Source organism: Kosakonia sp. CFBP8986 (genome assembly GCF_034044935.1).
Taxonomy (GTDB): Bacteria; Pseudomonadota; Gammaproteobacteria; order Enterobacterales; family Enterobacteriaceae; genus Kosakonia; species Kosakonia cowanii.
The window spans coordinates 576716-634386 of record NZ_JAXCXB010000003.1 but is presented as its reverse complement, the minus strand read 5'-3'; the positions used below and the strand labels follow the sequence as shown (position 1 = coordinate 634386).

The window sequence follows — 57671 nt, the reverse complement described above, 5'->3', positions numbered from 1 at the left end:
GTTCGATAAATTTCAGTAAGTCGGTGCTGTTTCTCGGCCAGATGATCTGAAAACCCTGCGCCTGTAAGGCCTGCTCCAGTTCCTTAATCGGCTCATCTTTGTAGAAAACGCCATGGGGTCCCATGATGGCAATAATATTCACAACTACCTCCGTTAAAAACCTTAGCTAAGCATAGTTGAGGTAAACAGCAGGTATAAAAAAAGCCGCACCCGGGGTGCGGCTCATTATCGCGTTTTACACAGCGTTTCGCTATCAGGCGTAGCCGTAGCTCATCAGACGCTGGTAACGGCGGTTGCGCAGATCGTCTTTGCTCAGCCCTTCCAGATCGGCGAGATCTGCCAGCAGCTGCGCTTTCAGCGAAGCGGCAATGGCTTCCGGGTTGCGGTGTGCGCCGCCCAGCGGTTCCGGAATGATAGAATCGATCAGTTTCAGCTCTTTCAGACGCGGTGCGATGATGCCCATTGCATCGGCCGCCAGAGGTGCTTTGTCCGCGCTTTTCCACAGGATCGAGGCACACCCTTCCGGGGAGATCACCGAGTAGGTGCTGTACTGCAGCATATTGACTTTGTCGCCAACGCCAATCGCCAGCGCGCCGCCGGAGCCGCCTTCGCCAATCACGGTGCAGATAACCGGCACGCTCAGGCGAGACATTTCACGCAGGTTGCGGGCAATCGCTTCCGACTGGCCACGCTCTTCCGCGCCAACGCCCGGATAGGCACCCGGCGTGTCGATGAAGGTAATGATCGGCATGTTAAAGCGTTCCGCCATCTCCATCAGGCGCAGCGCTTTACGATACCCTTCCGGCGCTGGCATACCGAAGTTGCGGCGGATCTTCTCTTTCGTTTCACGGCCTTTCTGATGACCAATGATCATCACCGGGCGACCATCCAGACGCGCGATGCCGCCAACGATAGCTTTATCGTCAGCATAGGCGCGGTCGCCGGCCAGCTCGTCAAATTCGTCGAACGCCAGGCGAACATAATCCAGGGTGTATGGACGCAGCGGATGGCGGGCTAACTGCGCAACCTGCCAGGCACCGAGATCGGCAAAGATTTTACGTGTCAGCTCTACGCTCTTTTCACGTAGACGATGCACCTCTTCGTCGATGTTAATATCCAGTTTTTCATCCTGACGGCCAACGGCGGTCAGAGAATCGATTTTCGCTTCCAGCTCAGCAATCGGCTGTTCGAAATCAAGGAAATTCAGACTCATAGTATTCCTGTATTAGTCAAACTCCAGTTCCACCTGCTCCGAACCAATGAGGCCACGCAGATCGTTAAGTAAACGATCGCTCGGAGAGACACGCCAGGTTGCGCCGAAGCGTAACCGCGCGCGCGCATCCGCCCTCTGGTAATAGAGATGTACTGGAATGGTTCCCGAACGGTGGGGTTCCAGAGACTGACGGAGTCGGTTTAAAAGCTGGTCATCAATTTGCCTGTCCGTCAGCGATATAGCAAGCCCGCGGGCATATTTTTCACGGGCCTCGTCAATGTCCATGACTTCACGGGCGGTCATTTTAAGCCCACCGCTGAAGTCATCAAAGCTGACCTGTCCGCTGACGATGAGTATGCGGTCTTTTTCCAGCAGCTGCTGGTATTTATCCAGCGCATCAGTGAACAACATCACTTCAAGACGCCCGGAACGGTCATCCAACGTACAGATGCCGATACGATTGCCGCGCTTGGTGACCATAACCCGCGCAGCAATGACGAGCCCGGCCGCCGTGGTGACCTTCCCACGTTCGGTCGGATGCATGTCTTTCAGCCTGTAGCCTCCGACATAGCGCTCTATCTCTTTTAAATACTGGTTGATCGGGTGTCCCGTCAGGTAGAGCCCCAACGTCTCCCGCTCGCCCTCAAGCTGAACCTGCTCCGGCCATGGCTGGCAGCTGGCGTAGGATTGCTCAATCTGCTCCGGCTCTTCCGCCAGCACGCCGAACATATCTGCCTGGCCGATCGCTTCCGCTTTCGCGTGCTGATCGGCCGCTTTCAACGCATCGCCGAGCGAGTTCATAAGCGCCGCGCGGTGCGGGCCAAGGCGGTCGAACGCCCCGGACATAATCAGCTTTTCCAGCACCCGGCGATTGAGCTTTTTGATATCGGTGCGCGCACAGAGATCGAACAGCTCGCGGAAATAGCCGCCGTTGTTACGCGCTTCGATAATCGCTTCAATCGGCCCTTCGCCCACGCCTTTGATCGCGCCGATGCCGTAGACGATCTCGCCATCGTCATTGACGTGGAAGTGGTAGAGCCCGGAGTTAATGTCCGGCGGCAGGATCTTCAGCCCCATGCGCCAGCACTCATCCACCAGCCCGACCACTTTCTCGGTGTTGTCCATATCGGCGGTCATTACCGCCGCCATAAACTCGGCCGGATAGTGCGCTTTCAGCCACAGGGTCTGGTAGGAAACCAAAGCATAGGCGGCGGAGTGTGATTTGTTAAATCCATACCCGGCGAATTTCTCCACCAGGTCGAAGATTTTTATCGCCAGCTCGCCATCGATACCGTTTTTCTTCGCGCCATCTTCAAAAATGGAGCGCTGTTTGGCCATCTCTTCCGGCTTCTTCTTACCCATCGCACGACGCAGCATATCCGCGCCGCCGAGGGTGTAACCGGAGAGCACCTGGGCAATCTGCATTACCTGTTCCTGATACAGGATAATGCCGTAGGTCGGCTCCAGCACCGGCTTCAGGCTCTCGTGCTGCCACTGCACGTCCGGGTAGGAGATCTCTTCGCGCCCGTGCTTACGGTCGATAAAGTTATCTACCATGCCCGATTGCAGCGGACCGGGGCGGAACAGCGCCACCAGTGCGATCATATCTTCGAAGCAGTCCGGCTGCAGACGCTTGATCAGATCCTTCATGCCGCGGGATTCAAGCTGGAAGACCGCCGTGGTCTCCGAGCGTTGCAGCATGTCGAAGCTCTTCTTGTCTTCAAGCGGAATGGCGGCGATATCCAGCGGCGGCTCGCCCTGCTTCTCGCGCCGGGCGTTGATCATCTCCAGCGCCCAGTTGATGATGGTGAGCGTACGCAGGCCGAGGAAGTCGAACTTCACCAGCCCGGCGTATTCCACGTCGTTCTTATCAAACTGGGTAACCGGATGCTGCCCGGCTTCATCGCAGTAAAGCGGTGCAAAATCGGTAATTTTGGTAGGCGCAATCACCACGCCACCGGCGTGTTTACCGGCGTTACGCGTCACCCCTTCCAGCTTGCGCGCCATGTCAATCAGCGCCCGCACCTCTTCGTCGGCTTCGTAGATCTCCGACAGCTGCGGCTCTGCTTCAAAGGCTTTTGCCAGCGTCATGCCCGGATCGGGCGGCACCAGCTTGGAGATACGGTCGACAAAGCCATAGGGGTGGCCCAGCACGCGGCCAACGTCGCGGATAACCGCTTTCGCCGCCATGGTACCAAAGGTGATGATTTGCGACACCGCGTCGCGGCCATACATATCCGCCACGTGCTCGATTACCTGGTCACGTTTCTCCATGCAGAAGTCGACGTCGAAGTCGGGCATCGAGACACGTTCGGGGTTAAGGAAACGTTCGAACAGAAGGTCAAACTCCAGCGGGTCAAGATCGGTGATCTTCAGCGCATAGGCGACCAGCGACCCGGCACCGGAACCACGTCCAGGCCCAACGGGCACGCCGTTATCTTTCGACCACTGGATAAACTCCATAACGATCAGGAAGTAGCCAGGGAAGCCCATCTGGTTGATAACCTGCAGCTCAATGTCGAGGCGCTCGTCGTAAGGCGGGCGTTTCTCGGCACGCACTGCCGGATCGGGGAAGAGGAATTCAAGTCGCTCTTCCAGCCCCTCTTTCGATTTCACGACCAGGAAATCTTCGGTGGTCATATCCCCGGTCGGGAACTGCGGCAGGAAGTACTCGCCGAGGCGCACGGTGACGTTACAGCGTTTAGCAATTTCGACGCTGTTTTCCAGCGCTTCCGGAATATCGGAGAAGAGTTCGCACATCTCCTCTTCGTTGCGCATATATTGCTGCGGCGAGTAGTTACGCGGGCGTTTGGGATCGTCGAGGGTAAAGCCGTCGTGGATGGCGACACGAATTTCATGGGCGTCAAAGTCGCCCTCTTCGAGGAAGCGGACATCGTTGGTGGCGACAACCGGCACCCCCTGCGCTTCTGCCAGCGCGACCGCCGCGTGCAGGTAGTTCTCTTCGTCCTGACGACCGGTGCGGATCAGCTCCAGATAGTAGCGATCCGGGAAATGGGTTTTATAGAAATCGAGGCACTGCTCCACCAGCGCGCTGTTACCGCGCAGCAGGCTTTTGCCGACGTCGCCCATTCGCGCGCCGGAAAGCAGGATCAGCCCTTCGTTAAGCTCAATTAGCCAGTCGCGATCGATATAAGGGCCCGCCGCGCCGTAGCCGCGCTGATAGGCGCGCGAAATCAGCAGCGTCAGGTTCTGGTAGCCGGTATTGTTGGCGGCGAGGACGGTAAGCTGCGTCAGCTCGTCACCAATCAGATCGCACTGCACGTGGAAGTCAGCGCCGACGATGGGCTTGATCCCGGCACCGTGCGCCGTTCCGTAGAACTTCACCAGACCGCAGAGGTTGGTAAAATCGGTGATCGCCAGCGCGGGCGAGCCAAGGGCGGCCGCCTTCTTCACCAGCGGCCCGGTTTTCGCCAGCCCGTCAATCATGGAGTAGTCGCTATGCACCCGCAGGTGTACGAAACGTGGTTCAGCCATTATTCAATTCCAGCCTGTAGTTTCACGTTCTTAAGAATCAGGAGACGACGCCCAACGCGCGCCTGACCGGCGCAAAGCTGCGTCGGTGATGCTCGGTTGCGCCATGCTCCGTCAGCTTTTCCAGATGAAAAGCCGTGGGATAGCCTTTATGTTGTGCAAAGCCATACTGCGGGAAGATCGCATCCAGCGCGGCCATTTCGGCATCGCGCGTGACTTTGGCGATAATCGACGCCGCGCTGATTTCAGCCACACGGCTGTCGCCTTTCACCACCGCCATCGAGGGCATGGCAAGCGCTGGGCAACGGTTGCCGTCAATCAGCACGTACTCCGGCGTAATAGCAAGCCCGGCGACCGCGCGCTGCATTGCCAGCATCGTGGCGTGCAGAATATTAAGCTCATCGATCTCGTGCGGCTCCGCGCGGCCGAGACTCCAGGCCAGCGCTTTCTCTTTAATCTCATCAAAGAGCGACAAACGGCGTTTTTCGGAAAGTTTTTTTGAGTCGTTGAGACCCACAATTGGCCGAGCGGGATCGAGGATCACCGCCGCCGTCACAACCGCGCCGACCAGCGGGCCGCGCCCTACTTCATCCACACCCGCAACAAGATGCGTGTGCGGATAAACAAACTCAATCATTTTGCTAACTCCAGTACCGCGTCCGCTGCCTGTTCATCGGCATTACAGCGGATGCGCTGATGCAGCTCGCGAAACAGATCATGCATTTCATGGCGGGTTTCACTGTTCGCCAGCAGCGGTTCCAGTGCGGCAGCCAACGCCTGCGGCTGGCACTCTTCCTGCAACAGCTCTTTAACCACTTCGCGCCCGGCGAGCAGGTTCGGCAGGGAAACATAGGGCGTTTTCACCAGCCGTTTCGCCAGCCAGAAGGTGAAGGGCTTCATACGGTAGCCGACCACCATCGGGCATTTCGCCAGCATGCACTCCAGCGCTGCGGTGCCCGAGGCAAGCAGCGCGGCATCGGACGCGATCATCGCTTCCCGCGCCTGGCCATCAAGCAGGTGCACCGTCAAATCCGGCGCAACTTGCGCTTTGATCTGCTCAAACTGCTCGCGGCGTTTCGCATTGACCAGCGGAACCACTACTTCCAGCTCCGGGTAGCGCTCACGCAGCAGCTGCGCGGTACGCAAAAAGTCGGCGCTCAGCATCTCGACTTCTGCACCACGGCTGCCGGGCAGCAGCGCCAGGCAGCGCGCCTGCGGGCTAATCCCCAGATGCGCGCGCGCCGCATTTTTATCGGGATCGAGCGGCATGGCATCGGCCATGGTGTGCCCGATAAAGCGGCATGGGACATTAAACCGGTCGTAAAACGCTTTTTCGAAAGGGAGAAACGCCAGTACCAGATCGGTGGCTTTACCAATTTTGAAAACGCGCTTTTGTCGCCACGCCCAGACAGACGGGCTGACGTAGTGAATCGTTTTGATGCCGCGTTTTTTTAAATTACCCTCAAGGGTAATGTTAAAGTCTGGCGCATCAATCCCGACAAACACATCGGGTTGCAGCTCGCTGAAGCGACGGGTCAAATCAGCGCGGATATGCAGCAGGCGACGCAGACGGCCAAGCACTTCGACGATCCCCATCACCGCCAGCTCTTCCATCTCATACCAGGCTTCACACCCTTCAGCCTGCATACGCGGGCCGGCAACGCCAACAAATCGGGCGTTGGGCACGCGCGCTCTCAGTGCGCGGATAAGACCGGCACCAAGAATATCGCCGGAGGTTTCTCCGGCGACAAGAGCTATCGTAAGCGGACGCTTGTCGACCATTAACGGATCAGGCCACGCGTCGAGCGCTCAAAGAACTGCATAAACGCATCAACTTCCGGGTGCTTCGCGGCAAGCTCGGCAATCTCCGGTTTTGCTTCGTCGAGCGTTTTACCGCTGCGATAGAGCAATTTGTACGCATTACGGATAGCCACAAGCGCTTCGCGGCTGAAGCCACGGCGTTTCAGGCCTTCGATGTTCACGCCATACGGCGTGGCATGGTTGCCCTGAGCAATGACATAAGGCGGTACGTCCTGCGCGACGCCGGAGCAGCCGCCAACCATCACGTGCTCGCCAATAATGCAGAACTGGTGAACTGCCGTCATGCCACCGATGATCGCAAAATCACCGATTGTGACGTGGCCGCCCAGCGTTGCATTATTCGCGAGGATGCAGCGGTTACCGATAATGCAGTCATGCGCAACGTGCGAGTTGATCATCAGTAAGTTATCGCTGCCCACCTTCGTCAGTCCAGCGTCCTGTACTGTGCCACGATGGATGGTGACGCTTTCGCGAATGCGGTTGCGATCGCCAATTTCCACACGGGTCGGCTCACCAGCATATTTCAGATCCTGGTTTACTTCACCGATGGAGGCGAACTGATAAATCTCGTTATCACGACCGATTTTGGTGAGGCCGTTAACAACAACGTGAGATTTCAGTACGGTCCCTTCGCCGATTTCGACGTGAGGTCCCACAATACAAAACGGGCCAATATGAACGTTGGCGCCAATGACGGCACCCTCTTCAACAATGGCGGTAGGATGAATAAAGGCGGTTTTATCAATCACGTATCAGGCCTCCCGGCTACGTGCACACATCATAGTAGCTTCACAAACAACTTTACCGTCAACCATAGCAACCCCTTTAAAGCGGGTCACGCCACGGCGCGTTTTCTCGAAAGTGACTTCCATGATCATCTGATCGCCAGGCACAACGGGGCGCTTAAAGCGCGCTTCGTCGATGCCGGCGAAGTAGTACAGCTCACCCGGTTCCAGTTTACCAACGCTTTTAAACGCCAGAATACCGGTTGCCTGCGCCATTGCTTCGAGGATCAGCACGCCCGGGAAAATCGGTTTGCCAGGGAAGTGGCCCTGGAAAAACGGTTCGTTTACCGTAACATTTTTGACTGCGCGCAGAAAACGACCCTCTTCAAAATCCAGCACACGATCTACCAGTAAGAACGGGTAGCGGTGCGGCAGAAGCTCCAGGATCTCTTCAATGTGCAGAGTATGAGTGTCAGTAGTCAAAATACTCTTCCTGTCTAAATATACAAAAAAGCAATAATAACACGGCCCGCGACATTCCTGAGAATGCCAACAGGCCGGGGAGTATATACACTTTATGCGTCGAGTTGCAGAGGCGTTTTGTCGCTTTTTCTGTTAACCCGAACGCTTTTGTGTACAAGCGTCAGGTGAATGAATTACTCGTCTTGTTGATTTATCTTGCGCTCGACAGCTTTCAAACGCTTACTCATCTCGTCGATATTCATCACCAGGGCTGCGGTTTTTCGCCACGTTTTATTGGGTTGTAACGGAATGCCGGAAGAATAAATGCCTGGCTCAGTGATAGGACGCATCACCATACCCATCCCCGTTACCGTAACCTTGTCGCAAATTTCCATATGCCCGTTGATTACGCTGGCTCCGCCAATCATGCAGTAGCGGCCAATTTTCAGGCTGCCTGCCATGATGACGCCACCGGCAACGGCGGTATTGTCGCCAATCACAACGTTATGTGCAATCTGACACTGGTTATCGATAATTACGCCGTTACCGATACGGGTATCATCAAGCGCGCCGCGGTCGATGGTGGTACATGCGCCAATCTCGACATTGTTGCCGATGATTACGCGACCAAGTTGCGGGATTTTCACCCAATTTCCGCGATCGTTAGCATAACCAAAGCCATCCGAACCTATTACCGTCCCCGATTGAACCAGGCAGTTCTCACCGATTTCAATCTCATGGTAAATAGATACGTTGGCCCAAAGACGCGATCCTGCGCCAATTTTCGTATTTTTCCCCACGAAGCAGCCCGGGCCGATCACGACGTTGTCGCCGAGGGTCACCCCGGATTCAATCACCGCATTCGCGCCGATAGAGACATTGCTGCCCAGCGTCGCGGTCGGATCGATAACGGCACCAGGGGCGATGTTCTGCGCAGGCTGCGGCGTGGTATCAAGAATTTGTGCCATACGCGCGTAGGTCAGATAAGGGTTCTTCACGACCAGTGCGGCGCTGTGGGCAAAAGGAAGATCGTCCTGCGTCATTACAACGGCAGAGGCCTGGCATGCGGCCAGGTGTTCACGGTATTTAGGATTTACCATGAAAGTGATATGACCTGCTTCGGCAGATTGCATGGACGCAACGCCGGTGATGACGATATCGCCATCACCGTGTAATTCTGCATCCAACTGCTGAGCTAAATCAGCGAGTCGAATTGAAGGCATTACTTATTTAACCTGTTTCAGTACATCAGCGGTGATGTCTTTCACATCATTGCTGTTGTAAATAACGGCATTGGCAGGGATAACCAGATCCACACCCTGATCGGCAGCGACTTTCTTCACTGCGGACTGGATGCGGGTGACCAGCTTGCCGCGCTCTTCGTTAGAGCGGCGAGCCTGATCCTGCTCAAAAGCCTGCGCTTTCTGAGCGAATGCCTGGCGACCGGAAGTGATATCTTTTTCCAGTTTGCTGCGCTCGCTCGCTTTCATGGTAGAACCGTCGCGCTGCAAACGCTGTGCTTTTGCTTGCAGGTCGGACTCCATGCTCTGCAGTTCGTTGGCACGGCCGCCGAATTCGTTTTTCATGGTCTGAGAAACGCCGGAAGTCTGTGCGACCTGCTGTAACAGGTTACCCATATCAACAATCGCAATTTTGTCAGCAGCTTGAGCCGACGCGGCCATTGCCAGACTTAAACCTGCAGCTAATAACAACTTTTTCACAATTAACTCCTTACCATCCCGTTTGTACCCGGAGGTACAGCTCTTTGCGAGGCTGGGCTTCTTCGAAGCCGCAGCCATCACTACACTGCTTGCGCATTCCTTTGCAGTGCGGCGTTACCAGGTTTTACCGATGTTAAACTGGAACTGCTCCGCTTTGTCTCCATCGTACTTTTTAAACGGCTGGGCGTAGGAGAAGACCAACGGCCCCAATGGGGACATCCATTGTAGTGCGATACCGGCAGACATGCGGATATTGCTCGGATCGCTATAATCCGGAATACCCAGCGCTTTCATCTCCGCGGTATTTTGCCAGTTCGTATCCCATACGCTGCCCGCATCCCAGAAGAAGGAGGTACGTACAGAGTTAGCATACTTCTCGCTGATAAACGGCGTTGGCGTGATCAGCTCAGCGCTGACAACACCCATTGCGTTACCGCCCACCGCATCGTCAGACTTACAGAATTTCGACGTGGTAGTGTTACAGTTTTCCAGACCGCTGCCGCCGTAGTAGACCGCTTTCGGACCAATGTTATTGGACTGGAAGCCGCGCACGGTGCTGGAACCACCTGCATAGAAGTTCTCATAGAACGGCATTTCTTTGCTACCGATACCGTCGCCATAGCCCCAACGTGTACGACCCAGCATCACCCATTTGTGATCCTCGTCAATCGGGAAGTAGGACGCGGTATCGACAGTGACTTTGTAGAACTCGTTATCGGAGCCCGGAATCGTCACTTTACCGTTCAGGTTGACGCGTGAACCTTTCGTCGGGAAGTAACCGCGGTCAAGGTTGTTATACGTCCAGCCATAGTTGAAGGTGAAATCATCCGCTGAATAGCCGTTGCTGTCATCCCTGGTGCTGGCATTCTGCCCCACGGAGTCGAGATAACGCCACATGGCGATCTGCGGCTGCATCTTCGACAGGCTGTTGTGCACGTAGCCTAAACCGGTGCGCAGCGTGTTGTATTCGTTGATCGGGAACCCGAGCGTGCCATCCAGACCATAACTTTTGTTGGTGTAGGATGAGAGGTCCGCGTCGTCCGCTTTAAAGTCGTTGTAGAACAGACGGCCGCCGAGGCTCACGCCATCAACCGTGAAGTACGGGTTGGTGACCGAGAGTTCCGAGTAGGTCTGGTAGTCGTTCTTGGTGCCGCTGATGCCAACAGAGTAACCGGTACCTAACCAGTTATCCTGCTGCACGCCGACCTGGAAGCTAACGCCGCTTTCCGTGCCGTAACCGACACCAAAGTTGAAGCTACCGGTGTTACGCTCTTTGACCTTGTAAACCACATCAACCTGATCCGGGCTGCCCGGAACACGCTGCGTTTCGCTATCGACGGTTTCAAAGTAGCCGAGACGGTTCAGACGCTCTTTACCCTGATCGACCAGATCGCTGCCGAGCCATGCCCCTTCCATCTGGCGCATTTCGCGACGCAGAACGGTATCTTTCGAGGTGTCATTGCCTTCAAAGCGGATCTTACGCACGTAGAAACGGTTACCCGCATCGACGTTGATATGCAGCTTAACGGTCTTATCGGCGTCATTAATCTCAGGCTGAGACTGTACGCGCGGATAGGCATAACCATAGCGACCCAGAAGCTTTTTAATATCGTCTTCCATTTTGGTCACTTTGGTGCCGTTGTAGAGCTCGCCCGGCTGAATTTTGGTCAGGCCTTCAATTTCCGCTGAGTGGCCCGCCAGATTGCCGGCAACCTGCACGCCAGAAAGCTTGTACTGATCGCCTTCGGTAACGTTAACGGTAATGTAAATGCCTTTTTTGTCCGGCGTCAGGCTAACCTGAGTCGAATCAATGTTGAAACGGGCATAACCGCGATCCAGGTAGTAGCTGCGCAGGGTTTCAAGATCGCCCGCCAGCTTCTGTTTCTGGTATTTACGATCGCCGACTACGTTCCACCATGGCACTTCATCGCGCAGCTGGAAGTTAGAGATCAGCTGTTCGGTTGAAAACGCGTGGTTACCGACGATGTTGATCTGCTGGATCTGCGCGGAGACGCCCTCCTGGAAGACCAGCTTAAGATCGACGCGGTTACGCGGCAGCGGCGTGACGACAGCTTTTACGCTGGCGCTGTATTTACCGACGCTGTAGTAAAAATCTTCCAGCCCTTTTTCAATATCGGAGAGGGTGGTGCGATCCAGTGATTCGCCAACACGCACGCCAGAAGCCTCAAGGTTCTGTTTCAGCATGTCATCTTTTACCGACTTGTTGCCGGAGAAGGTGATGCTGGCGATTGTCGGGCGTTCTTTCACCTGAACGAGAAGGGTATCGCCATCACGCAGGACACGAACATCCTCAAAGTTGCCAGTGGCAAACAGTGCGCGAATGGTGTTACTGATGTCTTCATCATTCACCGTATCGCCTGGACGTACTGGCATACTGAGGAGGGCCGCACCAACGGCGACACGCTGTAGGCCTTCGAAATGAATATCCTTCACTACGAACCCCTCAGCACCGTATACGGTGGCGCTGCTAAACAGCAGCGACGCTATGAGCAACTTTTTCATCGCCATCGTTATTATGCGTTCTTCCTAACAAACTCTCTTACAAGCGAGAGAAATCATTGAAAAGTGCAAGCCCCATTAACAACACCAGCAAAATAGAGCCAATGCGATAACTAAAGTCTTGAACTCGCTCGGATACCGGTCCGCCTTTCAGCTTCTCAATCGCTAAAAACAGCAGATGTCCGCCGTCTAAAACGGGGAGCGGGAACAGATTGATAATGCCTAAGTTCACGCTTATCAAAGCGAGGAACATCAGGTAGTAAATCAACCCGAACTCTGCTGACATCCCAGCCCCCTGGGCGATAGAGATCGGCCCACTGAGGTTGTTCAGTTTTACATCACCGGTGATCAATTTCCCCAACATACTGACCGTCAGCTTCATCAACTGCCAGGTTTTACCCGTGGCTTCGGCGATGGCGCTGAAAGGCCCGTACTGGCGTACTGTCTTATATTCATCCGGCAGCGGGATAATTTTGGGCACTACGCCCGCAAAACCCTCTGCCTTGTTACCGGGTTTCGTATCCGGTACCAGTGTTACAGACAAGGGAGTCCCCTGCCTGTCCACGTCTAACGCTAACGCCTTACCGGGGTTGTCCCGCACCAGCGTGACAAAGGTGGTCCACTGCGTTAACTGCTGACCCTCGACTTTAACGATCCTGTCGCCTGCTTGCAAACCTGCTTTGCTGGCGGCGGAACCGCTCTGGACTTCAGCGAGCAGCGGTTCCAGCTGCGCGGAGCGCGGCCGAATCCCCAGCGACATCACCGGATCGTCCTTGTCAGGCGCAAAGGTCCAGTGGCGCAGGTCCAGCACTTTATCCTGTCGATTGTTACTGCCGAAAGGTGCCACGCTGACGGTCGTCTGACTGTCACCGATTTTTGACACCAGCTGTAAGCGCACTGCATCCCAATCAGGCGTTTCGATACCATCAATGGCTTTAAGTTCCGTGCCGGGTGCAATTTGCGCGCTTGCAGCGATAGAGTTGGGCGTTATTTCACCAATTACCGGGCGAACGCCAGGGACGCCGATGATAAACACCAGCCAGTAGGCGAAGATAGCGAAGATGAAGTTGGCGATGGGACCCGCCGCGATCACTGCGGCGCGCTGGCCAACGGTTTTGTTGTTAAACGCGAAGTGGCGCATCTCCGGGGCGACCGGCTCGACGCGCTCATCGAGCATTTTGACGTAACCGCCAAGCGGGATCAGGGCGATAACAAATTCGGTGCCCTGCTTATCGAAGCGGCGCCAGAGCGCTTTACCAAAACCGATGGAGAAGCGCTCGACGCGGACGCCGCAACGGCGAGCAACCCAGAAATGGCCAAATTCATGCACCGTGATCAAAACACCAAGCGCAATAATGAACGCCGCCAGATTCCAGAGAATGCTCAGCATAAAACCTTCCGTCAAATCGTCCTGAAAACCAGCAGTAACAGACAGGCAAATACGGGAACCGCCGCCGTCAGGCTGTCAATGCGATCCAGTATACCGCCGTGGCCTGGAATAAGATGACCACTATCTTTAATGCCGGCTTCACGCTTGAACATGCTCTCGGTTAAATCGCCCAGCACCGAAGCAAGCGCGGCCACCACAGAGCAGATCAGCAGCGTTGAGTGCGCCACTTCAAGGTTCGCCCATGCGCCGTAGCCCCAGGAGATGATCCCTGCGGTCAGCAATCCGCCGAGGAAACCTTGCCAGGTTTTACCGGGCGACACTTTCGGTGCCAGCTTATGTTTGCCAAACAGTTTGCCAAACATATAAGCACCCGAGTCCGCGCCCCAGACAAGGATCATGACGTAGAGCAACCAGATTGCGCCGCTGTAGGGGTTGACCTCATAGTGCCAGACCCGCAGCGCCAGCATGCCCCAGAAGAAGGGAATGATGGTGAGAACGCCAAACAGCAGGCGCAGCGCTTTAGAGTTGCGCCACAGCGCCGCAGAGGCCGGATAACCCAGCACCAGCCCCAATGCCGCCAGCCACCACACCAGAGAGGCCCAAAGCGAGCCTTCAACCAGCGGCTGGTGAACGTTGTGATGATACTCCGGCAGCGTAAACAGCATCAGCGCTAACAGCAGCCCACAGAGCACCGCCAGCCACACGCGCTGCGTGCGCGAAGTTAAGCCGCTCAGCTGACCCCATTCCCATGCGGCGAGCATGCAGACGGCGAGAGTGATAATCGCAAATCCCACCGGTGGCAGCAAAAAAAGCGCCGCGATAACAATGGGTATCAATACAAACGCAGAAATCAGGCGATACTTCAGCAAAAGCAACCCCCATCAGGCTTTGTCGCCACCAGGCTCGGTACCACCGAAACGACGCTCTCGATTAGCAAAGGCATTCAGCGCACCTTCAAAGTCTTGTTCATCAAAATCAGGCCAAAGAACATCAGTAAAGTAAAGTTCGGCATAGGCAATTTGCCAAAGTAAAAAATTACTTATGCGATGTTCGCCGCCCGTCCTAATCACTAAATCAACGGGAGCCAGCTCATGCATGCAGACTTGCTTGTTCAGCGTCTCTTCATCTATTTCGTCCGGGCGCAACAGCCCTTCCTGCACTTGCTCAGCTAAATGCCGAACTCCCTGAACGATATCCCAACGCCCACCGTAGTTGGCGGCGATATTTAACGTTAGCCCGCTGTTCTGGGCGGTTAACGCTTCCGCTTTGCGGATTCGCTCCTGCAAACGCGCATTAAACCGGCTGGTATCGCCAATAATGCGTAAACGAACATTATGGCGGTGCAGGCTTTTCACTTCGCTATCCAGCGCCCACACAAACAGTTCCATCAGCGCGCTCACTTCCTGCGCCGGACGGTTCCAGTTTTCGCTACTAAAAGCATACAGCGTCAGCGCGTCGATACCATTGTTGGCGGCAAAAGAGACTGCGCGGCGAACGGATTTCGCTCCCGCTCTGTGTCCAAAGGCACGGAGTTTCCCCTGCCTTTTTGCCCAGCGACCATTGCCATCCATAATTATCGCTACATGGCGGCAGCCATGCGTTGGCAAATTTTCGCTTATCGGTTGGTTAGCAGACAACATAACGCGTTTTAGTCCCTGAAAAGGATTTAGCGGTACTCAGGAATACAAAAGCCTTCACACAAAAAAGCCGCGCAAACCACGGCTTACACAATTCGCCATAATAAAAAGCGGCAATTTTGTGGCGCAGACTATATCACTGAAGCCCTACGCTAACAAATAGCACCGTCACTCCGGACAGCATTATCACTAGCTTGCGAAGCGCATCACTTGTTTTTGCGCAATCTCTCGTGCCAGTACATCGACGGCCAGAACGTCATCAATACTCTGCGGTTCACGTAAATCCATCTGTTCCAGCACAGAGAGATTGAGAGCGGCAATATCAGTGAAACGAATAGCGGATGCCAGGAAAGCCGAAACGGCCACTTCATTCGCTGCATTTAGCGCGGTTGTCGCCGCCTGACCCTCGCTGGAGGCGTCAATCGCCAGCTTCAGACAGGGATAACGATCGAAATCGGGGGCGGCAAAAGTCAATGCGCTCAGCTTGCAGAAATCAAGGGCGTTGACACCTGACGACACACGCTCCGGCCAGGCCATCGTGTGTGCGATGGGTGTTCGCATATCCGGTTCACCCAACTGCGCCAACACACTGCCATCCTGATAACGCACCATGGAGTGGATCACCGATTGCGGGTGAATCAGCACTTCCATCTGGCGGGCAGCGGCATTAAATAACCAGCGTGCTTCAATGTATTCCAGACCTTTATTCATCATGGTGGCGGAATCAACGGAGATTTTACGCCCCATCGACCAGTTCGGATGGCGACAAGCCTGATCCGGCGTCATCAGCGCCAGATCCGCCATCGGCGTCTCCCGGAATGGGCCACCAGACCCGGTAAGCAGAATAGACGATACGCCATTCTGTTCGAGATCAGCGTACCCCAGGTTATGCTGGATTGGTTCCGGCAAACTCTGAAAAATCGCATTATGCTCGCTGTCGACCGGCAGCAGCTGCGCCCTGCTCTCTTTCACCGCCTCCATAAACAGGCGGCCACAGGTAACAAGCGACTCTTTATTGGCAAGCAGTACGCTTTTACCGGCACGAATAGCGGCAAGCGTTGGCAGTAATCCAGCCGCGCCGACGATAGCGGCCATCACCTGATCGACCTCATCAAGCGCCGCCATTTCACAGGCGGCCTGCTGACCGCTCAGCACTTCCGTGCGGTTGCCATGCTCGCTCAGGGTGCGCTGTAGCTGCTGCGCGCTGTCAGCGTCATCCATCACCGCATAGCGCGGAGAGAACTCGAGGCACTGTTCCACCATGCGCGCGACATTTTTTCCCGCGACCAGCGCGGTGACGGTGAAACGATCGGGATTATGACGAACCACAGCAAGCGTGCTGCAACCTATGGAACCCGTTGAGCCCAGAAGAGTTAAATGCTTCATGAAACGCTCGCAACGTTGCAAGGGGGGAAAGCAAAAACGCCGTCAGCAAGCCGCTTGCACGGCTCTCTGGACGGCGTTTTAGTCGGTTTGTATCGAATCAGAACTGCATCAGTTCCGCTTCTTTGTCCGCCAGCGCCGCGTCAACTTTCTTGATCGCAGCGTCGGTCAGCTTCTGCACGTCATCCTGAGAGCGACGGTCATCATCTTCGCTGATCTCTTTGTCTTTCAGCAGCGCTTTAACTTTGTCGTTAGCGTCACGGCGCACGTTGCGCACGGCAACACGGGCCTGTTCAGCTTCACCGCGCACCACTTTGATCAGATCTTTACGACGCTCTTCGGTCAGTGCCGGCAGCGGAACGCGAATATCGCTGCCCGCAGAGCTTGGGTTCAGACCCAGATCGGAGGTGAGGATCGCTTTTTCAACGGCCGGGCTCATCGAGCGATCGAAGACGTTGATTTTCAGAGTACGGGAGTCTTCTACCGTTACGCTGGCCAGCTGACGCAGCGGCGTCGGCGTACCGTAATATTCAACAACGATGCCGTCCAGCAGGCTCGGAGAAGCGCGGCCGGTACGGACTTTGCTGATTTGGGTTTTGAAGGATTCTACGCATTTTTCCATGCGTACTTCAGCATCTTTTCTGATATCGCTAATCACGTTACGGATCCTTGAAATCTTGTCGCAGACAGGCCATACGGCGGTTGTGCTAAGTATAGCCTTGTTCCCATGATGGCATCGTAAAGATGCCGGAACGCTCTGCTGGATAAATTAAAGCGGAATCTTACCTTTATTTATTGCTTACGGGAATTATTCCGTAATCAATGTGCCCTCTTTTTCGCCCATTACCACGCGGCGCAGCGCGCCTGGTTTGTTCATATTGAACACGCGAATCGGTAATTTATGGTCGCGAGCGAGGGTAAAGGCGGCCAGATCCATCACTTTCAGTTCTTTATCAAGCGCTTCAGTATAGGAGAGGCGCTCGCAGAGGGTTGCTGTCGGATCCAGCACCGGATCGGCCGTATAGACGCCGTCCACTTTGGTCGCTTTCAGCACCACATCGGCTTCGATTTCGATACCGCGCAGGCAGGCTGCGGAGTCGGTGGTGAAGAACGGGTTACCGGTACCGGCGCTGAAAATCACTACGCGGTTATTACGCAGCAGGCTGATTGCTTCAGCCCAGCTGTAGTTGTCACACACGCCGTTTAACGGGAATGCGGACATCAGGCGCGCGTTCACATAGGCACGATGCAGAGCATCACGCATTGCCAGGCCGTTCATCACTGTTGCCAGCATACCCATGTGATCGCCCACAACGCGGTTCATCCCCGCTTTCGCCAGGCCCGCACCACGGAACAGGTTACCCCCGCCAATGACTACGCCAACCTGAATACCCAGTTCAACCAGTTCTTTAATTTCCTGTGCCATACGGTCAAGAATGCTTGCGTCGATACCGAAACCTTCAGAGCCCTGAAGCGCCTCGCCACTCAGCTTAAGCAGAATGCGTTTGTAGATGGGTTTTGCATTGGTAGCCATGTTTCTTTCCTGAGACTGTGAACAATTAGACGGGTTTAATCTGGCGCTATGATACGTCGCCTGTCAGCGCTAACACTAGTGTGCTGGCTGTTTTTCAGATGAAGGACATAAAAAGAAGCCGCCCTCAGGCGGCTCCTTTTATTGATTAAGACTGCTTGGACATGGCAGCAACTTCTGCTGCGAAGTCAGTCTCAACTTTCTCGATGCCTTCGCCCACTTCGAAGCGGATGAAGCCAGTCACGTCAGCGTTGTGCTCTTTCAGCAGCTGGCCAACGGTTTTGCTCGGGTCCATAACGAAAGGCTGGCCGGTCAGAGAAACTTCGCCGGTGAATTTCTTCATGCGGCCTTCAACCATTTTCTCTGCGATCTCTTTCGGCTTGCCAGACTGCATGGCGATGTCCAGCTGAACCTGGTACTCTTTCTCAACCACTTCAGCAGACACGTCTTCCGGCTTAACGAATTCCGGCTTGCTTGCAGCAACGTGCATAGCCAGCTGCTTAACCAGCTCCTGATCAGCGCCTTTCGCCGCAACCAGAACACCGATACGCGCGCCGTGCTGGTAAGAGCCCAGAACTTCGCCTTCCAGGGAAGAGACGCGACGGATGTTGATGTTCTCACCGATTTTAGCAACCAGTGCAACGCGCTCTTCTTCGAACTGCGTTTTCAGAACTTCAACGTCGGTGATTTTGCCAGCAACAGCAGCGTCCAGAACTTTGTTAGCAAATGCCTGGAAACCAGCATCTTTAGCAACGAAGTCAGTCTGGCAGTTAACTTCCAGAATGATGCCGTAGGTGCCGTCGATTTTGGTGATGATCACGCCGTCAGCAGCAACGTTGCCCGCTTTTTTCGCCGCTTTGATCGCACCGGACTTACGCATGTTCTCGATTGCCAGCTCGATGTCGCCGCTTGCTTCGGTCAGCGCTTTTTTACAGTCCATCATGCCTGCGCCAGTACGTTCACGCAGCTCTTTTACCAGGGATGCGGTAATTTCAGCCATTCTTTAATCCTCGGGAGAGATATGACCTGCCCGGTTCCAGGAACCAAACAGGCTTGAAAGTGAAAAAGGGGGCCATAAACAGGCCCCCTAACCAAACTCGGTACTACCTGCTCAATAAGGGGCTCAGCGAGCGTGCCTTATTACTCAGCTTCTACGAAGCTTTCTTCCGCCTGAGTAGCCAGATCAGAAGAACGGCCTTCACGAACGGTAGCAGCAACGGCATTCAGGTACAGGCTAACAGCACGGATTGCATCGTCGTTACCCGGGATAACGAAGTCAACGCCGTCCGGATCGGAGTTGGTATCAACGATAGCAAATACCGGGATACCCAGGTTGTTTGCTTCTTTGATTGCGATGTGCTCGTGATCAGCGTCGATAACAAACAGTGCGTCCGGCAGGCCGCCCATGTCTTTGATACCGCCCAGGCTGTTTTCCAGCTTGTCCAGCTCACGAGTGCGCATCAGCGCTTCTTTCTTGGTCAGCTTGTCGAAGGTGCCGTCCTGAGACTGAGTTTCCAGGTCTTTCAGACGTTTGATGGACTGACGAACGGTTTTCCAGTTAGTCAGCATGCCGCCCAGCCAGCGATGGTTCACGAAGAACTGATCGCAATTCTGAGCTGCTTCTTTCACCGCTTCGCTTGCAGCGCGTTTAGTACCAACGATCAGGATCTTGCCTTTACGAGCAGAGATCTTGTTCAGCTCAGCCAGGGCTTCGTTGAACATCGGTACAGTCTTCTCAAGGTTGATGATGTGAACTTTGTTACGCGCGCCGAAGATGAAAGGCTTCATTTTCGGGTTCCAGTAACGGGTCTGGTGACCAAAGTGAACACCAGCCTTGAGCATGTCGCGCATGGAAACAGTTGCCATGATTAAAACCTCTATATAAAAGTTGGGGTTATGCCTCCACGTATCCCATATTACCGACCCCGAAGGGCACCCCGGAATATGTGCCGATACGTGTGTGTTATTACACAAAGTGAGATTTGTGGCTCCCATTCCAAAACAGGAACGGAAGTCCGGCGCGCTTTATATCACAAAAGTGAGCAAGACACCAATAGTTGTTACCGCAGCGTGCTGTTAACGATTCTCAATTTGGCACAACGCTTGCCCGACTGTTACCATTGACAGCACTACTCCTGGTATAGTCGAAAAATCGACACTGATGGACACTTCTCATGGCTATCTCTATTAAAACACCCGAAGAAATTGAAAAAATGCGCGTTGCCGGCCGTCTCGCCGCCGAAGTGCTTGAAATGATCGAACCGCACATTAAACCCGGCGTCAGCACCGGCGAACTGGACCGCATCTGTAACGATTACATCGTTAATGAGCAACACGCCGTTTCGGCCTGCCTGGGCTATCACGGCTTCCCGAAATCGGTCTGTATCTCAATTAATGAAGTGGTTTGCCACGGCATCCCGGATGACGAAAAACTGCTGAAAGATGGCGATGTGGTCAATATCGACGTCACCGTCATTAAAGATGAGTATCACGGCGACACCTCGAAGATGTTTATCGTCGGTAAACCGACCATTCTTGGCGAGCGCCTCTGCCGCGTCACCCAGGATAGCCTCTACCTGGCGCTGCGCATGGTAAAACCGGGTATTCGTCTGCGTACCCTCGGTGCTGCTATCCAGAAATATGTTGAAGGCGAAGGCTTCTCCGTGGTGCGCGAATATTGCGGTCACGGCATTGGTCGCGGCTTCCACGAAGAGCCGCAGGTGCTGCATTACGACGCTGATGACGGCGGCGTGGTGCTGAAAGCGGGTATGACCTTTACCATCGAGCCGATGGTCAATGCCGGTGATTACCGCATTCGTACCATGAAAGATGGCTGGACGGTGAAAACCAAAGATCGCAGCCTCTCTGCGCAGTACGAGCACACGATTGTTGTCACTGAAACCGGCTGTGAGATCCTCACGCTGCGTAAAGATGACACCATCGAGGCTGTGCTGACCGCCGCCTGATAGCGCCTCTCTGCCAGCTATAACGGTCCGCTTTGCGGGCCGTTTTTTTTGCCCGCTTCCCGGCCGGGTCATACATATAAACGACTTTTCATTTCCATCCATCTCTTTTACTTTGTTTTGCAGTGGATCCGCACGCCAACTGGGTGGCTAATCATGAGCAATATCTCTTCCGAACAATTTGTCAGCAGCGTTCAGCCCACCCTTCCCGGCCAGCCTGAACATCCCGGAGTGTGGCCCGCAGAGGAGCTGCACTGCGCCACCATCAAAGCGCGCATCGATGCTTTTCAGCAGTGGCTGGGGCAGGTGTTTGACGCCGGGATCTCGGCCGAGCAGCTGATTGAGGCGCGCACCGAATTTATCGATCAGCTGTTGCAGCGCTTGTGGCTGCAATATGGCTTTGGCGATGCGGGCGATACCGCGCTGGTGGCCGTTGGCGGCTACGGCCGTGGTGAGCTGCATCCCTTATCCGATATCGATCTGCTGATCCTCAGCCGCAATAAGCTACCGGATGAGCAGGCGCAAAAGATCGGCGAGCTGCTGACCCTGCTGTGGGATGTGAAGCTGGAGGTGGGTCACAGCGTGCGCACGCTGGATGAGTGTCTGCAGGAGGGATTATCGGATCTCACTGTCGCCACCAACCTTATCGAATCACGCCTGCTGGTCGGCGATGTCGCGCTGTTTCTGGAACTGCAAAAACATATCTTCAGCGACAATTTCTGGCCGTCGGAGACCTTCTTCCCGGCGAAAGTGGTGGAGCAGAACGAGCGCCATCAGCGCTATCACGGCACCAGCTATAACCTTGAGCCCGATATTAAAAGCAGCCCCGGCGGCCTGCGCGATATTCATACCTTACAGTGGGTCGCGCGCCGCCATTTTGGCGCTACCTCGCTTAATGAGATGGTCGGCTTCGGCTTTCTGACCGAAGCGGAACGCAACGAGCTGAATGAGTGCCTGCATCTGCTGTGGCGTATTCGCTTCGCCCTGCATCTGGAAGTAACGCGCTACGATAACCGCCTGCTATTCGACCGCCAGCTCAGCGTGGCGCAGCGTCTCAACTATGTCGGCGACGGCAATCAGCCCGTTGAGCATATGATGAAGGATTTCTTCCGCGTCACGCGCCGCGTGTCGGAACTTAACCATATGCTGCTGCAACTCTTCGACGAAGCGATCCTCGCCCTGACGCCTGACGAAAAGCCGCGCCCAATCGATGATGAGTTTCAGCTGCGCGGTACGCTTATCGATCTGCGCGATGAGACGCTGTTTATCCGCGAGCCGCAGGCGATTTTACGCATGTTCGCGATTATGGTGCGTAACAGCGCCATTACCGGTATCTACTCCACCACCCTGCGTCACTTGCGCCATGCGCGCCGCCATTTAACCCAGCCGCTCTGCTACATTCCGGAAGCGCGCACAATCTTCCTCAGCATGCTGCGCCATCCGGGCGCGGTGAGCCGGGGTTTGTTGCCGATGCATCGCCACAGCGTGTTGTGGGCCTATATGCCGCAGTGGTCGCATATTGTCGGCCAGATGCAGTTCGACCTTTTTCACGCCTATACCGTCGATGAGCACACCATTCGCGTTTTGCTGAAGCTGGAGAGTTTTGCCAAAGAGGAGACTCGCAGCAAGCACCCACTTTGCGTGGAGCTGTGGCCGCGCCTGACACACCCAGAGCTGATTCTGATAGCGGCACTGTTTCACGATATCGCCAAAGGGCGCGGCGGCGACCACTCGGTGCTGGGGGCGCAGGATGTGCTGAAGTTCGCTGAACTTCACGGCCTGAACTCGCGGGAAACGCAGCTGGTCGCCTGGCTGGTGCGCCACCATCTGCTGATGTCGGTCACCGCGCAGCGCCGTGATATTCAGGATCCGGAAGTGATTAAGCAGTTTGCCGAAGAGGTGCAAACGGAGAACCGCCTGCGCTTCCTGGTCTGCCTGACGGTTGCCGATATCTGCGCGACCAACGAAACGTTGTGGAACAGCTGGAAGCAGAGCCTGTTGCGCGAACTCTATTTCGCCACTGAAAAACAGCTGCGCCGCGGGATGCAGAATACGCCGGATATGCGCGAGCGCGTGCGTCACCACCAGTTGCAGGCGCTGGCGCTGCTGCGCATGGACAATATTAATGAGGAGCGGCTGCACCAGATTTGGGCGCGCTGTCGAGCCAACTACTTTGTTCGCCACAGCCCAAACCAGCTCGCCTGGCACGCTCGCCATCTGCTGCAACACGATCTGACCAAACCGCTGATCCTGTTGAGCCCGCAGGCGACGCGCGGCGGAACCGAGATCTTTATCTGGAGCCCGGATCGCCCCTATCTCTTTGCCGCCGTCTGCGCCGAGCTGGATCGCCGCAATCTCAGCGTCCATGACGCGCAGGTCTTTACCACCCGCGACGGCATGGCGATGGACACCTTTATTGTGCTGGAGCCGGACGGCAGCCCGCTCTCAGCCGATCGTCACGAGGCGATCTGTTTCGGGCTGAAGCAGGCGATCACTCAGCATACCTGGCAGCCGCCGCAGCCGCGTCGTCAACCGGCCAAGCTGCGCCACTTTACCGTCGATACCGAAGTGAATTTCCTGCCGACCCATACGGACAGAAAATCGTTCCTGGAGTTGATTGCGCTTGACCAGCCAGGGCTGCTGGCGCGGGTCGGGCAGATTTTTGCCGACCTTGGAATTTCGCTGCACGGCGCAAGAATTACAACCATTGGCGAGCGAGTAGAAGATTTATTCATAATCGCTACCGCTGACCGGCGTGGCCTTAATAATGCGCTGCAAAAGGAGGTACAACAACGGTTGACAGAGGCCCTCAATCCAAACGATAAAGGGTGATTATTTTTTTACACAAGATGGAAAGAGTTTAACAATGCAGCAGTTACAGAACGTTATTGAAGCCGCTTTCGAGCGCCGCGCAGAAATTACCCCGGCCAACGTCGATACCGTGACCCGTGAAGCGGTCAACCAGGTTATCGCCCTGCTTGACTCCGGCGCGCTGCGTGTCGCAGAAAAAATCGACGGCCAGTGGGTCACCCACCAGTGGCTGAAAAAAGCGGTTCTGCTCTCTTTTCGCATTAACGATAACCAGGTTATCGACGGTGCGGAGAGCCGCTACTTCGATAAAGTGCCGATGAAGTTCGCTGATTACGACGAAGCGCGTTTCCAGAAAGAGGGTTTCCGCGTAGTGCCGCCTGCGGCAGTACGTCAGGGCGCGTATATCGCTCGTAACACAGTATTGATGCCTTCCTATGTCAACATCGGCGCTTACGTTGATGAAGGCTCAATGGTAGACACGTGGGCAACCGTCGGCTCCTGCGCGCAGATCGGTAAAAACGTTCACCTCTCCGGCGGCGTAGGTATCGGCGGCGTACTGGAGCCACTGCAGGCAAATCCGACTATTATTGAAGATAACTGTTTCATCGGCGCGCGCTCCGAAGTGGTTGAAGGCGTGATCGTTGAAGAGGGTTCGGTTATCTCGATGGGTGTTTATATTGGTCAAAGCACCCGTATTTACGACCGCGAAACGGGCGAAGTGCATTATGGCCGCGTACCGGCAGGCTCAGTGGTGGTGTCCGGCAACCTGCCGTCGAAAGATGGTAAATACAGCCTCTACTGTGCGGTTATCGTGAAAAAAGTAGATGCGAAAACCCGCGGCAAAGTTGGCATCAACGAACTGCTGCGCACCATCGACTAAGCCTTTTCCCTCTCCCCGTGCGGGAGAGGGTGATATAGCCCGCCTTTTTTGCATACGTCAGTGGCGAAAATAGATTTTTTCGTTAATTATTCATAGGTTATGTTGAGCTTAAGGGTCCGCTATGTACGACAATCTTAAAAGTTTAGGCATTACCAATCCCGATGAAATCGATCGCTATAGCCTCCGCCAGGAAGCGAATAACGACATTCTTAAAATCTATTTTCATAAAGACCGGGGCGAGTTCTTCGCCAAGAGCGTCAAGTTCAAATATCCGCGTCAGCGCAAAACCGTGGTCGCCGATGGCGTAGGCCAGGGTTATAAAGAGGTGCAGGAGATCAGCCCTAACCTGCGTTACGTGATTGATGAACTGGATCAGATCTGCCAGCGCGATCGCACTGAAGTGGATTTGAAGCGTAAGATCCTTGACGATCTGCGCCATCTCGAAAGCGTTGTTACCAACAAGATCAGTGAAATCGAATCCGATCTTGAGAAGCTGACGCGCGGGAAATAAGTTTTATCAGCTGACCTCTGGCCTGCGTTACTGCACAGTCACGTAGGCCGGATAAGCGCAGCGCCATCCGGCACAAAAACCGCCATCAATGCTGCTCATCCAGCTGCAACGCCACATAGAGCAACAGCCTGTCGTCAAAATTCCCCAGATCCAGCCCGGTCAGCTCCGAAATACGGTTCAGGCGATACTCCAGCGTATTGCGGTGGATAAACAGCGCCTTCGACGTCGCCAGCGGCTGCACATTGTGGCGAAACCACGCCGTCAGCGTGCGGCGCAGCAAACCGTTATTATCCATCGCTTTCAGCCGTGTTAACGGGCGCGCCAGCTCATTGGCCTGCCAGCCGCCGCGCAGGCTGTCGAGCAGCACCGGCAGCATCAAATCCTGATAGAAGTAGCTGCGGCTCTCCGGCATCCGCTGTTTGCCCACCATCATGGTGGTACGCGCCGTGCGGTAGGAGCGCGCAATGCTGCCGGGGCCGGTAAAGAAGTTGCCCAGCGCGACGCGAAAACGCAGCTGACCATTCTCTTTCATCCGCGTAATCAGCTGCTCAACGCGCTTACGGTGATCTTCTGCATCCCAGCGGCCAAACGGGTTTAGCGCCGGCTTCAGCACCACCATTTCGGTCAGGGAGACGATGGCGATAAGATTATTGCGCTCCGGCGTGGTGAGGGCGTTTTGCAGCTGCTGAAGTTCCGCCATTGCGCTGTCGACGCCCAGCTGACCGCTATCAACCTCCACCACCGCCACCACGCGCGGCTGATTAAGATCGATACCTAAACGCTGCGCCCATTCGGTCAGCGCTGGCGTGTGCTCTTCCGCCTGAATCAGGTTCATTACCAGCTCTTCACGCAGACGGCTATCCTGCGCCAGCAGATGCATCAGCCGGGACTGCTCCAGCATCATCTCCGCCGTCATACAGACCAGCTCGCCATATTTACGCAATGTTTCGGGTTCGCCAGTCAGGCCAATGACGCCGACAATCTCACCTTCGAGGCGCAGTGGCAGGTTGATGCCCTGGCGCACGCCGTGCAGATGGCGCGCCACCGCATCATCGATATCGACCACGCGCCCCTGCGACAGCACCAGCAGCGCGCCTTCGTGCAATTCACCAATACGCTCGCGATCGCCGCTGCCTATAATCCGCCCGCGCGCATCCATCACGTTAATGTTTGTATCGATGATACGCATGGTACGCGCCACGATATCCTGTGCCATTTTGGTATCAAGATGCCAGCCAGCCATGTAACCCTCCCCGGTGCAGAGGCCAAGCATATGGCAGAAATTTGACCCGTGCATTGTGCGGATGCACAAAGCGACAGCGAGAAGTGTGGAGTTGTGGAAGGGTTCACAAAAAGGGCGGGAAGCCCCTCTTCCCCATTACAGAGAAGAGGGTTTTACAGAGGATTACTGCATCAGCAGGTAGATAGAGGTGTCGCCGCGCTGGATATTCAGCGCCAGCACCGACGGTTTGCTGTCGAGAATTTTGCGCAGTTCAGCAATGTTTTTCACCGGCTGCTGGTTCGCGCCGAGGATCACATCACCTTTTTTCAGGCCGATTTGCGCCGCCGGGCTATTCGGTTTCACCGCATTCACCACCACGCCGCCATCTTTGCCTTTGTTGCTCATCTCCGCCCCTTCGATACCGCTGAAGATGGTGCTGGATTCAACCTGGTTCTGGCTGCTCTGCTGCAGTTCAAGAGTCACGTTGACCGGTTTGCCGTCGCGCAGCATCCCCAGCGTAACTTTGCTGCCAATCGGCATTGAACCGACTTCTGCGCGCAGCGCCGCAAAGCTGCTGATCGGTTTGCCGTTGAGCGTGGTAATCACGTCGCCCGCCTTGACGCCCGCTTTCGCAGCGGCGGAGTTTGGCATCACCTGGCTGACAAACGCCCCGCGCTGGGCGTCGACTTTCATCGCTTTCGCCAGCTCAGAGTTCAGCTCGGTGCCCATAATCCCCAGTTCGCCGCGGCGCACCTGACCATACTGCACCATCTGGCTGGTGAGGTTTTTCACCATGTTGCTCGGGATAGCAAAGCCGATACCGATGTTGCCACCGTCCGGTGCGAGAATGGCGGTGTTAATCCCAATCAGCTCGCCGTTGAGGTTAACCAGCGCGCCGCCGGAGTTACCGCGGTTAATGGCGGCATCGGTCTGAATAAAGTTTTCATAGTTTTCCGCGTTCAGGCCGCTTCGGCCGAGCGCCGAGACAATCCCGGAGGTGACGGTTTCGCCAAGACCAAACGGGTTACCAATCGCCACCGTATAGTCGCCTACGCGCAGCGCATCGGAGTCGGCAAGCTTAATGGCGGTGAGGTTTTTTGGATCCTGAATTTGGATCAGCGCGATATCGGAGCGCGGATCTTTGCCCACCACTTTGGCGTCAAATTTGCGCCCGTCGCTAAGCTGCACTTTGATGGTGCTGGCGTTATCGACCACGTGGTTGTTGGTAACGACGTAGCCTTTCGCTGCGTCAATGATTACGCCGGAGCCCAGCGCCATAAATTTCTGCTGCTGGCCACCGCCCTGCCCATCCGGTGCACCGCCGCCCTGGCAGAAGGGGGAGCTCTGGAACGGCGAACCGTCCTGGCAGAAGGGTGAGTTATCACCGAAGAATTGCTGGAAGTTGCGCGGCATCCGCGGTGTGTTCACCGTGGTGCTGCCTTCAACGTTAATGCTCACGACTGACGGCATCACCTTTTCCAGCATCGGTGCGAGGCTTGGCATCTGCTGCGATGTTGCGGTGGTTGACGAGGCTGTTTCTGCTGCCGTCGCAGACAGAGGAGACAGCGCAAAACTTAAACTTAAAGCCAGTGCACTCATTGCTAACGTCGTTTTTTTCATCTCTCTCAATCTCTTTTCTGATTAACGCGAACTGCTGTGTATGTGTCACTCAGAGTCGATTTATAGCGTGAAGTTCAGGCCTTAAACCTCTGGAAAAAGTAAAAAAATATTGTCGCTCTTTACAATTCAGCGGGGTTATTCCACCGCCATTAAACGACGATATTCATCCCATGAATAAAGATCCGTCATTCCGCTAATATAGTCCTGAATTAATCGACAACGGTGATAATACTCCAGCACCGAATAGGCTTCGTCGTCAGGCGATAATTTGCTTACCGCTTCGACGTAGGCTAACCGGTGGCGCGTCGACAGTTTCTGGAACAGGCGCGATTCTATAGGAAAACGGCGCAGACGCTCTTTTTCCACCAGCTCGGTAAAGTCCGCCAGCGATAATTGCAACAAAGGTCGATAAATTTCCAGCAGCCCGCTGATAACGCGGTAGCCCTGTAATTCCAGCTGCTCCACATCGGGGTGGCTGAATACCTGTTTAATGGCGACGTTTTTATATAATTCAAGCAGCTGGCTGAAGCTGCTGTCATCTTCCAGCAACGCGTGGTTGAATTCGCCGCTGAAGATTTGTGGCAGGTTGTCAATAAAGCGCTGGGCGGCATAGGGCACCAGCTTATTAAGCGTGTTGACGCGCAAATACATAAAGAATTGATCTTCGGCGCTGCGGCTCATCGAATTCGCGCGCGATTTATCCCACGCATTTTCGACAACCTGAGCAAACAGCGAACCCTTTTCATGCTCGCCCCACGCCTCATAAAGATGCTGATAAAGCTGCTCGGCGGAAAATATACGCTTCTCAACCGCATCTTCGAGATCGGCCACGCAATAGGAGATGTCATCCGCGGCTTCCATTATCCAGGTCAATGGAAAACGGCTATAGGTATCGAGGTTTAACTCTTTACGCAGCCGCTCGACGTACGCCTCTTCGGAGAAATAGTAGCCGGGCTTTTTCATTAAATAGCTGTGGGAAGCGGGCGGGTCCCCGACCCACCACGCCGGGCGGGTATATTTTAAAATACAGCCGACCTGCGCCCAAGTCAGGTTCATGCGCATCAGGGTATGCACCATGCGAATACCCTGCGCGTTCCCTTCGAAGTGGCTTAAATCGTGGCGCACTTTACTGCGCAGCGCGTTGAGCGTCCCCTCCCCTTCGCGCAGGCGCAGAGCCATCACTTCGCAGCGATCGTCACCAAGCGGCTCGCCGAGGGCATCGTCCGGAGCCAGCCGCTGGCGGAACCAGTCATTAATCGCCGCTTCACCAAAGTGGCCGAACGGCGGGTTGCCGATATCGTGCATCAGGCAGGCCATCTCGACGATGCTCTCAAACGGCCCGGTTAACTCATCCAGTCCATACTTTTCCAGCAGGCGCTGCTCTTTCAGCCGGCTTAAAATCTCTTTGGCGATATAGCGCCCGACCTGCTGAACTTCCATAGAGTGCGTTAAACGTGTGCGAACCGCCGCGTTACGCTCAAGAGGAAAGACCTGGGTTTTCTGCTGCAAACGCCGGATGGCGGCGGAGTTGATAATACGCCCGCGATCGCTTTCGAAGATCCGCAGGATCTCATGTTCGGTTTTCACGCCCTGTGGCGAGCGATACCGGCGATGCCAGTTGATCTTGTTGCGAAAATCGATGTCGTCCATTTCCTCTCCTCTACGCAGGCGCACGGGGTGTCATGCAATTGTGTATGCCATGATAGACTATGCCCTGTAAACCTATTCCTGCCTTATCACATTAGCGAGTATCTCCATGAAAATTGGCATCATTGGTGCAATGGAAGAAGAAGTTACGCTGCTGCGTGACAAAATCGAAAACCGTCAGACGCTGAACATTGGCGGAAGCGAAATTTACACCGGTACGCTGAATGGCACAGACGTGGCCCTGCTCAAGTCCGGCATTGGCAAAGTTGCCGCCGCGATGGGCGCTACCCTGCTGCTGGAGCACTGCAAGCCGGATGTGATTATCAATACCGGCTCCGCAGGCGGCCTGGCACCAACCCTGAAAGTGGGCGATATCGTGGTTTCTGATGAAGCGCGTTATCACGATGCCGACGTTACCGCCTTTGGCTATGAGTATGGTCAGCTGCCGGGCTGCCCGGCGGGCTTTAAAGCCGATGAGAAGCTGGTGCTGGCGGCAGAAGCCTGCATCGGCGAGCTGAACCTGAACGCGGTGCGCGGGCTGATTGTTAGCGGCGATGCGTTCATCAACGGTTCCGTGGGCCTGGCAAAAATTCGCCACAACTTCCCGCAGGCAGTTGCCGTTGAGATGGAAGCGACCGCTATCGCTCACGTTTGCCACAACTTTGGCGTGCCGTTTGTGGTGGTTCGCGCCATCTCCGACGTGGCGGACCAGCAGTCTCACCTGAGCTTTGATGAGTTCCTGGTGGTGGCGGCAAAACAGTCCAGCCTGATGGTTGAAACCCTGGTGCAGAAACTGGCACGTGGGTAATCCCCTTTTCAGGGCGCTCGCCGCCCTGCTTCTATTTCTGCCGGCGTGGCTCTTCGCTGCGCCGCGCGTCATTTCGCTCTCTCCGGCCAATACCGAACTGGCTTTCGCCGCCGGTATCACGCCCGTCGCCGTCAGCAGTTACTCCGACTATCCCCCCGCCGCCGCGCAGATTGAGCAGGTTGCCAGCTGGCAAGGGATAAACCTCGAACGCATCCTCGCCCTGAAGCCCGATGTGGTGCTGGCCTGGCGCGGAGGCAACCCGGAGCGTCAGGTCGATCAGCTGAAAAAGTTTGGCATCCGCGTGATGTGGATTGATGCCGTCTCCATTGAAGAGGTCGCGCAGACGCTGCGCCATCTCGCCCCTTACAGCCCGCAGCCCGCGCAGGCTGAGCAGGCGGCGCAACAGCTAATGAGCGCGTATGAGACGTTAAAGTCCCGCTACGCAGCACAGCCGAAAAAACGCGTCTTTATGCAGTTCGGCACGCAGCCGCTCTTTACCAGCGGGAAAGGATCGATTCAACACCAGGTGGTGGAGCTATGTGGCGGGGAGAATATCTTTGCCGAAAGCCGCGTGCCCTGGCCGCAGGTGAGCCGTGAACAGGTGCTGGCGCGCCATCCGCAGGCAATTATCCTCGCCGGTGAAGAGAAGGCGCAAACACGCGTGAAACAGTTCTGGGGCGACCAGCTGAATGTGCCGATTATTTCTCTGCATGATGACTGGTTTGAACGGGCGAGCCCGCGTATTATCCTCGCCGCTCAACAACTCTGTTCTGCCCTTGCGCAGGTGAAATAACCGGGGAATCAACCATGCTGGTCTACTGGCTGGATATTATCGGCACCGCCGTTTTTGCCATCTCAGGCGTTCTGCTTGCCGGAAAGTTGCGGATGGATCCTTTTGGCGTGCTGGTGCTGGGCGTGGTGACCGCGGTCGGCGGCGGTACCATTCGCGATATGGCGCTGGCGCACGGGCCGGTCTTTTGGGTGAAAGATCCCACCGATCTGGTGGTGGCGATGGTCACCTGCATGTTAACCATTATTTTAGTGCGCCAGCCGCGCCGCTTGCCGAAGTGGATATTGCCGGTGCTGGATGCGGTCGGTCTGGCGGTGTTTGTCGGTATTGGCGTTAATAAAGCGTTTCTCGCCGGCACCGGGCCACTGGTGGCGATCTGTATGGGCGTAGTGACGGGCGTCGGCGGCGGCATTATTCGTGATGTGCTGGCACGTGAAATACCAATGATCTTGCGCACCGAAATTTACGCCACGGCCTGTATTGCGGGTGGCATCGTCCATGCTACGGCGTTCTATGTTTTTGCCGTGCCGCTGGAGTCAGCGAGTATGGTAGGAATGGTCGTCACGCTGGTGATTCGCCTGGCGGCGATCCGCTGGCACCTGAAGCTGCCAACCTTTGCGCTGGATGAAGCGGGGCGTTAAAAAGCGGAGTAAATGCCGGTATTACCCGGCATTTCACGTAATCAGATGCTGAACGACGAACCGCAGCCGCAGGTGCTGGTCGCGTTCGGGTTAGTCACCACGAAGCGGGAACCTTCCAGACCTTCGGTGTAATCCACCGAACCACCCACCAGGTATTGCAGGCTCATCGGGTCAACCACCAGGCCAACGCCCTGCTTCTCAATGGTCATATCGCCGTCGTTAATCTGATCGTCAAAGGTAAAACCGTACTGGAAGCCGCTGCAACCACCACCGGTGATGTAGACACGCAGTTTCAGATTAGGGTTCTCTTCGTCCGCGATCAGGCTTTTTACTTTATTGGCTGCTGCGTCGGTAAACTGCAGCGGCAGCGCTACGTCATCACTCATGTCTTGCTCCCGTTAATACGTCGACCTGGGCAAATATTGACCCGATCATGGCGGCTATTATCCATTAGGGTAGTCAATCGTTCAAGTATTCTCCCGCGGCAGCGCACGCTCAGCGGCGGCCTCCTGCCTGGCAAGCGTACGTGCCAGGATAGCGGAATAGAGCGGTTTACCGCCCAAAAACTGGGCTAACAGTGTCGCACCAAGGCAGGTAATGATCATTGGCAAAATAAGCTGATAATTGTCAGTCATTTCCAAAACTAGCACAATTCCGGTCAATGGCGCGCGCAGCGAGGCGGCGAGTAACGCCCCCATTCCGGCAACGGCAAAGGTCGCTGCATCAAGCTGATAATGGGGAAAAATCGCCATGCTCGCCGCGCCGAAAGCCATGCCGAGCACCGTACCTAACGACAGCATCGGCGCAAAAATCCCGCCCGGCGCGCCGGAGCTAAAGCAGAGCAGCGTCATCGCCACGCGGATCAGAAAGATAAACAGCAGCGCGCTGAGGCCATAATTCCCTGCAGACGCGATAGGGATCAGCGCAAAACCGCCGCCGGAGAGCGCAGGAGCCATCAGGCCGAGCACGCCGCAGGTTCCGCCAATCAGGCCGCCGATCAGCACCCACTTTCCGGTCTTCCCGCCGTGCAGGCGTTGAAACAGATCCTGGGTACGCAGCACCAGCGTGTTAAACAGCGGGCCGATACAGCCAAACACCATTCCCAGCAGCAGATAGAGCCACAAAGTGTTTACCGGTGCGTTACTCAACTTACCGACATCGATAACCGCCGCTTCGCCGTTGAACAGGCGAAAGACGATGCTCGACATGATCACGCCGGTAAAGACGGCTTTGATGGAGATAAGGTTGTAGTGAAATTGCGAGCGCATCTCCTCAATGATAAAGAGAATGCCCGCCAGCGGCGCGTTAAAGGCCGCAGAGAGCCCCGCCGCCGCGCCGGTTGCCAGCAGAGTGTGGCGCGCTTCGCCGCTGCGCAGACGAAAGAGATCGCACACCATCCGTCCGACGTTGCCGCCAATCTGCACCGTTGGCCCTTCGCGCCCGAGCACCATGCCCGCGCCCAGCGTGCCCATGCCGCCGAAAAACTTCACCGGCAGCACGCGCCACCAGCGCACCGGGCGCAGATCTTCCAGCGCACCTTCGATCTCCGGAATACCGGAGCCGCCCGCTTCCGGCGCGAAGCGGCGCACCAAAAAGTAGCCAATCATCGCCAGCAGCGCCGAGGCGATAAAGGCCAGCGGCCAGACGACAGCGCTGTTCGCCACCTGCGCCAGCGCGCCGATGCGCAGGTTGATCACCGCGTTAACCGCTTTTTCAAAGGCGACGCCCACCAGTCCGGTAAGCGTTCCCGCCACGGCCGCCACCACGAGGATCGCCAGCGGCGTTTTATCACGTTGCAGCATGCGGCGCAGAATATCTCTGCGTCGGCGTCGTTCAACCTGCTGCTGTTCAAATGAGGGAGTGTTTTCTGACATTGGCTCTGATACGTCATACAAAAGGAGTATTGTAGCCACCCGTTGCCGCCGCGTCGCGGGCAAAATCCCTGCAAAATATGTCCTTCTTCCCGGCAAAACTTTCATCCGCTTCCGGTAATCACATAGAATGAGCGGCAACGATTTTTTCCAGCAACCAGGAATGAAAGCATGAGTAAGTCTGAAAACCTCTTTAATACAGCGCGACAGCTTATCCCTGGCGGGGTCAATTCACCGGTACGCGCCTTCACCGGCGTTGGCGGTACGCCGCTGTTTATCGAGCGGGCTGACGGAGCTTATCTGTACGATGCCGACGGCAAAGCCTATATCGACTACGTCGGCTCCTGGGGACCGATGGTGCTGGGCCACAACCACCCGGCAATCCGCAATGCGGTGATTGAAGCGGCCAGCCGCGGGCTGAGCTTCGGCGCGCCGACCGAGATGGAAGTGAAAATGGCGGAGCTGGTGACCGAACTGGTTCCGACCATGGATATGGTGCGTATGGTCAACTCTGGCACCGAAGCGACAATGAGCGCCATCCGCCTCGCGCGCGGTTTTACCCATCGCGACAAAATCATCAAATTTGAGGGCTGCTACCATGGCCACGCCGACTGCCTGCTGGTGAAAGCGGGTTCCGGTGCGTTAACCCTCGGTCAGCCGAACTCACCCGGTGTACCGGCAGATTTCGCTAAGCACACCCTCACCTGCACCTATAACGATCTCGACTCGGTGCGCGCAGCGTTCGAGCAGTATCCGCAGGATATCGCCTGTATCATCGTTGAGCCGGTCGCAGGCAATATGAACTGCGTACCGCCGCTGCCGGAGTTCCTGCCGGGCCTGCGTGCGCTGTGCGATGAGTTTGGCGCGCTGCTGATTATCGATGAAGTGATGACCGGTTTCCGCGTCGCGCTGGCGGGCGCACAGGCCTACTACGATGTGGTGCCGGATCTGACCTGCCTTGGCAAAATCATCGGCGGCGGGATGCCGGTAGGCGCCTTCGGCGGTCGCCGCGACGTGATGGAAGCGCTGGCACCGACCGGGCCGGTCTACCAGGCGGGCACCCTCTCCGGTAACCCGATTGCGATGGCCGCGGGCTTCGCCTGTCTGAACGAAGTGGCGCAGCCGGGCATTCACTCTACCCTGACCGATCTGACGACTCGCCTGGCGGAAGGTCTGCTGAACGCCGCGCAGGAAGCGGGCATTGGGCTGGTGGTTAACCATGTCGGTGGGATGTTCGGTCTCTTCTTTACCGATGCGCAGAGCGTGACCAGCTATCAGGATGTGGTGAAGTGCGATGTTGAGCGCTTTAAACGCTTCTTCCACCTGATGCTGGAGGAAGGGGTTTACCTGGCACCGTCCGCGTTTGAAGCGGGCTTTATGTCCGTTGCCCACAGCGTTGAGGATATCGATAACACCATCGACGCCGCAAAGCGCGCCTTCACGAAGCTGTAATGCCGTGCCGGGTGGCGGCTACGCCTTACCCGGCCTACGAAATCATCGTGCAGTCATTGGTAAATGCCGGATGGCACTACGTTTATCCGGCCTACAAAAACACCGTGATGCCATCGGGAAATGCCGGATGGCGCTGCGCTTATCCGGCCTACAACACCATCGTGATGCCATCGGGAAATGCCGGATGGCACTACGTTTATCCGGCCTACAAAACCACCGTGCTGCCATCAGGAATTGCCGGATGGTGCTGCGCTTATCCGGCCTACGAAATCATCGTGCAGTCATTGGTAAATGCCGGATGGCACTACGTTTATCCGGCCTACAAAACCACCGTGCTGCCATCGGGAATTGCCGGATGGCGCTCACGCTTATCCGGCCTACAAAATCGGGTTCTCAGCCTTCGTAGGCCCGGTAAGCGTTAGCGCCACCGGGCATTTTTTTAGCGGCTCTGCTTTCTCAGCAGATAGATAAAGTACGGCGCGCCGATAAAGGTCGAGAGCAGCCCCGCCGGGATCTGGAACGGAAACAGCACCATCCGCCCGCACCAGTCGGCAAACACCAGCAACACGCCCCCCACCAGCGCGGAGATGACCATATGCGGCATCGTGCGGCGAAAGCCCATCATGCGCGCGATATGCGGTGCCATCAGCCCGACAAAGCTGAGCGGCCCGATGGTCATTGTCGCCGCCGCCGTCAGCGCTGCCGCCAGCAGCAGCAGCACGACACGCGACGAGGTCAGGGCCATCCCTACCGAGCGCGCACTCTCCCCGCCGAGCGGCAGGATCATCAGCCAGCGGCGGCACAGCGGGGTTAACGCCAGCAGCACCACCATCACCACCGCGCTGCGCACCACCAGCTCCCCGGAAGCGTTATAGGTACTGCCGGAGATCCAGGTCAGGATCGTCGCCATGCGCGGATCGCCGCTCGCCTGCAACATCATCAACAGCATGGTAAAGGCGGTACTGAGCGCCATCCCCGCCAGCAGCATGCGGTGCGGCGAAAAGCCGCCGCGCCCGGCGGCGAGCATAATGATCAATAGCGTTGCCGCCGCGCCAAGGCTTCCGGCGGGCAGCAGCCAGCCAAAAGCGTTGCCCGGCACAAAAAAGAGCATCAACACCACGCCAAACGCCGCGCCGGAGCTGATGCCCAGCACTTCCGGGCTGGCCATCGGATTACCGGTCAGGCGCTGGATAATGCACCCGGCCACCGCCAGCATCATCCCGGCGGTCAGCGCGGCAATAATGCGCGGCCAGCGCCAGGGCAGCAGTTGATCCAGCAGCGTACCGCTGGCCCACTGCCAGCCGTGCGCATCGCGGCCAAAACTGAGCGCCGCCCACATCGCCAGCAGCAGTAACAACACGCCGCCCAGCGCAAACCACATCACATGCCCGCGCTCGGGGCGGACCTTATCGCCACCATCCATTGCCGGGGCGCTCATACTGCGCAGGCGCGGCAGCAGCCACAGCAGCAGCGGTGCGCCAATCAGCGCCGTCATCGACCCGGTGGAGGCCTCCATCCAGATACGCGTCAGCCAGAGGATCACCTGATCGGAGAGCCAGAGGATCAGCGCGCCAATCAGCGGAGCCAGCATCAGGCGCGTCAGCAGACGCCGCGCGCCGAGCATCTTCGCCAGCAGCGGCGCGAAGAGGCCGATAAACCCGATAATGCCAACCGCGTTAACCAGCAGCGCGCTGAGGGCAATTGCCAGCGTTAACGCCGCCAGCCGCGCCAGCGACAGCGCCAGACCAAGGTTACGCGCCACACCATCATCCAGCCCCATTAAGGTCAGCGGGCGCAGCAGCAGCAGCGTTAACACCGTGCCGCCAAGCAGCTGCGGCCAGAGACGCTGCACCACGCTCCAGTCGGTCTGCGTCAGCGTACCGGTGCTCCACAAAAACATGCTTTGCAGCTGATCGTGGTGAAACAGCGCCAAAAGCTGGTTGATCGCCCCGCAGTAGAGGCTCACCACCAGGCCCGCAAGAATCAGAGTTACTGGAGAGAGCCGTTTTCCCCACGCTACGCCAAACACCAGCGCGCCGACGGCGCAGGCACCGAGCAGCGCCGCAAACTGCGATGCCATTACGCCCGGGATCGCCCACAGCGTGGTGATAGTGATGCCGAGCTGCGCGCCGGTCGCCACGCCAAGGGTGGTCGGCTCCGCCAGCGGGTTACGCAACACCTGCTGGAACAGCACGCCCACCAGCCCAAGCCCGGCGCCGACCAGCAGCGAGATCGCCAGGCGCGGCAGCAGGCTGTAGTGAAACAGCATCTGATCGATACGATCGATATTTGGCGTAAACAGCGCCTGCCCCCACTGGGCGCGCGGCAGCGCAAGGGTGAGGTTGTACCAGGTTAGCCCGGCCGCCAGCATAAACAGCACCGCCAGCAGCAGCGCCGATGAGAGGGAGAAACGACGGATCATGCCCGGCCTCCCAGCGCGTTATCCAGCACGCGGGTGAAATGCATGGCGGAGAGTGTCGCGCCATAGAACCAGACCGCCGGCACGCGCTGAAAACGCCCCTGGCGCACAAACGGCATCGCCTGCCAGAGCGGTGTCGCCATCACTTTTTGCATATCCTGTTCATTATTGTGATCAAAGCAGATCACATCCGCATCTTTGTAGGCGGCAAGCCTATCGATGCCGACCGCCACGCTGCCCCAGAAGGTCTGCTCGCCCTGCCAGGCGTTACGAATGCCGAAATCATCAAGCACTTCCTGGAACAGGCAGTTGGCACCAAATACCAGCACATGGCGCGGATCGAGCAATGTAATCATCAGCAGCGGGCGGTCGCCGCGCCGGGCAAAGCGCGGCTTTGTAGCGCTCATCAGCGCATCGAACTGCGCGAGATGCTGTTTCGCCTGCGCCTCTTTGTTGAGCAACTGCGCCATCTCGCTCAGCGAGCGTCGGGCCATCGCCAGCGGCTTTTTGCCGTCGCTAAAGGTAAACCCGCGCCCCGGCGCAATGGTCGCCAGCTTCGCTTCGGAGGGGCCATAGCCCGCCGACCAGACCAGCAGCGAGGGCTTCATCTGCGTCAGCAGTTCGAGGTTCGGTTCGGTACGCAGGCCAATATCAATAACCGATGCTGGCAGCGACGGTTCGTTGACCCAGGTGTTGTAATTTTGCACATCGGCGACGCCGTAGGGCATCACGCCCAGCGCCAGCAGCAGCTCAACCGGCAGCCACTCAAGAGCGACTACGCGCTGCGGATCGACGCTTGCGGCCTTTGCACCGCGCATCTGCCAGAGCAACGGCGACAGCGCCATCGCCGTCAGTAAACGCCGACGGCTGATTTCAGGAATAGCGGCCATCAGTAGACGAAGCTCACGGGCGCGGCACCGGCCGGATGCGGCAGGATCCCCATCGGGATCCCGTAAATCTGCTCCAGTGTTTCGGCGCGCATTAAGGCTTCCGGCGCACCTTCGGCGATCATCTCACCGCCACGCAGCGCCACCAGATAGTCACAGTAGCGTGCCGCCATATTGATATCGTGCAGCACGGCAATTACCGTCAGCCCGCGTTGCTGGCTTAAGCGGTGCACCAGCGCCAGCACATCGACCTGATGGGCGATATCAAGCGCGGAGGTCGGCTCATCAAGCAGCAGGCAGCGGCTATCCTGCGCCACCAGCATGGCAATCCACGCACGCTGGCGTTCGCCACCGGAGAGGCTATCCACCAGCCGGTGCGCCAGCGGTTTTAAACCGACCAGCGCAATCGCCTCCTCCACTTTCTCGCGGTCAGCCACGCCAAAACGCCCCAGTGCCCCGTGCCACGGATACCGCCCAATCGCCACCAGTTCGCGCACGGTCATCCCTTCCGCCTGCGGCAGCTGCTGCGGCAGATAGGCAACTTTGCGGGCGAAGGATTTGCTGCTCCAGCTCTCAAGCGGCTGCCCGTCGAGCAGAATATCGCCCGCAGAGGGCGCCTGATGGCGGCCAAGCATCTTCAGCAGCGTCGATTTACCCGAGCCGTTATGACCAATCAGGCCGGTCACTTTCCCGCCAGGGAAGGTCAACGACAGCGGATGCAGCAGCGTGCGTCCCGGCACGCGAAAGGTGACATCGTTCAGTTGAAAGGTGGTATCGGGAAGCGTTTTGTTTTCCTGCATGGTTGCCAACTTGTCAGAGGGCACGGCGAACCGTGCCCGAAGAGAAAGATTAGAAGCGGAAGGTTGCGGTTGCCGTCACCTGTCGTTCAGCGCCCCAGAAGCAGCCGTAGCTGTTAAAGCAGCTGGCGACATACTCACGGTCGAACAGGTTATTGACGTGCAGGGCGACATTGGAGCCCGCCATACCCAGGCGCGCCAGATCGTAACGCACCAGCGCATCAACGACGGTGGCGCTACCGACTTTAAACGAGTTCGCCGGATCGCCGAAGCTTGAGCCGGTGAAGCGCGCGCCGGTACCCAGCGTCAGGCCGGAAAGCGCGCCATCATAGAAGGTGTAATCTCCCCACAGCGAAGCCATATGTTTTGGCACTTGCGGCGGGGTATTACCTTTCAGTTTGGTGTCGGTGGTGTATTCCGCTTGCGTATAGGTGTAGGAGCCGACCACGTTGAGGTTGGCGGAGAGCGCCGCTTTGGCTTCCAGCTCCACGCCGCGCGAACGCACTTTGCCGCCCTCAACTGACCAGACCGATCCCGCAGGGTCGGCCATCAGGTTGTTGCTCTTGGTCAGCTGATAGAGCGCGCCGGTCAGCACAATCGGCCGATCGCTCGGGCTGTATTTCACCCCGGCTTCATACTGTTTGCCTTTCGAGGGAGCGAAAATCGCGCCGTTCGCACCGGAGGTGGATGACGGTTCGAAGGATTCGCTGTAGCTGAAGTATGGCGTGACGCCATTATCAAACAGGTAGTTAACGCCGCCGCGCCAGCTGAACTGCTTATCGTCACGGGTTGTGGTGATGCCAGTCTCGCGGTTAAACGCGCTCTGCTTCGCCCAGTCGTAACGGCCGCCCAGCGTAACCAGCACCTTCTCCCACTGCGCCTGATCCTGCGCATAGAGGCCGGTCTGTTTCTGGCGGTTAAGAATGCGGTAAGCGCCAGACGGACCAGAGTGGGCAGCGAAATCGAAATCGCCGCGATCGAGGTTATAGATATCCGATGGCGCAACCGATCCCGCATAGCCAAACCACGAGTCGATGTCGTTACGCATACGCATAAAGTCGACGCCGGTCAGCAGCGTATGGTCGACAGACCCAGTGGCAAAGGTGCTCTGCAACTGCGTATCGACCGAGAAGTTCTGCAACTTCTCGTTATCAATCACATACTGGCGCGTCAGGTAGTGGTTCCACTGCGACGGCGCGATGCTGGCACAAGGGCTTTTTTTTGCATCGGCAGTGTAGAGCGGATCAGAGCACATACCGTAACCGTAGACGCTGTTTTGCGAGGTTTTGTTCTCGGCGTAGCGCAGGTTCTGGCGCACGGTAAAGGTATCGTCGAAGGCATGCTCAAAGCTGTAACCGACCATCTTCTGGTTACGGGAGTAAGTGTTGTTCTTTGCGCCTTCATTGAAGCTGGTCGGCAGGCGTTTGCCGTTCGGCAGCGGTTCAACGGTCCCCTCTTTCGGCAACCAGCCGTAATAGCCGGTGTCAGGCTCATTCTGGAAATAGGAGAGGAAGGTGAAGTTGGTTTTATCATCCGGCCGCCAGCTAAAGGAGGGAGCGATGGTATAACGCTGCTCTTTTTTCCCGTCCTGCTGCGCATTAGCAGAGCGCGCCAGGCCGGTCAGGCGATAGGAGTAAACACCGTCGTCATCCAGCGCGTCGCTGAAATCAAACCCGGTCTGAAACAGGCTATTGGTGCCGGCTTTAAACTGGATTTCGTGCAGCGGCATGGTGGTCGGGCGCTTGCTGACCATATTCATCAGGCCGCCGGGGCTGCTTTTTCCGTAGAGCACGGAGGTTGGCCCGCGCAGCAACTCTACGCGTTCCAGCATATAGGGATCGATCACCGCGTCGTTATAGAAGTTGCCCTGCAACTTCAGGCCGTCGAGGTAGTTATTCTGGCTTTGGTTATCAGCGGCAAAACCGCGGATGATCAGCTGATCGTAAGTATTGGAAGCCCCGCGCGTGCCCACGCTGACGCCCGGCGTGTAGCTCAGGGCCTCTTTTGCCGATTTCGGCTGGTGCAGCGCGATCTCTTCGGCAGTGACGACGGAAATGGACTGCGGCGTTTTTTCCAGCGGCATATCCGTTTTTGTCGCGGTCGCGGTATGTTTCGCCGCGATGGTCGCCGCCGGCCCCCACGCATTCTCTTGCGGCGCGGCGGTGGTGACGGTGATGGTTTCTTCTTTTGAGGTGGTGGCAGCCTGTGCATAAACAGACATGCCGCTAACCGCTGTGGCTACTACGACTGCGAGAGTACGCAGCGTAAAAGTGACTGGCTGAGCAGTTGTTGGACGCGCCATGAGTGTATCTCTGATTCAGTAAGTGAACGTTAACGTAAACGAGAATTATTATTATGACCGCAGAATAATATGCGAAGCGCTCAGTGCATAGCAAGCGCAATGCCGCCCGGCGGGGCTTAACAGCAAAGAATTAGTCGCTGTAAAAGCAGGATGTTAATTGCATGAAGAAAGGAATTTAACGCAGCGTTATTTGAATGTATCAGAAAGGACAAAATAAAAACCCCGGTCTGCTGAACCGGGGTTTTTTATCACTAGTTACTGCCGAACATATCTTTAATCCAGCCCGCTACGCCGTCGCTCTTCTGCTCCTGCTGCGGCTGTTGTTGCTGCGGCTGTTGCGGCTGCGTCGACTGATCGAACGGGTTGCCCGTTTGCGGCTGCATCATCTGGCTTTGCTGGCACAGCGCGTCCGGATTGGTGGTCCAGACCGGCAGCTGACGTACGCCACCGCCGCCGCAGATAAAGTTACCCATATCATCAACGCCGATGTTGGTGATGTCCTCCGGCGGCGTCAGATCCAGCGGGATCGGCGACTGGTTTTGCAGATAACGCTGGTAAATCGCCATCGCGCCGCTGGCACCATACAGCTTGGTCGGCTGGTTATTATCGCGGCCAACCCAGGTGATGGTCACTTCACGCCCGTCGATGCCGGCAAACCAGGTATCAACGTTGTTGTTGGTGGTACCGGTTTTCCCCGCCAGGTGCAGGCCCGGATACTTCGCGCCAAGCTGGCGACCCGTTCCGCGCTGAACCACCTGCTGCATAGTCCACAGCGTCATGTAGGCCGCCTGAGCAGGCACCACACGTTCCGCCTGCGGGTAGCTCTGATAAAGCACCGTGCCATCTTCAGCAATCACCGAACGCAGCGCGGAAAGTTGCGCACGGTTACCGCCGCTGGCGATGGTCTGGAAGGCCTGCGCCACTTCAATCGGCGTCAGGTTGAGCGCGCCCAGCAGCATTGACGGCATACCGTTCAGCTGATTTTTCGGCGCACCGAGTTTCTCCCAGGTATCCGTCACCGCCGGTAAGCCTACCGCCATGCCGAGGTTAACGGTCGGCACGTTCATCGAGCGCGTCAGCGCATCCACCAGCATCACCTGACCGCTGAAGCGGCGATCGTCGTTCTGCGGCGACCACACCTGGCCGTTGGAGAGGCGCAGCGAAATCGGCGCATCCGCAATCCAGGTATTCAGGCGATAGGTATTTGGCTGGCTCAGCGCCGTCAGGTAGGTTGCCGGTTTCGCCAGCGAGCCGATAGAGCGACGCGCCTGCATCGCACGGTTATAACCGGCAAACTGCGGTGTCGCACCGCCCACCATCGCGCGGACTTCACCGGTGTAGCGATCGACCACCACCATCGCGGTTTCCAGATCCGACAGCTTGCGCTGTTTGATCAGCAGCGGAATGCCCTCTACCGCCGCTTTTTCGGCAGCATCCTGCGCCACCGAGTCAAAGGTGGTGAAGATCTTCACGCCGGAGAGATCTTTGACTTTATCGCCGAGTTTGCTCTGCAGCTCCTGGCGCACCATCTGCATAAATGCTGGCTGCGGCGAGATCACCCCACCACGCGGCTGCACGCCGAGCGGACGGGCGCTGAGCATGTCATACAGCTCCTGGTCAATCACGCTCTGCTGTTGCAGCAGACGCAGCACCAGGTTACGGCGCTCAAGGGCCAGTTTCGGGTTACGCCACGGGTTATAAATCGACGCCCCTTTTACCATCCCGACCAGCAGCGCCTGCTGATCGAGGCTCAGCTCTTCAACCGGACGACCAAAGTAGTAGAGGCTCGCCAGCGGGAAACCGCGGATTTCGTTATCGCCGCTCTGACCGAGGTAGACCTCGTTCATATAGAGCTCAAGGATGCGATCCTTGCTGTAGCGGGCATCCATGATCAGCGCCATATAGGCTTCGTTGGCTTTACGCCAGTAGGAGCGCTCGCTGCTCAGGAAGAGGTTTTTCACCAGCTGCTGGGTCAGCGTACTCGCCCCCTGCACCGTGCGACCCGCGGTAAGGTTCGCCAGCATCGCACGGCCAATGGAGTAGAAGCTGATGCCGTCATGCTCGTAGAAGTGGCGGTCTTCCGTCGCCAGAAGCGTGTCGACCAGCAGATCCGGGAAGCCGTTACGCGCAACAAACAGGCGCTGCTCGCCGTTCGGCGAAGAGAGCATGGTGATCAGGCGCGGATCGAGACGGAAGAAACCGAACTGGCGGTTGCTGTCCATATTCTCAATCGTCTCCAGGCGATCGCCGTCAAAGGTCAGACGCGCGCGCACCTGGCCCTCTTTGCTGTCCGGGAAATCAAACGGACGGCGGATCATCTCGATGCTTTTCGCCTGCACGGTGAACTCACCGGGACGCGTCATCTTGGTCACTTCGCGGTACTGCGTCGCCTCCAGCAGCTTGACCATCTCATTTTTGCTGATGGCCATATCCGGCTCGAGGTTGACCATACGGCCATAGACGGCGGCAGGCAGCTGCCATACTTTACCGTCGATACGGGCGCGGATTTTCTGATCCAGATAGACGCCATAAATGGCAAACAGCACTGCGCAAACAATGAAAATTTTCAGCAGCAGCCAGAACCAGCCGCGTTTACCGCGGGGCTTCTTGCCTCTGCCTCTTCCCTTTTTCGGCACTGCGTTTTCCTCTTCATCATCGTATTCGTCATACTCTTCATCACGAACGCGACGACGACTGATTTTCTCTTTTGCCGGGCGCGCAGGTTTCCCCTTGCGTCCAATTGGCTCGCGGTCATTCCCCGCCATGCTTTACTCTCCGCAACGTTCAGGCGCAAGGGCCCGATTCTCAGCTCTTCGGCCTACAGGCAGAAGAAGAACTCTCTCAATTTATACCACTGCTGAATGACGCTATACGCATCAGCACTATGAATACTTTTTCGTTCGCCGCGTCGGCGCGGTGTTTGCCGGATCGTCCGGCCAGACATGTTTGGGGTAGCGCCCCTTCATCTCTTTTTGCACCTCGCGGTAGGTTCCGGCCCAGAACGCGCCTAAATCGCGCGTAATTTGCAGCGGCCGCTGGGCAGGCGAAAGCAGCTCCAGCACCAGCGCCACGCGCCCCTGCGCAATCGTCGGCGTGGTGGCTTCACCGAACATCTCCTGCATCCGCACCGCCAGCGCAGGCGGATTATCTTCATGATATCGGATGGCTATCCGGCTTCCGGTCGGCACAGTGTAATGCCCAGGCAGCTCACTATCCAGCCGTTGACGCAACGACCACGGCAGCGCCTGCTGCAACGCCTGCCCTACGTCGAGAGACTGCAAATCGCGCAGGGAACGAATGCCGCCCATTTGCGGCAGCAGCCACGCCTCAAGGGTGTCGAGCAGCGAGGCGTCATCGACGGCGGGCCAGTCGAACTCCGGTAGCCACTTCGCGGCGCAGAGTAAGCGTAAACGATACTGCGCCGCTTCGCTTGTCCAGTTCAGCACCCGCAGCCCCTTTTCGCGAATACCGTTTAACATCGCCTGGTGCAGCTCCTCCTCAGAGGGCTTCGCCAGCGGCTGTGCGCTCAGCGTCAGTTGCCCAATTTGCCGACGGCGAAACGCTTTCAGGGTGCCGAGCGTTTCATCCCACTCGACGCTGTCGGACTGGGTAATCAGTTGCGGGCATTGGGCAACAAGCGCGTCGATATCCAGCGGCAGCGCCAGTAATATACGCGCATCCGGCGACTGGCTCCCCTGCAACAGCAATGGCGCGAGCAACCATTCGTGACGGTTTAGCGCGTCATCGGCATCCAGCGTTGCACCTAAACCGTTCGCCAGCTGATAGCGCCCCTGCTGACCGCGCCTGCGCGCGATACGATCGGCAAACGCACAGGCGAGAAGCGGTGCCAGCGCGTTGTTATCCGGCTCGCCGCCGCTGCTCTTCAGCCTGCGTGCCAGCTGGCGCGCGCGCTGTTGCCAGTTCCCCTGCTGGCGCGAGAAAGCCGCGCTCAAATCAGAATTACCGCCGCGCGGTGGCTCTTCGAGGATCGCTGCAAGCTTCGCCGCGGTAGCAATCTCATCCTCGCCCTGCGCGCTCGAAAGCATCGCCGCCAGACGCGGATCGTTGCCGAGCGCCGCCATTTTCATGCCAAACGGCGTTAAACGCCCCTCTTCCAGCGCGCGCAGTTGCGTCAGCAGCCTGCGCGCCGCTGCCAGGTTAGCCTCAGGCGGCAGATCCAGCCAATTAAGCTGGGCAGCATCCTGGCAGCCCCACTGCAATAACTCCATCAACAGGCCGGAGAGGTCGCTATTGACGATCTCCGGGCTGCTCTGCGCCGCCGCGCGCTCCGCCTGCTCTTTGGCAATCAGATGCAGGCAGATGCCCGGCTCCAGACGCCCGGCGCGTCCGGCGCGCTGGGTCATTGACGCCACGCTGATGCGCTGGGTAATCAGGCGCGTTAAGCCGCTGCGGGCATCAAAACGGGCAACGCGCTCCTGGGCGCTGTCCACCACCAGCCGGATCCCTTCAATGGTCAGGCTGGTTTCGGCAATATTGGTCGCCAGCACCACTTTTCGTTTGCCGGCAGGCGCTGGCAGAATCGCTTTGCGCTGTTCGCTTAACGGCAACGCGCCATAAAGGGGGCAGAGCAGCACATCGCTGCCGACGCGCAACGCAAGCTGCTCCTGCACGCGCTGGATCTCGCCAACGCCTGGCAAAAAGAGCAGCAGCGAACCCGGCTCGGTGCGCAGCAGTTCAGCCGTGGCCTGTGCCACCGCCTCATCAAAACGTTGATGGGCGGGCAGTGACTGGTAGCGCTGTTCAACGGGGAACGTACGCCCTTCGGAGACGATCACCGGCGCGTCCGGCAACAGCGAGTGTAGACGCTCATTATCCAGCGTCGCGGACATAATCAGTACTTTCAGATCGTCACGCAGTCCCTGCTGCACATCAAGCAGCAGCGCCAGTGCCAGATCGGCCTGTAGACTGCGCTCGTGGAACTCGTCGAGGATCACCAGCCCGACGCCGTTCAGCTCCGGATCGTTTTGGATCAGGCGAGTGAGGATCCCTTCGGTGACCACTTCAAGGCGAGTATTTGGGCCGACGCAGGTGTCGGCCCGCATGCGGTAACCCACGGTGTCGCCGGGTTGCTCATTGAGAAGCTCCGCCAGCCGCTGCGCAACGGTGCGCGCCGCCAGACGTCGCGGCTCGAGCAGCAAAATTTTCCCTTCAACTGCATTCTGTTGCAGCAGTTGCAGCGGCAGCCAGGTCGATTTCCCGGCACCGGTCGGGGCGCTCAGCAGCACCTGGGGCGCATTTTTCAGCGCAGAGAGAAGATCGGGCAGAACGGCGGCAACCGGCAGTAAGGACACAAACGCTCCAGGGGTTAACAGAAGAGGAGCGGCAGTATACCATCCCCACATATTCTTGACCTCGAGCACACTATGCCCGCATCAAAAAGGCTCTTTTTTGCCATCGAACTGCCCGCCGAACTCCAGCCCCAACTGGTGCAGTGGCGCGCGCAACACTTCGCGCCGGAAGCGGGGCGGCCAATTGCCGCCGCCAATTTGCATCTGACGCTGGCCTTTCTGGGCGATATCAGCGCCGAGAAACAGAAGGCGCTGGAGACGCTGGCCGGGCGCATTCGCCAGCCAGGCTTTACGTTGACGCTGGATGATGCCGGGCAGTGGCTGCGCTCGCGCGTGGTGTGGCTCGGTTCGCGCCAGCCGCCGCGCGGATTACTGCAACTGGCAGATATGCTGCGCGCGCAGGCAGCACGCAGCGGCTGCTATCAAAGCCCGCAGCCTTTTCACCCGCACATCACGCTGCTGCGCGACGCCAGCCACGCGGTTTCGCTGCCGCCGCCGGGTTTTCGCTGGTCTTTTCCGGTCACTGAGTTTGCGCTCTACGAGTCGCAGTTTCTCAACGGGCGTACCCGTTACACCGCCCTGAAGCGCTGGCCCCTTAGCGGTGAGTAATCATTTCGGCGCGTCTTGAGCCACGAACATATTAAGGAAGAGATATGGAATTCACCCCACCGCTACAATCCGCCACGCTTGTGACGCGCTATAAGCGCTTTCTGGCGGATGTCGTGACGCCCGAAGGCGAAACCCTGACGCTGCACTGCCCCAATACCGGCGCGATGACCGGTTGCGCGACGCCAGGCGATCGGGTCTGGTATTCCACCTCAACAAATCTGAAGCGCAAATATGCCCACACCTGGGAATTAACTGAAACGCAACAGGGCGCATTTATTTGCGTGAATACTCAGCGGGCAAATATGTTAACGAAAGAGGCGATTATCGCTGACCGCCTGCCTGAGTTAACGGGATATAGCGTGCTGAAAAGCGAAGTGAAATATGGTGCGGAGCGCAGCAGAATTGATTTTCTGTTACAGGCGGAGGATCGCCGCAACTGCTATATTGAAGTGAAATCGGTCACGCTCGCCGAGCAGCAGTCAGGCTATTTCCCGGATGCGGTCACACTGCGCGGGCAGAAGCATTTACGGGAGTTGATGAGCGTTGCGGCCAATGGTGACCGTGCGGTGATCTTGTTTGCCATTCTGCACTCCGCCGTTGAACATTTCGCACCCGCGCGCCATATTGATGGGGAATACGCACGATTATTGAGTGAAGCGCAACAAAATGGGGTGGAAGTTATTGCTTATAAAGCGGAACTTTCTGCCGATAATATCAGTCTTAGCTTGCCGCTACCGTTCTCGCTTTAAGGCAAGCGCCTGACGAATAAGTGATTTGGTCGCGTGCGCAAATACGCTTTTCTTCACAGGGTTGTCAAGTGTTACGTATGGATATTTGCCATCCGTAAAAGCATCTGCTATTTATAGCGGCCTGATTTTTCCCCCGTACGGGGATCGATAGTGCGTGTTAAGGAGAAGCAACATGCAAGAAGGGCAAAACCGTAAAACATCGTCCCTGAGTATTCTCGCCATCGCTGGGGTGGAGCCGTATCAAGAGAAGCCGGGCGAAGAGTATATGAACGAAGCCCAGCTGGCGCACTTCAAGCGGATTCTTGAAGCATGGCGCAATCAACTTAGGGATGAAGTCGATCGCACCGTTACGCACATGCAGGACGAAGCGGCTAACTTCCCGGACCCGGTTGACCGTGCTGCTCAGGAAGAGGAGTTCAGCCTTGAACTGCGTAACCGCGATCGCGAGCGTAAGCTGATTAAGAAGATCGAAAAAACGCTGAAAAAAGTAGAAGACGAAGATTTCGGTTTCTGCGAATCCTGCGGCGTTGAAATTGGTATCCGTCGTCTGGAAGCGCGTCCGACTGCCGACCTGTGCATCGACTGCAAAACCCTGGCGGAAATCCGCGAAAAACAGATGGCGGGCTAACCCCCGGCATTCCCCAAGACGCCCCGCTGATGCGGGGCGTCTCTTATAAGGCGGCGAACGCGCCCGCCCTGTACTTTTTTGCCTGTCGATATGCCTGAATCACACTATATCGGGCGCTTTGCGCCATCCCCATCCGGTGAACTGCATTTTGGTTCGTTAATTGCCGCCCTCGGCAGCTATCTGCAAGCCCGTGCTCAGCATGGTATCTGGCGCGTGCGGATTGAAGATATCGATCCTCCCCGCGAAGTGCCCGGCGCGGCAGAGACAATTTTGCGCCAGCTGGAACACTACGGCCTGCACTGGGACGGTGAGGTGCTGTGGCAATCCCGGCGGCATGAGGCTTATCGGGAAGTGCTGGCGCGGCTGCACCGTGAAGGGTTGAGCTACTTCTGCACCTGCACGCGGGCGCGCATTCAAAGCGTCGGCGGTTTCTATGATGGTCACTGCCGTACCCTGAATCATGGCCCGGAAAATGCCGCAGTCCGCCTGCTGCAACGCCAGCCGGTGCTGGAATTTACCGACCGCCTGCGCGGGCGCATCGTTGCCGAAGAGAAACTGGCGCGCGAAGATTTTATTATTCACCGCCGCGATGGATTATTTGCTTATAACCTCGCCGTGGTGGTCGATGACCATTTTCAGGGTGTGACGGAGATCGTGCGCGGCGCCGATCTGATTGCACCGACGGTGCGGCACCTCTCCCTTTATCAACAATTAGGGTGGCCGGCACCTGAGTATGTTCATCTGCCATTAGCCCTTAATGAACAAGGGGATAAGCTCTCCAAGCAGAACCATGCGCCTGCCCTGCCGGAGGGCGATCCGCGTCCTGTGTTGATCCGTGCTTTACAATTTATGAACCAGGATGTAACAAAAGAGTGGCAGGATCTCTCGCTGGAGGATCTACTGGAAAAGGCGGTGGCGAACTGGTCGCTTTCACGCGTACCTGTAACAGGCGATGCGAATACAGCATTCTCAAATGCTTCGCGCTGAGCTATGATTAGCCGCTATTTTTTTGTCCCGATGACGTCTGACACTACCGAGGTGTACTATTTTTACCCGAGTCGCTAATTTTTGCCGCAAGGTGCTAAGCCGCGAAGAGAGCATGGCCGTTGAGGCAATGGCCAAACCGCAAATGGCGGTTATTCCGCGTGAGCAGCACGCTATTTCCCGCAAAGATATCAGCGAAAATGCGCTCAAAGTGCTCTATCGTCTGAATAAAGCGGGCTATGAAGCTTACCTGGTAGGCGGCGGTGTGCGCGACTTGTTGCTGGGCAAAAAACCAAAAGATTTTGATGTCACCACCAACGCCACGCCGGATCAGGTGCGCAAGCTGTTCCGCAACTGTCGCCTGGTGGGTCGCCGTTTCCGCCTCGCACACGTGATGTTCGGGCCGGAGATTATCGAAGTGGCGACCTTCCGTGGTCATCATGACGATCAACAAACCGATCGCACCATCTCCCAGCGCGGCCAGAACGGCATGCTGCTGCGCGACAACATCTTCGGCTCAATTGAAGAAGATGCCCAGCGTCGTGACTTCACCATTAACAGCCTCTATTACAGCGTTGCCGACTTTACCGTACGTGATTACGTCGGCGGCATGCGCGATCTGCAAGAGGGCACCATCCGCCTGATCGGCAACCCGGAAACCCGCTACCGCGAAGATCCGGTGCGCATGCTGCGCGCGGTGCGTTTCGCCGCCAAGCTGGGCATGCAGATTAGCGAAGAGACCGCCGAGCCGATCCCGCGTCTGGCGACCTTAATTAACGACGTGCCGCCGGCGCGTCTGTTTGAAGAGTCCCTGAAGCTGTTGCAGGCCGGTTACGGTTACGAAACCTACCAGCTGCTGCGCGAATATGGCCTCTTCCAGCCGCTCTTCCCGATCATCACCCGCTGCTTTACCGAGCACGGCGACAGCCCGATGGAGCGCATTATTGCCCAGGTGCTGAAGAACACCGATAACCGCATTCACAACGATATGCGCGTTAACCCGGCGTTTCTGTTTGCCGCTATGTTCTGGTATCCGCTGCTGGAAAACGCGCAGCGTATCACCCAGGAGGGCGGGCTGGCTTACTACGATGCCTTCGCACTGGCGATGAACGACGTGCTCGACGAAGCGTGCCGCTCGCTGGCGATCCCGAAACGCATCACTACGCTGGTTCGCGATATCTGGCAACTGCAGCTGCGCATGTCCCGTCGCCAGGGCAAACGCGCCTGGAAACTGATGGAACATCCGAAATTCCGCGCCTCGTACGATCTGCTGGCACTGCGCGCCGAGGCGGAAAACAACGCTGAGCTGCAACGCCTGACAAAATGGTGGGGCGAGTTCCAGGTCTCTGCACCACCAGCGCAAAAACATATGCTTGATGATTTAGGTGAAGAGCCGGCCGAGCGCCGTCGTCATCGCCGTCCGCGCAAGCGCGCGCCGCGCCGTGAGGGCAGTGCGTGACACTGGCCTTTATCGCGCTGGGCAGCAACCTCGCCTCGCCGCTCGATCAAGTGAACGCCGCGATAGCCGCGCTGGGGGAGATCCCCGACAGCCGGATCGTGGCGTGCTCCTCGCTTTACCGCACTCCCCCGCTCGGCCCGCCGGATCAGCCTGACTATCTCAACGCCGCCGTGGCGCTGGAAACAACGCTCGCACCGGAGCGCCTTCTCGACCATACTCAGCGCATTGAGCTGCAACAGGGGCGCGTGCGTAAAGCCGAGCGCTGGGGGCCGCGCACGCTTGACCTCGATATTATGCTGTTTGGCGAGATGACGGTGCAGACCGCGCGCCTGACCATTCCCCATTACGACATGAAAAACCGCGGCTTTATGCTGTGGCCACTGTTTGAGATCGCCCCTGACCTGCACTTCCCCGATGGCGAATCATTACAGGCCGTGCTGACGCGGCTGGACGCGCCAAAACCTCACGCCTGGTAACCCCGCCTGAAAAGGTGACCTGCATCAACGGGTTGCCTAAAGTCATTGCCCCCCTGAATGTTGCTGCTTAGAATGCGCCAGATTCGCCTTCGACTATCAGGAAACGCTATGAAACCGACGACCCTCTCGTGGCTGCTGAAATGTAAGCAGGAGAAGCGCCGCTTCGCCACCATCACCGCCTATGACTACAGCTTCGCCAAACTCTTTGCCGAAGAGGGGATCAACGTGATGCTGGTCGGCGATTCGTTAGGCATGACGGTACAAGGGCACGACTCCACGCTGCCGGTAACGGTGGCCGATATCGCTTATCACACTCAGGCCGTTCGCCGCGGCGCACCCGCCTGCCTGCTGCTCGCCGATCTGCCGTTTATGGCTTATGCCACCCCCGAACAGGCGTTTGAGAACGCGGCTGCGGTGATGCGCGCCGGTGCCAATATGGTGAAAATCGAAGGCGGCCGCTGGCTGGCGCCAACGGTGAAAATGCTTACCGAGCGCGCGGTGCCGGTGTGCGGGCATCTCGGTTTAACCCCGCAATCGGTCAACATCTTCGGCGGTTATAAAGTGCAGGGGCGCGGCGATGCGGCGCAGGGCCTGTATGAAGATGCGCTGGCGCTGCAAGCGGCAGGTGCGCAGCTGCTGGTGCTGGAGTGCGTACCGGTTGAACTGGCGCAGCGCATTACCGGGGCGTTAACCATTCCGGTGATTGGTATTGGCGCAGGTAATGTGACCGACGGACAGATTCTGGTGATGCATGACGCGTTCGGCATTACCGGTGGACATATTCCAAAATTCGCTAAAAATTTCCTCAATGAAGCAGGCGACATGCGTGCCGCGGTGAGGCAGTATGTGGCTGAAGTCGAGTCCGGAGCCTATCCGGGCGAAGAGCACAGTTTCCATTAAGGAGCCTTGTTGTGTTGATTATTGAAACCCTGCCGCTGCTGCGCCAGCATATTCGCCGCCTGCGTCAGGAAGGAAAACGCATTGCGCTGGTGCCGACCATGGGCAACCTGCACGATGGTCATATGAAGCTGGTCGACGAAGCGAAACTGCGCGCCGATGTGGTGGTAGTAAGCATCTTTGTGAATCCGATGCAGTTTGACCGCCAGGATGACCTGGTGCGCTACCCGCGCACCTTGCAGGAAGATTGTGAAAAGCTGAATAAACGCAAAGTCGATTTCGTCTTTGCCCCGGCGCCTGCGGATATCTACCCGCAGGGTACGGAAGGCCAGACTTATGTTGACGTTCCGGGCATCTCGACGATGCTGGAAGGTGCCAGCCGTCCTGGCCATTTCCGCGGCGTCTCCACCATCGTCAGCAAGCTGTTTAACCTGGTCCAGCCCGACATCGCCTGCTTCGGCGAGAAGGATTACCAGCAGTTGCAGCTGATCCGCAAAATGGTGGCGGACATGGGTTACGACATTGAGATTGTCGGCGTGCCCACCGTGCGTGCGAAAGATGGCCTGGCGCTCAGCTCGCGTAACGGCTATCTCACCGCTGACCAGCGTAAAATCGCGCCGGGAATGAGCAAAGTGATGAACGCCATCGCCGATAAATTACAGGCGGGCGAGCGCGATATCGAAGAGCTGGTGGCACTGGCGGAGCAGCAGGTCAACGAAGCCGGTTTCCGCGCCGATGATATTCAGATCCGTGATGCGGACACGCTGCTTGACGTGACAGAGAGCAGCCAGCGCGCGGTGATTCTGATGGCGGCATGGCTCGGCCAGGCGCGGCTTATCGACAACAAAGTGGTTGAATTGACCCAGAAATAATCTGGCAGAACGCTGCGCCGGTTAAGGCGCGGCAACAACAGACGGGGTTAAGCAGGGAGCCGTCTCCCCGTTTCGGCTTTACTCTTAGTAACGAAGGTTCAACTTATGATTCGCACTATGCTGCAAGGCAAGCTCCACCGCGTCAAAGTGACGCAGGCCGACCTGCATTACGAAGGCTCCTGCGCCATCGACCAGGATTTCCTGGAAGCGGCCGGTATCCTTGAATACGAAGCCATTGATATCTACAACGTCACCAACGGTAAGCGCTTCTCTACCTATGCGATTGCCGGTGAGCGCGGCTCGCGCATTATCTCCGTTAACGGCGCGGCGGCGCACTGTGCGGATGTCGGCGATATTCTGATTATCGCCAGCTACGTCACCATGCCCGATGACGTGGCCCGCAGCTGGCAGCCGAAAGTGGCCTATTTTGACGGCGACAACGAGATGAAACGCACCGCGAAAGCCGTGCCCGTTCAGGTTGCCTGATGCCCTACCCCTGCGGCTGATTGCTGATCAGCCGCGACATCGTTTCCAGCGAGTCCGTCCGTAAGATATAGAGCCGTTTTAACAGGAACGGATTATCCCCCGGCTTCACCTTCCCGCGCACCGTAGTCACCGCCATATGGAAACCGGCATCATTTGCCGCTTTCACCGCTTTATCGTCATAGCCGCCAAACGGATAGGAGAGATAGAGCACATGCGGGTTGAACTGCGCCAGCGCGCGGCGCGAACGTTTAAAATCAAACAGAATGTTGTGATAGCTACGGCTAAAGAGGATCGGATGGCGCGCATCGTCAACCCGGTGCAGGAAGTGGGTGTGCGACTGCACATCAAACACGTCACGAATGCCGTTAAGCTCCGACACGCTCATAAATTGCAGCGATTTTGGGTCCCACTTCTGCGGCTTTAGCTTGATGCGCGACGAGATAATAAACGCCGTCGCTTTAAAGCCATACTGGCGCAGGATCGGGTAGGCGTAGCGGCTGACGGACTTCAGCCCATCATCAAAAGTGATCACCACCGCGCGCGCGGGCAGGTTCATGCGGTTACGCACATACCCTTCCAGTTGATACATAGAAAGCGTGGCGTAGCCCTGGTCGCGCAGCCACGTCATCTGGTTGGTAAAGGCGCGAACCGAAGTAGTAGTGGAGGTGTGGCGAAAGCGGGTGTTCTCTTCGTCATGCAAAATGTGATGGTAAGTCAGCACCGGCAGGCCGTTATCTTCCTGCGCATCGAGGCTGCTGACCCACGCCAGCCGGTTGCCAATGCGGATCTGAAACCAGGTCTGGTTCAGGCGATCTTTGAGCTTATCAATAATCGGGTAGCGCAGGTTTTGCGCCAGCGTGCCGAACTGCGGGCTGGTTTTATCCGGCGCGTTGTAGAGCGGCGTATCCTGCCAGGTGATGAGATTCTGGTTGCTGAGCGGCTTATTAAGATCGCCGAGGCTATCCTGCACGCGCTTGTTGCCCGTCACCGTGCCGAGATGGCCTTTATCAATAAACCCCGAGCCAAAGCCGAAGCGAAAGGCGTAGTAATCCTCCTCGCCCGGCACCACGCCGATGATCTGCCCGGCGCGAATATTGCCGACGGTAATCACTTTATCGCCCACCTGCGCCCAGATGTCGGCATCTTCGGTGGTTTGCAGATAACGTGCAGGAACAGCTTGTTCGCTGATAATGGCGGCAGAGGCGCTACCGGCCAGCAACAGAAAGAGAAAGGCAATCAAACGAGACATGAGACGAACCGCGTTAGGAAAGTGGCGTGATTGTAACAAAACCTGAGGGATTTAATGGCTTTGTTTAGGTCAAAAAGTGGGCTAACTCGGCGGATTACTTCCTGGCAGGTGACCTCTGGTATGAAATGCTCATCTTCTGTTCAAACTTTGCCTTTCCATTTCCCAGGTGTATGTTATTTGTGCAATTGCACCTTAATAATGGACTAAGGAAACATCATGAACATGGATAAAGCTATTATTCTCGCTCTGCTTTTAGGTTTTTCATCCGCTTCAGGCGCAGCTTTTGCGGGTCAATGCCCGGCAAATGGAAGCATAACGTCAACGGGAGTGGAAACGGACACGGATGGGATTTCAAGCATGGTTTATTGCTCCCCATCCGCCACTAACTGTAAATGGAAAGGATTCGATCCCATGGCCATCATAGGCAGCAAAGTAAAAGAACTCTTAAATGCGATGAATCAGCCCACCAGAAACAATGGACTCACTTATTGTGATTACCGATTAGAAACGGGCGATCAAATCAGAATGTCTTTAAAACACGATTGATTGCTGTTCATGCATAACAATAAGATCGCCTGGGCGATCTTATTGTTTTTTAGAGCAATGCTGAAAATAGCCTGATAACCGTTAGCTACGCAACCCGCGCCCACGCTGAATCAGATACCAGCAGGTCAGATAGAAGCCGAGGATAAAGACCACCAGCACGCCAACCGTGGTGACCAGCGGGACATCGCTAATCCCGAGGAAGCCGAAGCGGAAACCGCTGATCATATAGACGATCGGGTTCAGGTGCGACAGCGCCTGCCAGAACGGCGGCAGCAGCGTCAGGGAGTAGAAGACGCCGCCGAGGTAGGTCAGCGGGGTCAACACAAAGGTCGGGATCAGGCTGATATCGTCAAAGGTTTTGGCGAACACCGCATTCAACAGGCCGGCCAGCGAGAAGAGCACCGCGGTGAGCAGCAGCGTCAGCCCGACAAACAGCCATGAGTGCACCTGGAAAGGCACGAAGAAGAGCGATACCGCCGTTACCAGCACGCCAACGCACAGCCCGCGCGCTACGCCGCCGCCAACATATCCGACGATAATTACATGCGTCGGCACCGGTGCCACCAGTAGCTCCTCAATGTTGCGCTGGAACTTGGCGCTAAAGAAGGAGGAGGCGACGTTGGCATAGCCGTTGGTGATCACTGCCATCATGATCAGCCCCGGAACGATAAACTGCATATAGGTGAAGCCGTGCATTTCACCGATACGCGAGCCAATCAGATTGCCGAAAATAATAAAGTAGAGGGTCATGGTGATCACTGGCGGCACCAGTGTCTGCACCCAGATACGCATAAAACGCTGGATCTCTTTGTACCAGATACTCTTCAGCGCCACCCAATAAAGCTGCATCATGCGCCCTCTCCTTTCCTGTCATGCACCAACGTAACGAACAGCTCTTCAAGGCGGTTGGCTTTGTTACGCATACTTAATACCTGGATCCCCTGCGCGCTCAGCTGGCTAAAGACGCTGTTGATCCCCTGCTCGCGCAGCACTTCAACTTCAAGCGTTGAGGTGTCTACCAGGCGATATTGATACCCTTCCAGCTTCGGCAGCGCGCTTTTCGCCGCCAGATCGAGGATAAAGGTCTCCGATTTGAGCTTGGAGAGCAGCGACTTCATCGAGGTGTTCTCCACCAGTTCACCATGCTGGATGATGCCGATATTGCGGCACAGCATCTCCGCCTCTTCCAGATAGTGAGTGGTGAGAATAATGGTGGTGCCTTTGTCGTTCAGATCCTTCAAAAAGCCCCACATGGAGCGGCGCAGTTCGATGTCGACGCCCGCCGTTGGCTCATCAAGAATCAGCAGTTTTGGCTCATGCATCAGTGCGCGGGCAATCATCAAACGACGCTTCATCCCGCCGGAGAGCATGCGCGCACGTTCGTTACGTTTACCCCACAAATCAAGCTGATTAAGGTACTTTTCGCTGCGCACTAACGCATCTTTGCGATCGACACCGTAGTAGCCCGCCTGGTTGACGACAATCTGCTGTACGGTTTCAAACGGGTTGAAGTTGAACTCCTGCGGCACCAGCCCCAGCTGGCGTTTGGCGTTCACCACATCTTTTTCCAGGTCATAGCCAAAGACGCTGACCCGGCCAGAGGTTTTATTCACCAGCGAGCTGATAATGCCGATGGTGGTCGACTTACCCGCGCCGTTCGGCCCAAGCAGGGCGTAGAAGTCTCCCGCCTCGACTTGCAGATCGATTCCGCGCAGCGCCTGAACGCCGCCAGGATAGGTTTTTTTAAGCTGCTCAAGCTCCAGTGCAATGGTCATGAATTATCACTTACCTATTTTCTTACACTCGATGTGTGGTTTTAAAAGAGAAAGAGTTGACCTATATTAGGCCTCGCACTCATTTTGCTTACAGGTCGCAAAGCGCTATGAAAGAC

General features: G+C 56.8%; 52 protein-coding genes (2 of these 52 running past the window's edge). 20 read left to right on the top strand and 32 right to left on the bottom strand.

The features are described 5' to 3' along the window. The 18 genes from SOM48_RS09630 to rpsB form a co-directional block, all read right to left on the bottom strand. A protein-coding gene (locus SOM48_RS09630; protein ID WP_320511843.1) for a lysine decarboxylase LdcC crosses the window boundary here: on the bottom strand, positions 1 to 142 show its 5' end (the start). It extends 1997 nt beyond the left edge of the window; 142 of the gene's 2139 nt are visible here — the first part of the coding sequence; it begins with the start codon at positions 140 to 142; its stop codon lies off the left edge, out of view. Positions 143 to 253: 111 nt separating this feature from the next. Beyond that, on the bottom strand, positions 254 to 1213 hold the full coding sequence (gene accA, locus SOM48_RS09625) for an acetyl-CoA carboxylase carboxyl transferase subunit alpha (protein WP_023480513.1): 960 nt from the start codon (positions 1211 to 1213) through the stop codon (positions 254 to 256). Between the two features lie 12 nt (positions 1214 to 1225). Next, positions 1226 to 4708 (bottom strand): DNA polymerase III subunit alpha, encoded by a 3483-nt coding sequence (dnaE, locus tag SOM48_RS09620; protein WP_320511842.1) that lies wholly within the window; start codon positions 4706 to 4708, stop codon positions 1226 to 1228. A gap of 37 nt (positions 4709 to 4745) precedes the next feature. Further along, positions 4746 to 5342 (bottom strand): ribonuclease HII, encoded by a 597-nt coding sequence (gene rnhB, locus SOM48_RS09615; protein ID WP_042712004.1) that lies wholly within the window; start codon positions 5340 to 5342, stop codon positions 4746 to 4748. Beyond that, complete coding sequence (gene lpxB / locus SOM48_RS09610) at positions 5339 to 6487, bottom strand: lipid-A-disaccharide synthase (protein ID WP_076768869.1); 1149 nt, start codon at positions 6485 to 6487, stop codon at positions 5339 to 5341. The genes rnhB and lpxB overlap by 4 nt, the downstream gene beginning before the upstream one ends. Continuing rightward, a complete protein-coding gene (lpxA, locus tag SOM48_RS09605; protein ID WP_313163497.1) occupies positions 6487 to 7275 on the bottom strand; it encodes an acyl-ACP--UDP-N-acetylglucosamine O-acyltransferase in 789 nt (262 codons plus the stop codon). The genes lpxB and lpxA overlap by 1 nt, the downstream gene beginning before the upstream one ends. 3 nt (positions 7276 to 7278) lie before the next feature. Next, positions 7279 to 7734: a 3-hydroxyacyl-ACP dehydratase FabZ gene (fabZ, locus tag SOM48_RS09600; RefSeq protein WP_023480493.1), complete on the bottom strand. Its 456-nt coding sequence runs from the start codon at positions 7732 to 7734 to the stop codon at positions 7279 to 7281. 173 nt (positions 7735 to 7907) lie between these two features. After that, positions 7908 to 8936 carry a UDP-3-O-(3-hydroxymyristoyl)glucosamine N-acyltransferase gene (gene lpxD / locus SOM48_RS09595; RefSeq protein ID WP_034813316.1) on the bottom strand — a complete coding sequence of 343 codons (1029 nt, stop codon included), beginning with the start codon at positions 8934 to 8936 and terminating at the stop codon, positions 7908 to 7910. Positions 8937 to 8939: 3 nt separating this feature from the next. Next, positions 8940 to 9434, bottom strand: a complete 495-nt coding sequence (skp, locus tag SOM48_RS09590) for a molecular chaperone Skp (RefSeq protein WP_023480303.1) — start codon at positions 9432 to 9434, stop codon at positions 8940 to 8942. A gap of 114 nt (positions 9435 to 9548) precedes the next feature. Then, a complete protein-coding gene (gene bamA, locus SOM48_RS09585) occupies positions 9549 to 11963 on the bottom strand; it encodes an outer membrane protein assembly factor BamA (RefSeq protein WP_076768870.1) in 2415 nt (804 codons plus the stop codon). Between the two features lie 31 nt (positions 11964 to 11994). Next, a complete protein-coding gene (gene rseP / locus SOM48_RS09580; protein WP_128483613.1) occupies positions 11995 to 13344 on the bottom strand; it encodes a sigma E protease regulator RseP in 1350 nt (449 codons plus the stop codon). An 11-nt stretch (positions 13345 to 13355) separates the two neighbouring features. After that, positions 13356 to 14213, bottom strand: coding sequence for a phosphatidate cytidylyltransferase (cdsA, locus tag SOM48_RS09575; protein WP_076768871.1), 858 nt, complete (start codon positions 14211 to 14213; stop codon positions 13356 to 13358). A 12-nt stretch (positions 14214 to 14225) separates the two neighbouring features. Then, positions 14226 to 14984: a (2E,6E)-farnesyl-diphosphate-specific ditrans,polycis-undecaprenyl-diphosphate synthase gene (gene ispU, locus SOM48_RS09570; protein ID WP_023480217.1), complete on the bottom strand. Its 759-nt coding sequence runs from the start codon at positions 14982 to 14984 to the stop codon at positions 14226 to 14228. Between the two features lie 186 nt (positions 14985 to 15170). Beyond that, complete coding sequence (gene ispC / locus SOM48_RS09565) at positions 15171 to 16367, bottom strand: 1-deoxy-D-xylulose-5-phosphate reductoisomerase (RefSeq protein WP_313163493.1); 1197 nt, start codon at positions 16365 to 16367, stop codon at positions 15171 to 15173. A gap of 97 nt (positions 16368 to 16464) precedes the next feature. Beyond that, entirely contained in the window at positions 16465 to 17022 is a 558-nt protein-coding gene (gene frr, locus SOM48_RS09560; RefSeq protein WP_023480286.1) for a ribosome recycling factor, read from the bottom strand. 150 nt (positions 17023 to 17172) lie between these two features. Further along, the gene (gene pyrH, locus SOM48_RS09555) at positions 17173 to 17898 is read right to left on the bottom strand and encodes a UMP kinase (protein WP_076768872.1); all 726 of its coding nucleotides are present in this window, start codon (positions 17896 to 17898) and stop codon (positions 17173 to 17175) included. Positions 17899 to 18043: 145 nt separating this feature from the next. Continuing rightward, positions 18044 to 18895, bottom strand: coding sequence for a translation elongation factor Ts (gene tsf / locus SOM48_RS09550; RefSeq protein ID WP_023480457.1), 852 nt, complete (start codon positions 18893 to 18895; stop codon positions 18044 to 18046). Between the two features lie 140 nt (positions 18896 to 19035). Next, on the bottom strand, positions 19036 to 19761 hold the full coding sequence (rpsB, locus tag SOM48_RS09545; protein WP_023480483.1) for a 30S ribosomal protein S2: 726 nt from the start codon (positions 19759 to 19761) through the stop codon (positions 19036 to 19038). A gap of 308 nt (positions 19762 to 20069) precedes the next feature. Here rpsB and map point away from each other — a divergent pair, with 308 nt between their 5' ends. The 4 genes from map (at position 20070) to SOM48_RS09525 (ending at position 25060) form a co-directional block, all read left to right on the top strand. Next, a complete protein-coding gene (gene map / locus SOM48_RS09540) occupies positions 20070 to 20861 on the top strand; it encodes a type I methionyl aminopeptidase (protein ID WP_023480350.1) in 792 nt (263 codons plus the stop codon). 153 nt (positions 20862 to 21014) lie between these two features. Then, the gene (gene glnD / locus SOM48_RS09535; protein WP_042716715.1) at positions 21015 to 23690 is read left to right on the top strand and encodes a bifunctional uridylyltransferase/uridylyl-removing protein GlnD; all 2676 of its coding nucleotides are present in this window, start codon (positions 21015 to 21017) and stop codon (positions 23688 to 23690) included. A gap of 34 nt (positions 23691 to 23724) precedes the next feature. Beyond that, positions 23725 to 24549 carry a 2,3,4,5-tetrahydropyridine-2,6-dicarboxylate N-succinyltransferase gene (dapD, locus tag SOM48_RS09530; protein WP_023480482.1) on the top strand — a complete coding sequence of 275 codons (825 nt, stop codon included), beginning with the start codon at positions 23725 to 23727 and terminating at the stop codon, positions 24547 to 24549. Between the two features lie 121 nt (positions 24550 to 24670). Next, complete coding sequence (locus SOM48_RS09525) at positions 24671 to 25060, top strand: DUF3461 family protein (protein ID WP_023480393.1); 390 nt, start codon at positions 24671 to 24673, stop codon at positions 25058 to 25060. Positions 25061 to 25145: 85 nt separating this feature from the next. On the opposite strand, the gene cdaR is transcribed toward SOM48_RS09525, so the two are convergent. The 3 genes from cdaR to dgt all read right to left on the bottom strand — a co-directional run bounded on the left by cdaR (position 25146) and on the right by dgt (position 29552). After that, a complete protein-coding gene (cdaR, locus tag SOM48_RS09520) occupies positions 25146 to 26303 on the bottom strand; it encodes a DNA-binding transcriptional regulator CdaR (RefSeq protein ID WP_054802821.1) in 1158 nt (385 codons plus the stop codon). A 162-nt stretch (positions 26304 to 26465) separates the two neighbouring features. Next, positions 26466 to 27902, bottom strand: a complete 1437-nt coding sequence (gene degP / locus SOM48_RS09515; protein WP_128483614.1) for a serine endoprotease DegP — start codon at positions 27900 to 27902, stop codon at positions 26466 to 26468. Positions 27903 to 28037: 135 nt separating this feature from the next. Further along, positions 28038 to 29552, bottom strand: coding sequence for a dGTPase (gene dgt / locus SOM48_RS09510; RefSeq protein WP_128483615.1), 1515 nt, complete (start codon positions 29550 to 29552; stop codon positions 28038 to 28040). A 106-nt stretch (positions 29553 to 29658) separates the two neighbouring features. Here dgt and mtnN point away from each other — a divergent pair, with 106 nt between their 5' ends. Genes mtnN through SOM48_RS09495 form a run of 3 tightly spaced genes read left to right on the top strand, consistent with a single transcriptional unit; the run spans position 29659 to position 31788 of the window. Further along, positions 29659 to 30357, top strand: a complete 699-nt coding sequence (gene mtnN / locus SOM48_RS09505) for a 5'-methylthioadenosine/S-adenosylhomocysteine nucleosidase (protein WP_042711574.1) — start codon at positions 29659 to 29661, stop codon at positions 30355 to 30357. Continuing rightward, a complete protein-coding gene (btuF, locus tag SOM48_RS09500) occupies positions 30350 to 31150 on the top strand; it encodes a vitamin B12 ABC transporter substrate-binding protein BtuF (RefSeq protein ID WP_139567582.1) in 801 nt (266 codons plus the stop codon). The genes mtnN and btuF overlap by 8 nt, the downstream gene beginning before the upstream one ends. A gap of 14 nt (positions 31151 to 31164) precedes the next feature. Then, entirely contained in the window at positions 31165 to 31788 is a 624-nt protein-coding gene (locus tag SOM48_RS09495) for a TRIC cation channel family protein (RefSeq protein ID WP_023480298.1), read from the top strand. A 41-nt stretch (positions 31789 to 31829) separates the two neighbouring features. Here the strand turns inward: SOM48_RS09495 and erpA are convergent, their stop codons facing one another. After that, the gene (gene erpA / locus SOM48_RS09490) at positions 31830 to 32174 is read right to left on the bottom strand and encodes an iron-sulfur cluster insertion protein ErpA (protein WP_023480429.1); all 345 of its coding nucleotides are present in this window, start codon (positions 32172 to 32174) and stop codon (positions 31830 to 31832) included. Between the two features lie 81 nt (positions 32175 to 32255). Beyond that, positions 32256 to 33662: a H(+)/Cl(-) exchange transporter ClcA gene (gene clcA / locus SOM48_RS09485; protein ID WP_042711953.1), complete on the bottom strand. Its 1407-nt coding sequence runs from the start codon at positions 33660 to 33662 to the stop codon at positions 32256 to 32258. Positions 33663 to 33830: 168 nt separating this feature from the next. Here clcA and hemL point away from each other — a divergent pair, with 168 nt between their 5' ends. Both hemL and SOM48_RS09475 read left to right on the top strand, forming a co-directional pair. Next, entirely contained in the window at positions 33831 to 35111 is a 1281-nt protein-coding gene (hemL, locus tag SOM48_RS09480) for a glutamate-1-semialdehyde 2,1-aminomutase (RefSeq protein WP_288880601.1), read from the top strand. Further along, the gene (locus SOM48_RS09475) at positions 35111 to 35533 is read left to right on the top strand and encodes a hypothetical protein (RefSeq protein WP_320511841.1); all 423 of its coding nucleotides are present in this window, start codon (positions 35111 to 35113) and stop codon (positions 35531 to 35533) included. Before hemL ends, SOM48_RS09475 begins: the two co-directional genes overlap by 1 nt. A gap of 17 nt (positions 35534 to 35550) precedes the next feature. On the opposite strand, the gene fhuB is transcribed toward SOM48_RS09475, so the two are convergent. The 6 genes from fhuB to hrpB all read right to left on the bottom strand — a co-directional run bounded on the left by fhuB (position 35551) and on the right by hrpB (position 46828). Next, positions 35551 to 37533: a Fe(3+)-hydroxamate ABC transporter permease FhuB gene (gene fhuB / locus SOM48_RS09470; RefSeq protein ID WP_320511840.1), complete on the bottom strand. Its 1983-nt coding sequence runs from the start codon at positions 37531 to 37533 to the stop codon at positions 35551 to 35553. After that, the gene (gene fhuD / locus SOM48_RS09465) at positions 37530 to 38420 is read right to left on the bottom strand and encodes a Fe(3+)-hydroxamate ABC transporter substrate-binding protein FhuD (protein ID WP_320511839.1); all 891 of its coding nucleotides are present in this window, start codon (positions 38418 to 38420) and stop codon (positions 37530 to 37532) included. The genes fhuB and fhuD overlap by 4 nt, the downstream gene beginning before the upstream one ends. Beyond that, positions 38420 to 39217 carry a Fe3+-hydroxamate ABC transporter ATP-binding protein FhuC gene (gene fhuC, locus SOM48_RS09460; RefSeq protein ID WP_128483620.1) on the bottom strand — a complete coding sequence of 266 codons (798 nt, stop codon included), beginning with the start codon at positions 39215 to 39217 and terminating at the stop codon, positions 38420 to 38422. The genes fhuD and fhuC overlap by 1 nt, the downstream gene beginning before the upstream one ends. Before the next feature lie 49 nt (positions 39218 to 39266). Further along, positions 39267 to 41516, bottom strand: coding sequence for a ferrichrome porin FhuA (gene fhuA / locus SOM48_RS09455; protein ID WP_319551474.1), 2250 nt, complete (start codon positions 41514 to 41516; stop codon positions 39267 to 39269). Between the two features lie 251 nt (positions 41517 to 41767). Continuing rightward, positions 41768 to 44281 carry a bifunctional glycosyl transferase/transpeptidase gene (mrcB, locus tag SOM48_RS09450; RefSeq protein ID WP_320511838.1) on the bottom strand — a complete coding sequence of 838 codons (2514 nt, stop codon included), beginning with the start codon at positions 44279 to 44281 and terminating at the stop codon, positions 41768 to 41770. A gap of 117 nt (positions 44282 to 44398) precedes the next feature. Continuing rightward, positions 44399 to 46828, bottom strand: coding sequence for an ATP-dependent helicase HrpB (gene hrpB / locus SOM48_RS09445; RefSeq protein ID WP_320511837.1), 2430 nt, complete (start codon positions 46826 to 46828; stop codon positions 44399 to 44401). Positions 46829 to 46900: 72 nt separating this feature from the next. On the opposite strand from hrpB, the gene thpR reads away from it, so the two are divergent. From thpR to panD, 9 genes are all read left to right on the top strand, one after another. Then, on the top strand, positions 46901 to 47434 hold the full coding sequence (thpR, locus tag SOM48_RS09440) for an RNA 2',3'-cyclic phosphodiesterase (protein ID WP_094419383.1): 534 nt from the start codon (positions 46901 to 46903) through the stop codon (positions 47432 to 47434). 44 nt (positions 47435 to 47478) lie between these two features. Further along, positions 47479 to 48183: a DNA/RNA nuclease SfsA gene (sfsA, locus tag SOM48_RS09435; protein ID WP_023480367.1), complete on the top strand. Its 705-nt coding sequence runs from the start codon at positions 47479 to 47481 to the stop codon at positions 48181 to 48183. A gap of 172 nt (positions 48184 to 48355) precedes the next feature. Next, positions 48356 to 48811 (top strand): RNA polymerase-binding protein DksA, encoded by a 456-nt coding sequence (gene dksA / locus SOM48_RS09430; protein WP_007373199.1) that lies wholly within the window; start codon positions 48356 to 48358, stop codon positions 48809 to 48811. Between the two features lie 90 nt (positions 48812 to 48901). Then, complete coding sequence (gene gluQRS, locus SOM48_RS09425) at positions 48902 to 49798, top strand: tRNA glutamyl-Q(34) synthetase GluQRS (protein ID WP_139567589.1); 897 nt, start codon at positions 48902 to 48904, stop codon at positions 49796 to 49798. Positions 49799 to 49856: 58 nt separating this feature from the next. Next, positions 49857 to 51254: a polynucleotide adenylyltransferase PcnB gene (pcnB, locus tag SOM48_RS09420; protein ID WP_320511849.1), complete on the top strand. Its 1398-nt coding sequence runs from the start codon at positions 49857 to 49859 to the stop codon at positions 51252 to 51254. Further along, positions 51251 to 51730 carry a 2-amino-4-hydroxy-6-hydroxymethyldihydropteridine diphosphokinase gene (folK, locus tag SOM48_RS09415; protein WP_128483625.1) on the top strand — a complete coding sequence of 160 codons (480 nt, stop codon included), beginning with the start codon at positions 51251 to 51253 and terminating at the stop codon, positions 51728 to 51730. The genes pcnB and folK overlap by 4 nt, the downstream gene beginning before the upstream one ends. Before the next feature lie 108 nt (positions 51731 to 51838). Beyond that, the gene (panB, locus tag SOM48_RS09410) at positions 51839 to 52630 is read left to right on the top strand and encodes a 3-methyl-2-oxobutanoate hydroxymethyltransferase (RefSeq protein ID WP_320511836.1); all 792 of its coding nucleotides are present in this window, start codon (positions 51839 to 51841) and stop codon (positions 52628 to 52630) included. Between the two features lie 11 nt (positions 52631 to 52641). Then, positions 52642 to 53499: a pantoate--beta-alanine ligase gene (gene panC, locus SOM48_RS09405; protein WP_139966625.1), complete on the top strand. Its 858-nt coding sequence runs from the start codon at positions 52642 to 52644 to the stop codon at positions 53497 to 53499. A 105-nt stretch (positions 53500 to 53604) separates the two neighbouring features. After that, positions 53605 to 53985 (top strand): aspartate 1-decarboxylase, encoded by a 381-nt coding sequence (gene panD, locus SOM48_RS09400; RefSeq protein WP_023480241.1) that lies wholly within the window; start codon positions 53605 to 53607, stop codon positions 53983 to 53985. Between the two features lie 4 nt (positions 53986 to 53989). Here panD and SOM48_RS09395 read toward each other — a convergent pair whose 3' ends face one another. Further along, complete coding sequence (locus tag SOM48_RS09395) at positions 53990 to 55234, bottom strand: polysaccharide deacetylase family protein (protein WP_023480477.1); 1245 nt, start codon at positions 55232 to 55234, stop codon at positions 53990 to 53992. A gap of 216 nt (positions 55235 to 55450) precedes the next feature. Between SOM48_RS09395 and SOM48_RS09390 the strand changes: the two genes are divergently transcribed. Further along, positions 55451 to 55780: a hypothetical protein gene (locus tag SOM48_RS09390; protein WP_319551468.1), complete on the top strand. Its 330-nt coding sequence runs from the start codon at positions 55451 to 55453 to the stop codon at positions 55778 to 55780. A gap of 81 nt (positions 55781 to 55861) precedes the next feature. Here SOM48_RS09390 and SOM48_RS09385 read toward each other — a convergent pair whose 3' ends face one another. Together SOM48_RS09385 and SOM48_RS09380 are read right to left on the bottom strand one after the other, a co-directional pair. Continuing rightward, positions 55862 to 56632, bottom strand: a complete 771-nt coding sequence (locus SOM48_RS09385) for an ABC transporter permease (RefSeq protein WP_034813337.1) — start codon at positions 56630 to 56632, stop codon at positions 55862 to 55864. Then, positions 56629 to 57555 (bottom strand): ABC transporter ATP-binding protein, encoded by a 927-nt coding sequence (locus SOM48_RS09380; RefSeq protein WP_023480271.1) that lies wholly within the window; start codon positions 57553 to 57555, stop codon positions 56629 to 56631. Before SOM48_RS09380 ends, SOM48_RS09385 begins: the two co-directional genes overlap by 4 nt. Before the next feature lie 107 nt (positions 57556 to 57662). On the opposite strand from SOM48_RS09380, the gene can reads away from it, so the two are divergent. Next, positions 57663 to 57671: the 5' end (the start) of a carbonate dehydratase gene (gene can / locus SOM48_RS09375; RefSeq protein ID WP_042716572.1), read on the top strand. The gene runs 654 nt beyond the window's last position; 9 of the gene's 663 nt are visible here — the first part of the coding sequence; the start codon lies at positions 57663 to 57665; its stop codon lies beyond the right edge, outside the window.

Bases quoted from the DNA above. Each gene is read 5' to 3' on its own strand.
- accA (WP_023480513.1), bottom strand. From the start codon at position 1,213: ATGAGTCTGAATTTCCTTGATTTCGAACAGCCGATTGCTGAGCTGGAA.
- dnaE (WP_320511842.1), bottom strand. From the start codon at position 4,708: ATGGCTGAACCACGTTTCGTACACCTGCGGGTGCATAGCGACTACTCC.
- rnhB (WP_042712004.1), bottom strand. From the start codon at position 5,342: ATGATTGAGTTTGTTTATCCGCACACGCATCTTGTTGCGGGTGTGGAT.
- lpxB (WP_076768869.1), bottom strand. From the start codon at position 6,487: ATGGTCGACAAGCGTCCGCTTACGATAGCTCTTGTCGCCGGAGAAACC.
- lpxD (WP_034813316.1), bottom strand. From the start codon at position 8,936: ATGCCTTCAATTCGACTCGCTGATTTAGCTCAGCAGTTGGATGCAGAA.
- bamA (WP_076768870.1), bottom strand. From the start codon at position 11,963: ATGGCGATGAAAAAGTTGCTCATAGCGTCGCTGCTGTTTAGCAGCGCC.
- rseP (WP_128483613.1), bottom strand. From the start codon at position 13,344: ATGCTGAGCATTCTCTGGAATCTGGCGGCGTTCATTATTGCGCTTGGT.
- ispU (WP_023480217.1), bottom strand. From the start codon at position 14,984: ATGTTGTCTGCTAACCAACCGATAAGCGAAAATTTGCCAACGCATGGC.
- ispC (WP_313163493.1), bottom strand. From the start codon at position 16,367: ATGAAGCATTTAACTCTTCTGGGCTCAACGGGTTCCATAGGTTGCAGC.
- pyrH (WP_076768872.1), bottom strand. From the start codon at position 17,898: ATGGCTACCAATGCAAAACCCATCTACAAACGCATTCTGCTTAAGCTG.
- tsf (WP_023480457.1), bottom strand. From the start codon at position 18,895: ATGGCTGAAATTACCGCATCCCTGGTAAAAGAGCTGCGTGAACGTACT.
- rpsB (WP_023480483.1), bottom strand. From the start codon at position 19,761: ATGGCAACTGTTTCCATGCGCGACATGCTCAAGGCTGGTGTTCACTTT.
- map (WP_023480350.1), top strand. From the start codon at position 20,070: ATGGCTATCTCTATTAAAACACCCGAAGAAATTGAAAAAATGCGCGTT.
- glnD (WP_042716715.1), top strand. From the start codon at position 21,015: ATGAGCAATATCTCTTCCGAACAATTTGTCAGCAGCGTTCAGCCCACC.
- dapD (WP_023480482.1), top strand. From the start codon at position 23,725: ATGCAGCAGTTACAGAACGTTATTGAAGCCGCTTTCGAGCGCCGCGCA.
- SOM48_RS09525 (WP_023480393.1), top strand. From the start codon at position 24,671: ATGTACGACAATCTTAAAAGTTTAGGCATTACCAATCCCGATGAAATC.
- cdaR (WP_054802821.1), bottom strand. From the start codon at position 26,303: ATGGCTGGCTGGCATCTTGATACCAAAATGGCACAGGATATCGTGGCG.
- degP (WP_128483614.1), bottom strand. From the start codon at position 27,902: ATGAAAAAAACGACGTTAGCAATGAGTGCACTGGCTTTAAGTTTAAGT.
- dgt (WP_128483615.1), bottom strand. From the start codon at position 29,552: ATGGACGACATCGATTTTCGCAACAAGATCAACTGGCATCGCCGGTAT.
- mtnN (WP_042711574.1), top strand. From the start codon at position 29,659: ATGAAAATTGGCATCATTGGTGCAATGGAAGAAGAAGTTACGCTGCTG.
- SOM48_RS09495 (WP_023480298.1), top strand. From the start codon at position 31,165: ATGCTGGTCTACTGGCTGGATATTATCGGCACCGCCGTTTTTGCCATC.
- erpA (WP_023480429.1), bottom strand. From the start codon at position 32,174: ATGAGTGATGACGTAGCGCTGCCGCTGCAGTTTACCGACGCAGCAGCC.
- clcA (WP_042711953.1), bottom strand. From the start codon at position 33,662: ATGTCAGAAAACACTCCCTCATTTGAACAGCAGCAGGTTGAACGACGC.
- hemL (WP_288880601.1), top strand. From the start codon at position 33,831: ATGAGTAAGTCTGAAAACCTCTTTAATACAGCGCGACAGCTTATCCCT.
- SOM48_RS09475 (WP_320511841.1), top strand. From the start codon at position 35,111: ATGCCGTGCCGGGTGGCGGCTACGCCTTACCCGGCCTACGAAATCATC.
- fhuB (WP_320511840.1), bottom strand. From the start codon at position 37,533: ATGATCCGTCGTTTCTCCCTCTCATCGGCGCTGCTGCTGGCGGTGCTG.
- fhuD (WP_320511839.1), bottom strand. From the start codon at position 38,420: ATGGCCGCTATTCCTGAAATCAGCCGTCGGCGTTTACTGACGGCGATG.
- fhuC (WP_128483620.1), bottom strand. From the start codon at position 39,217: ATGCAGGAAAACAAAACGCTTCCCGATACCACCTTTCAACTGAACGAT.
- fhuA (WP_319551474.1), bottom strand. From the start codon at position 41,516: ATGGCGCGTCCAACAACTGCTCAGCCAGTCACTTTTACGCTGCGTACT.
- mrcB (WP_320511838.1), bottom strand. From the start codon at position 44,281: ATGGCGGGGAATGACCGCGAGCCAATTGGACGCAAGGGGAAACCTGCG.
- thpR (WP_094419383.1), top strand. From the start codon at position 46,901: ATGCCCGCATCAAAAAGGCTCTTTTTTGCCATCGAACTGCCCGCCGAA.
- sfsA (WP_023480367.1), top strand. From the start codon at position 47,479: ATGGAATTCACCCCACCGCTACAATCCGCCACGCTTGTGACGCGCTAT.
- dksA (WP_007373199.1), top strand. From the start codon at position 48,356: ATGCAAGAAGGGCAAAACCGTAAAACATCGTCCCTGAGTATTCTCGCC.
- gluQRS (WP_139567589.1), top strand. From the start codon at position 48,902: ATGCCTGAATCACACTATATCGGGCGCTTTGCGCCATCCCCATCCGGT.
- panB (WP_320511836.1), top strand. From the start codon at position 51,839: ATGAAACCGACGACCCTCTCGTGGCTGCTGAAATGTAAGCAGGAGAAG.
- panD (WP_023480241.1), top strand. From the start codon at position 53,605: ATGATTCGCACTATGCTGCAAGGCAAGCTCCACCGCGTCAAAGTGACG.
- SOM48_RS09395 (WP_023480477.1), bottom strand. From the start codon at position 55,234: ATGTCTCGTTTGATTGCCTTTCTCTTTCTGTTGCTGGCCGGTAGCGCC.
- SOM48_RS09390 (WP_319551468.1), top strand. From the start codon at position 55,451: ATGAACATGGATAAAGCTATTATTCTCGCTCTGCTTTTAGGTTTTTCA.
- SOM48_RS09385 (WP_034813337.1), bottom strand. From the start codon at position 56,632: ATGATGCAGCTTTATTGGGTGGCGCTGAAGAGTATCTGGTACAAAGAG.
- SOM48_RS09380 (WP_023480271.1), bottom strand. From the start codon at position 57,555: ATGACCATTGCACTGGAGCTTGAGCAGCTTAAAAAAACCTATCCTGGC.